A 57,671-nucleotide genomic window follows, 5' to 3' on the forward strand; every position below is an offset into this window, starting at 1 on the left:
CTTATCGAAAAAGAAGCACCCTCCTCCACACCATCCCACTTCTCCCCCCACCCCAGCCCCCCCCCCCCCCCCCCCCCCCCACCCCCGAAACCCACCCCCCCCCCCCCCCCCCCCCCCCCCCCCCGGGTCGGCGTGGTGCCGTCAGTGCCGGTTCTCCGCCTGGAACATCCAGCTGTGCTTCTCGAGCGCGGCCGTGAGCCCGATCAGGAGGTCCTGGGTGACCGGATCCGTCGGGCCCGTCTCCTCGATCCGCGCGCGCATCCGTTCGATCACGGCGGCGAAGGCCTTCACCAGGTACTCGACGGTCGCCGTGTCGGCCGTCCAGCCCTCGGGGAATCCGGGCAGGCTGCTGGAAGCCGCGACGGTGGCGGCCCGTCCGTCCGGGCTGACCCCGATCGCGGCGGCGCGCTCGGCCACCGCGTCGGCGAAGTCGCGCGCGGTGGCGACCACGTCGTCGAGTTGCAGGTGGACGGAGCGGAAGCGGGGGCCGTAGAGGTTCCAGTGCGCCTGCTTGGCCACCAGGGACAGGTCCAGCAGGTCCACCAGAGTGCCCTGCAGGGCGTTCCCGGTCGTCTTGCGTTCGCTCTCCGGCAGCGGGCTGCTGATGACGATGCCCATCGCTGGACTCCTTCCGGGTCGGGGGAGCCGTCGTCCGGCCCCCGTACGGTGTTGGCGGCCCTCCACCCGGCGATCCGGCCTCGACGCACCGCGTCCCGGCCCGGAGAGCGGTACTCCGGGGTGTCCGGGACGCGGACGAACGACCGGCGCGGGCAGCGGATCGTCCGGCGGCTTCCCCCTCTCACCGGACGGAAACCACCCGACCGGAGGACACGGGGCACGGATGTGCGACCGCCCTGGGGGCGGACCGTGCGGGACCGGGGCGGACCCGGTGCGGATCGTTTCCACATCAGGGCGATGGATCGGCCCAGGGCGGGTAGCCGAAGGCTGCCACGACCGATCTTCGGTGCCGCTGTCGGCGACCCGGCACCGCTGCTCAGTCGCCGCCAACCCGCTGTTCAGTCACCGATCGATGATGTCCAGAGAATGGAGACCCACCGCATGACCGTCGCCACCTGCCGGTCCACCTCCGTCACGCTGCCCGAGGGCCCGTTCCCCGACATCGCCGTCGAGGCGCACCTGCGCTTCGACGCCTCGCTGCCGTACGCCGTGTGCCTGGCCTTCCCTCCGGTCGGTGAGCAGGACGGCGACGAGATCCAGTGGTTCTTCGCGCGCGACCTGCTGAACGAGGGCCGCCACGCGCCCATCGGCTGCGGGGACGTGACCGTCTCCCCAGGACCGGAGGGCCGGGTCCTGGTGACCTTGCGCAGCCGCGACGGACGGGCCGTGATCAGCGTTCCCTCGGACGCGGTGACGGCGTTCCTCCTGGACTCCTTCGCCCTGGTGCCGGCCGGCAGGGAGACGGACCACCTCGACATCGATGCCACCCTCAGCCGGATCCTCGCCTGACCGTCGGATCCCCGAGCCCCGAGCCCCGAGCTCCTTCCCGACTTCCCCACTTCCCGACCTTCCACGGCCACCCGCGAACGGAACGGATTCCCCCTGATGCTGTCCACGACGCTGTCCCTGACCACGCACCAGCTCGCGAGCGATGCCGCCGGCGGCCCGTCCGGATTCGGCGTCCTCGTACCCTCGCTCGTCATCGCCGTGCTGCTCATCGGTGCCTTCGCCTGGGGCAGCCACCATCTCGTCCGTCGACGGCCGCCGCGGGCGCCCAAGGGTGCCGCCGCGCAGCGCGCGGACTCCTGGCGCACCCCGGAGGGCGAGGGCCCCGGCGCACCGGGCCAGGCGCCCGCGGACGAGGAGCCGGGGCGCCCGCCGCGCCGCTGAGCGGAGGGCGCGACCCGGCGGCGGGCTCAGCCGCCGGGGAAGCCGCCTGCGGAGCCGTCGGCCTGCCCGCCCGGATGATCGTCGGCCCAGCCGTCCGCGGAACCGTCGGCCGCCAGGGCCGCGCGAACGGTGTCACAGACGGTGAAGACCTGCTCGGCCCCGGTGATCTCCAGCAGCCGCCGCACCTGGGGCCCGGGAGCCGCCAGGACGACGGGGATGTCCGCGGCCTCCCGCCGGACCTTGAGCAGGGCGTTGAGGCCGGCCGAGTCGCAGAAGGCCAGCCGGGCCAGGTCGACGACCAGCCGGGGCGGGGCGCCCTCGACGGCGGCGGCGAGGGCGGCGTCGAGCGCCCCGCGCTGCTCCATGTCGGCCTCGCCGTCCAGGCGCACCACGCAGGCCCGCCCCGGGAGGTCGAGGGTGGTGATCCGCAGTCCGAGCAGGTCCGCTGACTCCGGGCCGGAGGGCTGCCCCGATCCGTCGGGCGCGGGTGTACCCGCGAGCGTGAAGGGGCCGCGTCCGCCGTAGATCGCCATCAGTCTGCCTCCGATCTCCGCGGGAGGCCGAGCGGCCCGGGCACCCGCTCCTCCGGGTCGCGTCGCACCCCGGCCGATCACGGTGTCGCCCCGTGGCTCCGCACGGGCGAGTGCCCCTCCACTGTTCGCCGAGCCTCCGCGCCTGTCAAGGGTTACACGAATATCATGTCGTGTTTTTGGGGTCGCGAATCACGGGTCTTATTCTTGATCCGTGGACAACCGCGGAGACATCACCCGGCAGTGGACCTTCCTGACGAACCATGCTCGTGTGCTCGTCCAGATCGCCCGTGACCCCGGCATCCGGGTCCGCGACATCGCCGCCCGCTGCCTGCTCACCGAACGGGCCGTCCAGCGCATCATCTCCGACCTCGAGAGCGCCGGGTACCTGAGCCACGAGCGCCGGGGCCGCACCAACCACTACAGCGTCATCGACGGCAAGCAGCTGCGCCATCCCGCCGACGCCGGCCCCACCATCGCCGAGCTCCTGTCCGTCCTCCTGCGCTGATCCCGCCGCCGGTCCCGCCGGTCCCGCCGGTCCTTCCGGCCGCGCCCCGCCGGGGACCAGGGCGCCGACACGGCCGGACGCCGGTGACGGGGCCCGTCACCGGCGTCCGATACAGCGTCATACGACCGAGGGAACGGGATCGCCGGTGAACAGTGCGCGGCGCTCCTCCTCGGTCAGCCCGCCCCAGACCCCGTGCGGCTCACGCGCGGCCAGCGCGTGCCGCCGGCACTCCACCCGGACCCGGCAGCCGGCGCAGACGGCCTTCGCCGCCTCCGCCCGCTCCTTCGCGGCGTCACCGTGCTCACGAGCCGGGCGGAGGAAGACACGGCTGTCGACGGTGCGACAGGCTCCGTCCGAGGCGCGGCTCCAGCGGCGCTCGGACGCTTCGGGGAGGCGGGAGAGGTCGGCCACGGCGGATCCTTCCGATCAGGGCGGTCATGCGGCGGTCGTTCTGCGGGCGCTCGCCCCGCTCGTCTAACCCCGTCCCGCGTGTTCATGCCCGCCGCCCCACCCTCAGCGGCGGTGCCGCCCGCCGCGCCGACGGGCCGCCAGGGCCGCGCCCGGCGCCGGGAGGAACAGCCGGGCCACCTCCCGGCCGAGGTTCACGCCGATCGCGAGGGCCATCGCCGTGGCGGCGGCCCGTCCGACGCCGTTGAGCCCCGCCTCGGGTTCGCCCCGGACGAAGGCGAGCAGCCCGAAGTACAGCAGCGACCCGGGCAGTAGCGGCCCCAGGGCCGCGGTGACGAACGGCAGCGCGGAGCTGCCCCGGTACCGGGCCATCAGCTGGCCGGACAGCCCCACCAGCACCGCGGCGAGGCCGGTGGCCATGACGGGCTCACCGCCGGCGTTGACCAGCACGCCGTACGTCGTCCACCCCGCCCCGCTGTTGAGCAGGACGGCCGGCAGCGTGTTCGGCTCGGTGTTGAGCAGCACCGCGAAGGCCAGGGCGAGCAGGAGCGCCGCCGCCAGTTGGAGGGGCGGGTTCGAGGTCGACCCCGGTCCGCGCTGGGCCGCCAGGTCGGCGCCGTTGTTGACGCCGACGTAGAGCACGGTCATCACGCCGACGACCACACCGGCCATCAGGTACAGGACCTTCAGCAGCCGCGCGGCGGCGGTGAGGTAGAAGCCCGCCAGGCCGTCCTGGACCGCCGCCACCATGGGCCATCCGGGCAGCAGCGCGTACAGCCCGCCGGTGATCACCACGGACCCGCGCAGGTGCAGCTGGTTGAAGGACATCAGGATGCCGACCACCGCGGCCGGGGTCGCGGCCGTCGCGATCCGGTAGAACTCCGGCAGGTCGTGGCGTCCGACCAGCGCGGAGAGCCGGTCGCCGGCCATGGCCGCGACGACGGCCAGGACGAACACCAGCCAGGCCCGGGCGTCGGACCGGCCGCCGACCAGCAGCGTCGCGGCGCCGGCCAGCAGGCCGGGGGACAGCACCAGGGCCCAGGCGGGGTAGCGGCGGTAGTGCGGGCGCACCGCCCGCAGCCGCCGGTGGGCGTCCGCCACGGCGAGTCCGCCGACGGTGATCTCGGTGACCAACCGGAAGAGCACCGCCAGCCCCGCGTAGTCGCCGTCCGGGTGGCGCACGGACCGCTCGGCCGTCACCGGCGGCTCGCCGGGGCCCGGCCGGTAGGAGATCGCCACCCGGGTGAAGGTGACCCGGGGATCGCAGGGCTGGGCCCGGTAGGTCCGGGCGACGGCGAGCATGGCCGCCTCCACGTCCTCCGCGGCCTCGCCGCAGGCCAGCATCAGCTCGCCCACCAGCAGGGCGAGGTCCAGGACGGCGGCCACCTCGGCGGGCCCCGGCTCGTCCGCGCCGCCGTCGTGGGCCTCGCCGACCAGCGGCCGGGAGATGGACGGGGTGCGCAGCAACGGCAGCATCCGGTCCGGCCAGGGCACCGTTCCATCGACGTCGGCGCCCTCCCCCGGCGCCGCGGCGCGGCCGGCGCCCTCCCTGGGCGGCACCGGTCTCGCGGCCGGCCTACCGCGGAGCGGATCGGCCGTGCCGCCCTTCTCCGGCCACCCCTGCGGCGGCACGCGCCTGTGCTGCGATTCCTCCGATCCCGTCGAACGTCGCGCACCCTCCGCCTCGGCCCCCGCGCCGAACGGCTCGTGTTCCGGCATCTTCGCTCCCTGCATCACCCCCCTCGTGGCTACTGTTCGCATCCACTCGACTACCCTCGGCCATCGTTTCGTGAACGTCACGTCAGGAGTGCGGCCGGACCGTTCGCGCCGCCGCCGAATGGGCAGGCGCGGAGCATGGTGCAGATCGGATACACGATGATGACGGAGCAACGCGGCCCCCGGGAGCTCGTCTCCGACCTGGTGCTCGCCGAACGGGCGGGCTTCGACTTCTCGGTCACCTCGGACCACTACTTTCCGTGGCTGGACGAGCAGGGGCACGCCTCGTACGCCTGGGCGGTGCTGGGAGCGGCGGCACAGGCCACCACCCGGATCCCGCTGATGACGTACGTGACCTGCCCGACCTTCCGCTACCACCCCGTGGTGGTGGCGCAGAAGGCGGCGACGTTACAGCTGCTGTCCGAGGGCCGGTTCCGGCTGGGGCTCGGCAGCGGGGAGAACCTCAACGAGCACGTGGTCGGCCGGGGCTGGCCGGCGGCGTCGGTGCGGCTGGAGATGTTCGCCGAGGCCGTGGAGATCATCCGGGCGCTGTTCGAGGGCGGGTACGTGACGCGGCACGGCAAGCACTTCGACGTGGTCGGCGCCCGGCTGTGGGACCTGCCGGACCGGCCGCCGCCGATCGGGATGGCGGTGTCCGGGCCGGTGTCGTGCGCGCTGGCCGGGCGGCTCGCAGACCTGGCGATCGCCGTGGAGCCGGAAGCGGACCTGGTCGCGGGCTTCGCCGAGCACGGCGGCGCCGGGAAGCCCGCCGTGGGCCAGCTGCCGGTGTGCTGGGACCGTGACCGGGACGCGGCCGTGCGCCGGGCGCACGAGCAGTTCCGCTGGTTCGGCGGCGGCTGGAAGGTCAACGCCGAACTGCCGGGTACCGCCGGCTTCGCGGCCGCCAGCGGCTTCGTGCGGCCCGAGGACGTCGCCGAGGCCATCCCCTGCGGCGACCACATCGAGGACTTCGTCAAGGCCGTGCGGCCGTTCGTCGACGCCGGGTTCGGCGAGGTGGCCCTGGTCCAGGTGGGCGGGGACAGCCAGCCCGCCTTCCTGGAGTGGGCCGAGAACACCCTGCTGCCGGCCCTGCGGGAGGCCTTCTGACCCCCTCCGCCCGTGCGTCCCGCCTCCCGCGGGAGCAGCGGGTCCCGGCATGACTTCGCGGACCGGGGGCAGAAGGGCGACCACACCGCCAACCGAGGAGGTCGAACCATGGTCCCGCTCCTGCTGGTCCTTCTGCTCGCTCTGATCCTGTTCGGCGCCGGATTCGCGTTGAAGGTGCTGTGGTGGGCAGCCGTCATCGTGCTGGTCGTGTGGCTGCTCGGCTTCATCGCCCGGGGTTCGACGGCGGCCGGCGGACGGAGCCGCTGGTACCGCTGGTAGCCCCGCCCGGGGAACCGGCGCGGGGGGGGGGGGGGGGGGGGGGGGGGGGGGGGAGGGGAGGGGAGGGGGGGGGGGGGGGGGGGGGGGGGGGCGGCTACCCCCCCCCCCCCCCCCCCCACCACCCCCCCCCCCCCCCCCCCCCCCCCCCCCCCCCCCCCCCCCCCCCCCCCCCGTGCCCGTGTCCGGGCCGCGCGTCATGCGCGTCATCCGAACGGTCGCCGTCGGTCGCGGGAAGCAGCCGCGCAGCCGGGTTCCCGGCGCCCGGATCCGTTTCCGGACGCACTGCCGGGGTTACCCGCGAAAGGCAGTCCCCTCTACCAGGAGTCGATTCATGGAAGCGTCCGAACCGGTGAAGAAGATCGTCGACAAGGTCACCGACGTCGTCCAGAACGTCGTTCCGACCGAGCGCCCCGAACTCCCCGGCGCGCCCGGCCCGGAGTCGCCGAGCGTCCAGGAGCCCACCGAGGTCCGCGGCCCGCTGCCGCCCAAGCCCGACCAGGCGGCGCCGCGCCCGGTGACCGCGACCGGCCGCGACACGGGCGCCGGCGCCACGGTCCGGTCGCAGGACGGCGCGTTCCTGACCACCGCTCAGGGCGCCCGCCTGCCCGACAGCGACCACTCGCTCAAGGCCGGCCCACGGGGCCCGGTGCTGCTGCAGGACCACCACCTGCGGGAGAAGATCACCCACTTCGACCACGAGCGGATCCCCGAGCGCGTGGTGCATGCCCGGGGGGCCGCCGCGCACGGCGTCTTCCGCGGGTACGGCACCGCCGCGGCCGTCTGCAAGGCCGCGTTCCTCGCCGAGGACGTCGAGACGCCGGTGTTCGTGCGCTTCTCGACGGTGCTCGGCTCCCGCGGCTCGGCGGACACCGTCCGCGACACCCGCGGCTTTGCGACGAAGTTCTACACCTCCGAGGGCGTGTTCGACCTCGTCGGCAACAACATCCCGGTCTTCTTCATCCAGGACGCGATCAAGTTCCCCGACGTCATCCACGCCGGAAAGCCCCACCCCGACCGGGAGATCCCGCAGGCCCAGTCCGCGCACGACACGTTCTGGGACTTCGTCACCCTGCACACCGAGGCCACCCACCACACCCTGTGGAACATGTCCGACCGCGGCATCCCGCGCTCCTACCGCACCATGGAGGGCTTCGGCGTCCACACCTTCCGGCTGGTCAACGCCGACGGCGCGAGCACCCTTGTCAAGTGGCACTGGAAGCCCAAGCTGGGCGTGCACTCCATGGTCTGGGAGGAGGCGCAGCTGGTCGCCGGGACGGACCCGGACTTCCACCGCCGGGACCTCGCGGACGCGATCGAGGCCGGCGCGTTCCCCCAGTGGGAACTGGGCATCCAGACCTTCCCCGACACTCCCGAGCAGACCTTCGAGGGGATCGACCTGCTCGACCCCACCAAGATCGTTCCGGAGGAGCTGGCGCCGGTGCGCCCGGTGGGGCTGCTCACCCTGAACGCCAACCCGACCAACTTCTTCGCCGAGACGGAGCAGGTCGCCTTCCACCCCGGGCACCTGGTGCCGGGGATTGACATCACCGACGACCCGCTGCTGTCCGGGCGCCTGTTCTCCTACCTCGACACCCAGATCACCCGGCTGGGCGGGCCGAACTTCGCGCAGATCCCGGTCAACCGCACCCACGCCCCCGTCAACGACATGCTGCGGGACGGGTTCCACCAGCACGCCGTCCACTCCGGCGTGGCGCCCTACAAGCCGAACTCGCTCGACGGCGGCTGCCCGTTCTTCGCCGGAGCCGCGGAGCGCGCCTACATCGAGTACCCGACCCCGGTGGCCCCCGCGACGAAGGTGCGCGAGGCGCCCGCCTCGTTCGCGGACCACTTCAGCCAGCCGCGCCTGTTCTGGGCGAGCATGAGCCCGGTCGAGCGCGAGCACATCATCGCCGCGTACACCTTCGAGCTCGGCAAGTGCCACGAGCAGGCGATCAAGGAGCGCGGCCTGCGGGTGCTGGCCAACATCGACGGCTACCTGTGCGCCCAGGTGGCCGCCGGGCTGGGCCTGCCCGCCCCCGAGCCCACCGAGCCGTTCGGGGACGTCCGGCCGAGCCCGGCCCTGTCCCAGCTGGGGCGGATCTGGCCGGCGGACGGCCGGGTCATCGGCCTCGTCGCGGGCTCCGACCACGGCGCGCTGACCACGGTGCGCCGGGCCGTGCTGGACGCCGGTCTGGTCCCGCTGGTGATCGCCGCGACCGGCGCCGGCCTCCCGGCGGACGGCGACGGCGACCCGGTCGCCGCACAGCGGACGTTCGCCACCGCCCGCTCGGTGGAGTACGACGCGCTGGTGCTGGTCGGCGCCGCCGGCCCGGCCCCGGACGCGCAGGCCGCCCGGGACGCCAAGGCGGGCAACCCGCTGCCGGCCGCCTCCCCCGTCGACCCCCGGCTCGTCCTGATGCTGACCGAGGCCTACCGCCACGCCAAGCCCCTGCTCGCCGTCGCCGGCGGCCAGGACGCCCTGCGGGCCGCGGGCATCACCGCCGACGGACCGGGCGTCCTCACCGACGTCCGGCCCGACGCGGCGGTGGAACGCCTCATCCCCCTGCTCGCCGCCCACCGGGTGTGGGACCGCTTCCCGCCGCCCTCGGCGGCCGGCAGCCGCTAGAGCGTGTCCGACCCGGAGCCCGGGCGCCCTTTTGGCGCCCGGGTTTCTGGGCAGTGGCCAGACATGGGCATCCCCATTCCACCCGGGGCGGCGTCGCTGCGGCTCCCGCCGGAACCGAGGAGCGTCGCGTCGGCCCGCCGGTTCGTACGGTCGGTGCTGGACGGCGCCGCGCCCGAGGCGGCGGACACCGCCGAGCTGCTGACCGGCGAGCTGGCGGCCAACGCCGTGCTGCACGCGGGCACCGAGTTCGAGGTGCGGGCCTGGGTCGACGACGGCCGCATCGGCGTGCGGGTCACCGACCGGAGGCCGGAACGCGGACTGGTGCCGCACGACCAGCACCCGTACGCGTGCACCGGCCGGGGCCTGGCCCTGGTGGAGGAACTCGCGCCCAGCCACGGCGTCCACAGCGGCGAGGACCGCAAGACGGTCTGGTTCGAGCTGTGGCCCGCCCCGCCGGCGCCGCCGGCCTCCGCGTGGGAGACCGTCGCATCCTGCGGCCCCACCGTGAACGTGACGCTGATCGACATGCCGTACGCCCTGTACTGGGCGGCGCAGCAGCAGTGGGAGGGGATGCTGCGGGAGCTGTACCTGACCGAGGACGTCGAGGACCGCGCGGGCGTGGCGTCGGAGGATCTGGCCGTCGCCCAGGACGCCAGCAACGTGATCTGCGCCTGCATGACGGCCTCGGTGCGGCGGGAGACCCCGGACAGTTCGACGCTCTCCGTGCTGGTGGCCGTCCCCGCGGACGCCGCCCCCGCGGTGGCGGACCTGCGCCGGGTGCTCGACGAAGCCGAGGACGCGGCCCAGCAGGGCACCCTGCTCACCCTTCCGGCCCTTCCGCAGATCCGCGCGTTCCGCGACTGGCTGTTCGACCAGGTCGTCGGCCAGCTCTCCGGCGAGAACCCCACCGCCTGGACGCTGGCCCCCGGCGTCCCGAGCAGCACCCCCAGCGAGCTGGCCCCCTGGGACGCCGGCGAGGTGGAGGCCGCCACCGTGCCGACCGTCGCGGCCGACGACCTCAACCGGATCATCGCGGTGAGCCCCTCGGCGGCGAACCTGCTGGGCTGGTCGGCGCGCGACCTCATCGGGCAGCCGCTGACCGCGCTGATCCCCGAGCACCTGCGCAAGCGCCACCGGGCCGCCTTCACCTCCCTGCTGCTCACCGGGCAGCCCCGCATCCTGGGCCGTCCCATCCCGGTCCCGGCCCTGCACCGGGACGGCCGGCTGATCCCGATCCGGCTGCACGTCCAGACGCAGGAGGCGATCGACGGACGCACCGTGTTCGTCGCCCACCTGATGCCCAGGACAGCCCCGCCCACCCCGCCGTCCACGGCGGCGGACGGCGGGTACCCGACGCGGCCGGAGCCGGGCCCGCTGCGCTTCCCCACCACCACGACGAAGTCGCGCAGGGCCAGCGTCGACCGGGCGACGCTGGAGCGCCTCGCCCTGCTGGCGGACACCGGGAGCGCGCTGTCCAGCACCCTGGACCTGGGCGAGCGGATGCGCCGGGTGTGCCAGGTCATGGCCCACCAGCTGGCCGACTGGTGCGCGGTGGACCTCGTGGACGAGCAGGGCCGGGTGGAGCGGATGTGCCTCGTCCACCGCGATCCCCGGGTCCGCGTCCCGGATGAGCTGCTGGGCCGGCTCCCTCCGCTGTCCGAGGACGCCCAGGGGTCGCTGCCCCGGGTGGTGCGCGGCGCCGGCCCGCTGCTGGTCACCGACTTCCCCCGGCCCGAGGACGCCCCGAGCCCGCTGGACGCCCGGCAGGCGGAGCTGTTCGCGGAGCTGGGGGCGAGCAGCGCGGTGCTGGCCCCGCTGCGGGCCCGCCGGGAGGTCCTCGGCGCGCTCACCCTGGTGCGCACCCGGGACGAGCACCCGTTCACGGCCGAGGACATCGCGCTGGTCGCGGAGCTGGTCCGCGCGATCTCCCTCGGAGTGGACAACGCCCGCCTGCACCTGCGCACCCAGCAGACCGCCGAGCGCCTCCAGCGCGCCCTGCTGCCCGAGCTGCCGCTGGTCGACCGCCTGGAGCTGGTCGCCCGCTACGTCCCTTCCAGCACCACCGCCGAGGTCGGCGGGGACTGGTACGACGCCTTCGCGCTGCCCTCCGGCGAGACGGTGCTGGTCATCGGCGACGTCGCGGGACACGACCTGCGGGCCGCCGTCGCGATGAGCGCCCTGCGCAACATGCTGCGGGGCATCGCCGTCGACCGCGGGGAGCCGCCCGGGGAGGTCCTGCGCCAGTTGGACCGGGCGAACCACACCCTGAACCCCCACTCCACCGCGACCTGCGTCTACGCCTTGGTCAAGGGGGGCGACGGCGGGCCCCGGGAGCTGGACTACGCCTCGGCCGGGCACCTGCCGCCGCTGCTCACCACCTGGGACGGCGACACCCGGTACCTGGAGGCGGGCGCGGGCCTGCTGATCGGCATGGAGCCCGATCTGCCCCGCACCACGGCCCGCGACCTGCTGCCGCCCGGCTCCACGCTGCTGCTGTACACCGACGGCCTGATCGAACGCCGGGGGCAGTCCCTCGACGATGCCATGGCCCGGCTGCGCCGGCACACGGCCGCGCTCGCCCGCGCGCCCCTCGACGTCTTCTGCGACGAACTGGTCATCGCCCTCGGCGCCGAGAGCGACGACGACACGGCCGTACTCGCGCTGCGGGTCGACCCATCGGCGTGAGGTCGCCCGGGCCCGGGTCCGACGGCCCGGGCCCCCTTCACACGCCCCGCAGGCGCGCCGGGTCGAACTCGGCCCAGATCGTCTTGCCCAGGGCGTGCGGCACGGCGCCCCAGCGGTCGGCCAGCCGCTGCACGATGAACAGCCCGTGGCCGCCGGGCAGCGCCGGGTGGTGGGGCTGCCGCGGGGCCGGCAGGTCCGGGCTCCGGTCGCTGACCTCGATCCGCAGCCGGGCCGGGGTGAGGTCGAGGACCAGCTCCAGCGGGCCGTCGCCGTGCAGCATGGCGTTGCCGACCAGCTCGGCGATCACCAGGACGATGTCCTCGGTGATCCCCTCACCGGCCCCCGGCTCCCGGGACGGCGGACACCAGTCGCCCAGCACCTGGACGGCGTGGGCCCTGGCTCGGGCGACCGGCTTGGGGAGCCCCGCGAGGGGCAACCGCCTCCGCTGACCGCCGACGGGCAGGACGAGCTCGACCCCGTGCGGGTCGCCGTCCAGGGCTCCCCGGCTCATCGTCATGTGAGGGCACCCCTTCGGATCGACGACGCTTTCGCAGCTCGGTTTCCCGGCAGCTCCGGGATTATGCCTGCCCGGTGCCGACGCGGCACCCGGATGGAGGCGGTCGGGCCGCCCGCCGCTCAGTCGGGCAGGGCCGCCTCGACCGACTCGTGGATGGTGAACACCGTTCGCGCGCCGGTCAGTTCGAGGACCCGCATCACCGTCGGCGCGACCGCCGCGAGACTCAGCTCCAGCCCTTCCCGCTCCGCCGCGATGCGGGTCCTGAGCAGCAGGTTCAACCCGGAGGAGTCACAGAAGGCGACTTCCCGCAGGTCGATGACCACGCCGGCCGGGCGTTGCGCGACCAGCTCGGCGAGCGTCTCGGCGGCCGAGTCCAGCGTCTCGACGTCGAGGTCGCCCACGAGCGTGCAGACCACGGCGCCGCTCTCCGTGGCACGGCTGCGCACCGCCAGGCCCGGCCTGGGTGCCGCGGGCGCCAGGGCCGTGTCGCCCCGGCCGTTGTCGGATGGCATCATCGTCGTCCCCTCCATCGTCCGTGCCCTCCGACCATACGTAGGCTCGGGCCCGTCAGCCAAACAGCGGACCCGTGAGGTGCCTCAGTCGTCCTCGAGGCCCTGCCGCAGCTGCCGCAGCGTGCGGGTGAGCAGCCGGGAGACGTGCATCTGGGAGAGGCCGAGGCGCTCCCCGATCTGGGACTGCGTCATGTCCTCGCAGAACCGCATCGAGAGGATGAGCCGTTCCCGCTCCGGCAGCGCGGCGACGAGCGGCTTGAGCGCCACCAGGTCCTCGACGCGGGCGAGGTCCCGGTCCTCGTGACCGAGACGGTCGGCCAGGGCGCCGGGGCCGTCCTCGTCCTCCGAACTTCCGAGGTCCAGCGAGCCCGCGGTGTGCCCGTTGGCGGCGGCCAGCCCCTGGATCACCTCCTCGACGGGCAGCGAGAGGTGCTCGGCGAGTTCGGCCGGCGTGGGCGCGCGGTCCAGCTCCTGGAACAGCTTGTCCTGGGCCTTGGCCAGCAGGATGCGCAGCTCCTGGAGGCGGCGGGGCACGTGCACGGCCCAGGTGGTGTCGCGGAAGTGGCGCCTGATCTCACCGAGGACGGTCGGCATGGCGAATGTGGTGAATTCCACACCGAGTTCCGGGTCGAAGCGGTCGATGGCCTTGATCAGGCCGACCGCACCGACCTGCAGCAGGTCCTCCTGCGGCTCGCGGTGCGAGGTGAACCGGCGGATGGCGAACCTCACCAGGGAGAGGTTCATCTCCACCAGGGTGTTGCGGACGTACGAGTATTCCCTCGTCCCCTCCTCCAGGGTGGCGAGGCGTCGTAGCAGGACCCGGGTGAGCTCCCGCGCGTCGGCGGGTGCGATCTCCTTCGGATCCACTTCTGCGGGCAGCTCCACTGCGAGCGGCTCCCGGAGCTTTCCGCCGGGTGCGGCTGCGGAGACGAGCAGTTCACCGGTGGGCGTGGGCATGCAAGTCCTTTCCCGAGACGGCTCGACGGGGGCCCTGCTACCCCGGGTCCGCCGATCGATGCAGTCACCCACCGTAAAGGTTTTGTGAAGCCCGTGTCGGAGCCGGATCCGCGGTGCGGTTCCCCCTTCCACGCCGGTGGCGGGAGTTTTCCGGTGCCACGGGCCCTGGGGTAGCCTCCGTTGACGGTACCCACCGCACCCCGGAAAGGCGACCTGAGCCATCCGGCCGGTGCCTTGGTGCGCACGACCGGATGCGGGCTCCGGCCCGGCGTTCTACGGAGGCGACGTTCGATGGCTGGCCCGCTTACGTCCAACGGTTCGCAGCTCCGCCCGCAGGACGGGCCGGACGGCGCGCTGGGGAACGAGCCCGAGCTCCGGCAGTTGCTGGCGGGCCTCACGGCCGTGCGCGACGGCGACTTCAGCACCAAGCTGCCCGACGACGCGAACGGCCTGCTGGGCGAGATCGCCTCGGTGTTCAACGGGATGGTCGACCAACTGTCGCACTTCACCTCGGAGGTGACCCGGGTCGCCCGCGAGGTCGGCACCGACGGCCGCCTCGGCGGCCAGGCGCAGGTGCCCGGAGTGTCGGGCACCTGGGCGGACCTCACCGACTCGGTCAACGCGATGGCCGGCAACCTCACCTGGCAGGTGCGCGGCATCGCCCAGGTGACCACGGCGGTGGCCCGCGGCGACCTCACCCAGAAGATCGAGGTCGACGCGCGGGGCGAGATCCTGGAGCTGAAGAACACCGTCAACACGATGGTCGACCAACTCTCCTCCTTCGCCGGGGAGGTGACCCGGGTCGCCCGCGAGGTCGGCACCGAGGGCATCCTCGGCGGCCAGGCCCGGGTGGTCGGTGTCTCGGGGACCTGGCGTGACCTCACCGACTCGGTGAACTCCATGGCCGGCAACCTCACCGGCCAGGTCCGCGCGATCGCCCAGGTGGCCACCGCGGTGGCCGAGGGCGACCTCTCGCAGAAGATCACCGTCACGGCCCGGGGCGAGATCCTGGAGCTGAAGGAGACCATCAACACGATGGTCGACCAACTCTCCTCCTTCGCCGACGAGGTGACCCGGGTCGCCCGCGAGGTCGGCACCGAGGGGCGCCTCGGCGGCCAGGCCAAGGTCGAGGGCGTCTCCGGCACCTGGAAGCGGTTGACCGAGAACGTGAACGAGCTGGCCGGCAACCTCACCCGGCAGGTCCGGGCGATCGCCGAGGTCACCAGCGCCGTCGCGGCCGGAGACCTGACCCGCTCGATCACCGTGGACGCCTCCGGCGAGGTCGCCGACCTCAAGGACAACATCAACTTCATGGTGGAGTCACTGCGCGAGACCACCCGGGCCAACGAGGAACAGGACTGGCTGAAGACCAACCTCGCCCGCTTCTCCGCCCTGATGCAGGGCCGACGCGACCTCGGCGTCGTCGCCGCGTCCGTGATGGACGAACTCGCCCCGCTGGTCGGCGCCCAGTGCGGCGCCTTCTACCTCGCCGAGGACGGCCCCGGTGGGACGACGCTCCAACTCGTCGGCTCCTACGCCTTCCCCGACGGCGAGCGCCCCACCCGCTTCCGCCTCGGCGAGTCCTTCGTCGGCCAGGCGGCCCGCAGCCGGCGGACCATCGGCGTCGACACCCTCCCCCCGGGCTACCTGGCCGCCGCCTCCGGCCTCGGCCGCACCGAGTCGCTGTCGCTGATCGTGCTGCCGATCGTCGTCGAGGAGCAGGTCCTCGGCGTCATCGAACTGGCCTCCGTGAAGCCGTTCACACAGGTTCACCGGGACTTCCTGGACCAGCTGATGGAGACCATCGGCGTCAACCTGAACACGATCATCGCCAACGCCCGGACCGACGAGCTGCTCGGCGAGTCCCAGCGACTCACCGCCGAACTCCAGGCGAGGTCCGAGGAGTTGCAGGCGCGCCAGGAGGAGCTCCAGTTCTCCAACGCCGAGTTGGAGGACAAGGCGGAGCTGCTGGCGGCGCAGAACCGCGACATCGAGACCAAGAACCTGGAGATCGAACAGGCCCGCCAGGAACTCGAGGAGCGCGCCCACCAGTTGACCCTCGCCTCGAAGTACAAGTCGGAGTTCCTGGCCAACATGAGCCACGAGCTGCGCACCCCGCTCAACAGCCTGCTGATCCTCGCCCAGCTGCTCGCCCAGAACCCCACCCGGAACCTGACCGCCAAGCAGGTCGAGTACGCCGGCATCATCCACTCCGCCGGCTCCGACCTGCTCCAGCTCATCAACGACATCCTCGACCTGTCCAAGGTCGAGGCCGGCAAAATGGACCTGAGCGTCGACGCGGTGCCGCTGCACACGCTGCTCGACTACGTCGAAGCCACCTTCCGCCCGATGACCGGGCAGAAGAACCTCGCCTTCGCCGTCCGGACGGCGCCCGGGGTGCCCGGCGAACTGCGCACCGACGACTACCGGCTGCGCCAGGTGCTGCGCAACCTGCTGTCCAACGCCGTCAAGTTCACCGAGCACGGCCGGGTCGAGCTGCGCATCGAGCCCGCCGCCGAGACCGAACTGCCCGACGGCGTGCGGCGCGGCGGCCCGGTGCTCGCCTTCCGCGTCACCGACACCGGCATCGGCATCGCGCCCCAGCACCTGGAGACCGTCTTCGGCGCCTTCCAGCAGGCCGACGGCACCACCAGCCGTAAGTACGGCGGCACCGGCCTCGGGCTGTCCATCAGCCGCGAGATCGCCTACCTGCTCGGCGGCGCGATCACCGTGGAGAGCACCTTGGGCCGGGGCAGCGTCTTCACCCTCTACCTCCCCGTCGAGCACTCCGAGGTGCCCGCGGCCGAGCCGTCGACGGTCTCCCGGGCGCTGGACGGCACCACCGCACGGCCGTCCGCGGACCGGGTGCACGACGCGGCCGACCACGCCTCCCCCGAGCGGCCGCGGCGCCTCCTGGTGGTAGAGAGCCGGCCCAACGGCCTGCTGACCCTGGTGGCGGAGAACGCCGTCGCCGACCTCGCCCGCTACTCCGCCGGGCACCGGCAGGTCGAGATCGTCACCGCTGTCGGCGCCCAGGAGGCCGCCACCGCCCTCGCCACCGCCCCCTGCCACTGCGTCGTCCTGGAACTGGACCTGCCGGACGGGACGGCCGCGACGCTCCTCGCCGAGATGGGGGTCGACCCGGCCCTGCACACCGTCCCGGTGCTGGCCCACAACAACCGGGGCGTCACCGGCGAGCAGGCCGGCGCGCTCCTGCGGCAGGACGAGCGGCCGCTGGAGCTGATCGCCAGCCTGGACGAGCTCCGCGAGCGGATCGCCCTCCACATGAGCGCCGACCGCCCCGGCGGCGCCCTGCCTCCGGTGCGCGGCTCGGACCGCGTCACGTCCTGGAACTCCGACGCCGAACCGGCCCTCGCCGGCCGGACGGCGCTGGTGGTCGACGACGACGACCGCAACCTGTACGCGATCACCAGCATCCTGGAGCTCCACGGCATGCGCGTCCTCCAGGCCGAGAACGGCCGCGCCGCCCTGGAGTCCCTCACCGCCCACCCCGGGATCGACGTCATCCTGATGGACGTGATGATGCCCGAGATGGACGGGTACACGGCCACCGCGGCGATCCGCGCCATGCCCGAGCACGAGGGCCTGCCGATCATCGCCGTCACCGCCAAGGCGATGATCGGCGACCGGGAGAAGAGCCTGGCGGCCGGAGCGAGCGACTACATCACCAAGCCGGTCGACGCGGACGAGGTGATCAGCCGGATCACGCACCACCTCACGCGGTGACCACCGCCGGAGCAGCAGTCGAGACCCCCAGGAGCCACCACCGTGCAGCACCCTCAGGAGCGACTCGCCACCGGCCGCCCCGCCGCGGCCGAGCCGGGCGTCGAGGCCCCCAGGGTCGGCGCGCAGCGGACCCCGACCGACCAGGAGGCGCCGGCCGCCCAGGAGCCGGAAGGCGCCGCGACGGCCGTCGGCAGGCTCGCCACCACGGTGGAGCGGCTGCGCCAGGAGCTGGACCAGGCACAGGCCGACGCGGCCGGCCGCGCCGTGGTCGAGATGGCCGTCGGCGTCCTGGTGGAGCGGCTTCGCTGCGGCCCCACCGAGGCGGCCCGGCAGTTGGAGAGCCTGGCCGAGCAGGCGGGGGTGACGACGCTGGCGCTGGCCGCCGACCTGGTCAACCAGGTGGCGGCGGACCAGATCTCGGCGCTCGCCCGCGAGTTCGTCGCCGGTGCGGCCGTCCGGCCCGAGGACCCGGTCGCACTCCGGCTGCGCAGCACCGAGGCGGACACCATCGCGGGTGGTGACGCCGCGACGGCCGCACGCTCCATGCTGGAGCACGCCCTGCGTCCGCTCGGGGTGGCCGCGGTGGCCGTCTGGGCGGCCCACCCCGACCTCTCGCTGTCCCTGGCGGGCAGCGCCGGCTTCCAGCCGGAGGAGGCGCGCCGCTGGCGGCACGTCCCGCCGGGCGTCCCGACGCCGGCCCGCCGGGCCCTGGACGAACGCGCCGCGGTCGCCTACCACACCCTCGCCGACGCCTCGCTGCCCTCGATCGGCCAGCACGAGATCAACGGCGGGCGCCTCGCCGTCCCGGCCGGGGTCGGCGGCCGGCTGATCGGCGTGCTGGAGGTCTGCTGGCGCGAGGCGCTGCCCGAGCAGTCCCAACCGCTGCAGCGGCAGTTCGAGGCGCTCGCCGAGGTGGCGGCCGCCACCCTGGAGTCCTGGGACAGCCGGCAGTACGCCGTCGGGGACCCGGCCGACGCGCAGTTCGACGAGTTGCGGCAGCTGACGGACGGCCTCCTCGACCCCTGCCTGGTCCTGCGGGTGGCCCCGGAGGACAACGAGCTCCCGCCGCGGTTCGTGATCCGGCACGTCAACCCGTCCTTCGTCGACTTCGCCGGCCGGCCCACCGCCGCCATCGTCGGCACCCGCCTGCTGGAGGCGTACCCGCTGGCGGCCGAACCGGGAGGGCTGGCCGAGAAGGTCGAGCACGTCTTCGCCACCGGGGAGCCCTTCCGCGCCCAGGGCCTGCGGCTCGCCGCGCTGGTCGACGGGGTGCCGCTGAGCGCCCGGGCGCAGGTGAGCATCAGCCGGCACGGCACCCACCTGGTGGTGGTCTGGCGGCTCGACGACGGCACGCCGAGGGTCGCGCGCCTGCTCCAGCACGCCCAGCGCCTGGGCCGGATCGGCGGCTTCGAGGAGAACCTGCGGACCCGTCAGATCGTGTGGAACGACACCCTGTTCGAGCTGCACGGGCTGCCGCCCACCGCGCGGCCGATCGCCCTCGACCAGCTGGCCGAGCACGCCCACCCGGACGACCGGCACACCATCGGCCGCTTCCTTCGCACCCTCCTGCACCACCGGCGTCCGGCCTCCACCGCCTTCCGGCTGCAGCGCCCCGACGGGGTCACCCGGCACATCCGCGTGGTGGCCGAGCCGGTGCGCGATCCGGACAGCGGGCTGCGCATCGTCCGCGGCGCCTACCAGGACATCTCGGCCCAGCACTGGACGGAGGTGGCGCTGGCCGCCACCCGCGACCAGCTGGCGCAGAGCGAGCAGCAGGCCGCCGAGCGCAGCCGCCTCGCCCTCCAGCTCCAGCACGCCATCATGCCGCCGGCCAGGGGGCCGCTGGACCTGAGCGGCCTGCACGTCGCCGTCCGCTACCGCCCGGCCGAGAAGGACCACCTGGTCGGGGGCGACTGGTACGACGCCCTCGCCCTGCCGACCGGTGACGTCCTGCTGTGCGTGGGCGACGTCGCCGGGCACGGCATCGAGGCCGCCACCGGCATGGTCGCGCTGCGCAACGCCCTGCGCGGCCTGGCCGCCACCGGCGCCGGCCCGGCCCAGCTGCTGAGCTGGCTCAACAGTGTCACCCACCACCTCACCGACAACGTCACGGCCACCGCGGTCTGCGGGCTCTACGAACCCGCCACCCGCCGGCTGCGCTGGGCCCGCGCGGGCCACCCGCCGCCGGTCCTGCTGCGCGAGGGCCGGGCGAGGACGCTCCCGCAGGTCGGCGGCATCCTGCTCGGCGCCCTGGACCAGGCGGAGTACGAGGAGCACGACTTCGTCCTCCAGGCCGGCGACACCCTGGTGATGTACACCGACGGGCTGATCGAGCGCCGAGACGAGTCCCTCCAGGCGTCCCTGACCAACCTGATGACCCTCTCGGAGCGGGCCCACCGCCAGTCGGCCACCAGCGCGGACGGCCTCGAAGGGCACCTGGACCACCTGCTGCAGTACAGCAGCGCCGACACCGACGACGACACCTGCCTGGTGGGGGTGGCCGTCCGCTGACCGGGCCACGGGCCCGTCCCCGCACCCCGCCTACCGGGGTGTCAGGACGGGCCCGGCTCGGGACGTTCAGCCCGTGACCGGCGGGCGGTAGACGGTGAGCGCGGCGGGCGCCTTGGACAGCCGCAGCGCACCGCGCGCGGGGACGCTCTCGCCGTCGACCGCGATGCGGTCGGCGTCGCCGAGGAAGTCCAGCTCCAGGGCGCGCAGCCGGGCGGTCCGGTACACCCGGGAGCGGTCCAGGGTGCCGGACAGGAACGCGGCGGCCAGCCGGGTGCGGGCGAAGGGCCTGCCGCCGTCGACGACCCGGATGTCGAGCTGTCCGTCGGCCAGGGCGGCGCGCCGGGTGGGGGCGAGGCCCGCCGGCTCGTACGCGCCGTTGCCGGCGAACAGCAGCCACAGCCGGTGGGGCCGGCCGTCGGCGTGGACGGTGACCGGTTCGGCGCTCGGCAGCAGCTTGGCCACGGCCACCGCCAGGGCCGGCCACTTGCCGATGCGCTCCTCCAACTTCTCGCGCTGGTGCACGAGTTCGGGGTAGATGCCGAGGCTGAAGGTGTTGACGAAGGTCCGGGCGCCGTCGGCGTCGGCGGCCACTCCGAGGTCCACGCCGACCGCGGTGCCGGCCTCCACGGCCTCGGCGGTGGCCCGGTGGGTGGTGGCGCCGAGATCGAGGGCGAAGTGGTTGAGGGTGCCGCCGGGGAAGACGGCCAGCGGCAGTGCGCGCTCGACGGCCAGGGCGGCGGCCAGGTTGACGCTCCCGTCGCCGCCGCACACCCCGAGCGCGCCGTTGATAGCGGCGGCCCGGTCGGCGGCCTCGGCCAGCATCTTGGCCAGGTCGTCCTGCGGCCCGCACACCCGGACGTCCGCCTCGGGCAGCAGGGCGCGCAGTTCCTCCGCCGTGTCCTCGGGGCCGGCGGCTATCGGAGAGCCGTTGCCGGAGCCGGAGTTGACCACCACGGACAGCCCCTGGCCGCGCGGCAGGGCCGGGGCCGGGCAGGCCGCGGGGGCGGCGGACGGCGGCGCGTCCGACGAACGCGGCCACCACCGCAGGGTGGTGCCGGCCGCGGCCGCACCCAGCGCCGCACCGGCGAGGACGTCGCCCGGGTAGTGCACGCCGGTGTAGACGCGGGAGAACGCCACCGCCGCCGCGAGCGGCGCGACGGCCGCGCCCAGCAGCGGGGACTCGATGGCCACGCCGGTGGCGAAGGCGGCCGCCGAGGCGGAGTGGCCCGAGGGGAACGACGTGGTGACGGGCTGGCGCAGCAGCCGGCGCAGGGACGGAACGCCCTCCAGCGCGGGGCGGGGCCGGCGGGTGGCGTGTTTGGCGACGGTGTTGGCGGTGGCCGAGGCGATGGCGAGCGAGCCGAGTCCGCGAAGGGCCGCGCGTCGCCCGCTGCGCCCGCCGAACACGCCGAGGACGGCGGCGGTGCCCGTCCACAACAGTCCGTGGTCGGCGGCCCTGCTCAGTGCCCGCAGCCAGGGGCGGGTGCCGTGCAGCGGGGCGGCGGCGATGCGGTCGAACAGGGCCCGGTCGATGGCGTCGAGTCGTGAGGTCCCCAATCGTTTCATCCGACGAGCCTAGGCCGACCGGACGGCGGCGCCGGGGAGGACGCCGGCCGGTGTGTCGCGGTGGAGGCGTTGGCGTCTCAGGCGTCCCAGGCGTCGCGAACGTTGTGGGCGCCCTGGGCATCGGGGGCGCGCACCAACGAGGCCGGGGCCGACGCGATCACGCGTCGACCCCGGCCTCGGATTGGTAGCGGGGACAGGATTTGAACCTGCGACCTCTGGGTTATGAGCCCAGCGAGCTACCGAGCTGCTCCACCCCGCGTCGGTGAGACCAACCATAGGCGAGATTCCGGCGAACACGAAATCGCTTTCGACCCGGCCGCCCAGACCACGGGCCGCCGCAGCCCATCCATGCCGGCCGACGTTACTGCTTGACGCGGTGCGTAATACTGTAACGCGCGCGATCCGGGACGGCCGCGAACGGGCAGCGCCGCCCCCTGTCCCCGCAGCTCGGAGCACCCACATGCACCCCTTCCTCGACCACCCGGGGCCGCTCGCCTTCGCGCACCGGGGCGGTGAGCTCGGGCACCCCGAGAACTCGCTCGCCGCGTTCGAGGCCGCTGTGGCACTCGGCTACCGCTACCTCGAAACGGACGTGCACGCCACCGCCGACGGCGTGCTGGTGGCCTTCCACGACTCCCGGCTCGACCGGGTCACCGACCGGAGCGGGGCGGTGGCCGAGCTGCCCTGGGAGGCCGTCCGGCGGGCCCGGATCGGCGGCACGGAGCCGGTGCCGCTGCTGGAGGACCTGCTCGGGGCCTTCCCGGGCGCCCGGTTCAACATCGACGTCAAGGCGGCACCGGCCGTCGGACCGCTGGTCGAGACGATCCGCCGGACCAACGCCTGGGACCGGGTCTGCGTCGGCGGCTTCTCCGACAGCCGCCTGGCCGCCGTCCGGGCCGCCGGCGGGCCCCGGCTGGCCACCTCGCTCGGCCCGCGCGAGGTGGCCCGGCTGCGGCTGCGCTCGCTGGGCGGCCTGCTGCCGTCCCGGGCGGGTCGGGGGGCGCCGTACGCCGGGCTGTGCGCCCAGGTGCCGGAGCGGCACCGGGGCGTGCGGGTGGTCGACCGGGCCTTCGTGCGGGCCGCGCATCGGCTCGGCCTGCAGGTCCACGTCTGGACTGTGGACGATCCCACACGGATCAGGGCTCTCCTCGACCTCGGTGTGGATGGCATCATGGCCGATCGCATCGACGTCCTTCGGGACGTCCTCAGCGAGCGCGGCTGCTGGACGGACGGCAGCACCGGCTCCAGCACGGGGATAGGAGCCGTATGAGCACCACGGACCACCTGCGGGACCACGTGGCGGACGATCCGCCGCGGACCACCGACGACGGCCGCGCCCTGCGCCGGGCGCAGTTCGGCTGGTACGTCAACGACTGGGCCAACGCGGCCTTCTCGGCCACCGTCCTGACGGTCTTCCTCGGCCCGTTCCTGACCGAGGTGGCCAAGAACGCCGCCGACGCGTCCGGCGACGTGCACCCGCTCGGCCTGTCGATCCGCGCGGGGTCGTTCTTCCCGTACACCGTCTCCTTCTCCGTGCTGATCTCGGTCGCGGTGATGCTGATCACCGGCTCGGTCGCCGACCGCACCGGGCGGCACAAGGAGCTGATGTGCGGCTTCGCGTACGTCGGGGCGGTCGCCACGATGGGGATGTTCTTCCTCCAGGGCGACCGCTACCTGCTCGGCGGCGCCCTGCTGGTGGTCGCCAACATCTCGTACGCGGTGTCGGTCGCGCTCTCCTACGCCTACCTGCCGGGCCTGGCCTCCCCCGACGAGCGCGACAAGGTCTCCTCCAAGGGCTGGGCCTACGGCTACGCGGGCGGCGGACTGCTGCTGATCGCCAACCTGGCGCTGTTCGAGGGCCATGACGCGCTCGGCCTCGCCTCCGGCACCGCGGTGCGGATCTGCCTGGCCTCGGCCGGACTCTGGTGGGCGCTGTTCACCCTCGTCCCGCTGCTGCGGCTGCCCTCCCGGGCGGGCGTCGCGCCCGACCGCCCGGCGGCCGCGGCCGGCCGGCCCACCGGCGGCAGCCTGCGCGAACTCGGCCGGACCCTCGCCAACATGCGCCGGCACCCGCTGACGCTGCTCTACCTCGCCGCCTTCCTCTGCTACAACGACGGCATCCAGACCGTCGTCTCGCAGGCGTCGCTGTACGGCAGCGAGGAACTCGGCATGGACCAGACCTCGCTGGTCACCGCCGTGCTGATGGTCCAGGTCGTGGCGATCGGCGGCGCGCTGCTGCTCGGCCGGATCGCCCAGCGGCACGGCGCCAAGCGGACCATCCTCGGCTCGCTGGTCGGCTGGGTCGTCACCCTCGCGCTCGGGTACGTCATGCCCGCCCACCAGCCGGTCTGGTTCTACGTCCTGGCCTGCATGATCGGCCTGGTGCTCGGCGGCAGCCAGGCACTCTCCCGGTCGCTGTTCTCCCACCTGATCCCGGCAGGCCGGGAGGCGGAGTACTTCAGCCTGTACAAGGTCAGCGACCGGGGCACCAGTTGGATGGGTCCGCTGGTCTTCGGCCTCGCCTACCAGATCACCGGCAGCTACCGCTCGGCGATCATCTCGCTGCTGGTGTTCTTCGTGATCGGCTTCGCGGTGCTGGTGAAGGTGCCGCTGCGCCGGGCCATCGAGGCCGTCGGCAACCCGGTCCCCGAGCGGCTCTGACCGCGAGCCACTGCGCTGCCTCGTACCGCTCAAGCGCGCTATTCGGCATCGCATTTGACGGCGAGTCAGCTCATTCCAACCCCTCAGCCCGCCGTCAATGCGGCCGGCAGCGGCCGGGAGTGCAGGATGTCCAGCCGGGAGACCGCCCGGGTCAGCACCACGTAGAGCCTGTGGAGTCCGCGCGGCTCCGCCTCGACGATGGCGGCCGGCTCCAGCACGATCACGTGGTCGTACTCGAGACCCTTGGCCAGGGAGGCCGGCAGCACCGTCACCCGGGCGGTGCTGCCGATCTCCTCGGCCGAGGCGCTCGGGATCGCGGCGGCTCCCAGCGCGGCGGCGACCGCCGCCACCGAGCCGTCGGCGGCGATCACCGCGATGGAGCCCTCCCGCTCCAGCGCGGCGCGCACCGCGACCACCACCGCCCCGGCCGGGTCGTCCGCCTCCCGGATCGCCACCTCGCCGTCCCGGCGCAGCGACACCGCCGACGGCACATCCACGTCGAGGGACTCCAACAGCCGGTTGGCCAGCGCCATGACGGCCGCCGGGACGCGGAAGCCGGTGGTCAGCGACACCAGGGCGGCCTGCGGCTTGCCCAGGTGGGCCAGCTGCTCCGCCCAACTGCGGGCGGCCCAGGGCGCGGTGGCCTGGGCGAGATCACCGAGGACGGTGAGGGAGCCGAAGGCACTGCGACGGGCGATCGCCCGGCACTGCATCGGGGACAGGTCCTGGGCCTCGTCCACCACCACGTGGCCGAAGCTCGCCGGGCGCTCGATCAGCCCGGCGACCTCGTCGAGGAGGACGAGGTCGTGCTCGGACCACGTGGCGCTCCGTTCCGAGCGCGGAGGCCTGCGCCACCGGATCGCCGCCTGCTCCTCGGGCGAGAGCAGGCCGTCGGCCGCCTCGGCCAGCACGGCCGGGTCCCCGAGCAGGGCGGCCACCACGGCTTCCGGGCGCTGCGCGGGCCAGGCGGCCTCCAGGAAGGCCGCGACCGGCCTGCAGCGGCCGACCTTCCGCTGCCAGGCGGCGTTCTGGACACCGGCCCGCCGCTCGGCCTGGTACTGGAGCGCCGCCACCACCCGGGTGCGCACCTTCTCCCGGCCGACGGCGTACGGCAGCGCCTGGTCCCGGATCTCGGCGACCATCCGGTCGAGCCGCTCCGCCGGCACCCGCCAGCGGTAGGAGCCGTCCGGGACGACCAGCGCTTCGGATCCGCTGACCCGGATCCGGCGGTTGAGCGCCCGGCGCAGCACCTCCGCCATCCGTACGTCCTGTTTGACCGCGGCGGCCCGCTGGTCGTCCACCGCGGAGACGACGCGCCCAGCGGCGACCAGGTCCTCCACGGTGCGCTGGGAGACGTCCAGTTCGCCGAGCGCCGGGAGCACCTCGGCGATGTAGCGCAGGAAGGCCCGGTTGGGGCCGATGACCAGCAGGCCACTGCGCTGGATGCGCTGCGGGAAGCTGTACAGCAGGTACGCGGCGCGGTGCAGGCCGACGGCGGTCTTGCCGCTGCCGGGCGCGCCCTGGACGCAGACCGACTCGCTCAACTCGCTGCGGACCAGTTCGTCCTGCTCGGGCTGGATGGTCGCGACGATGTCGCGCATCGGCCCGGTGCGGGGGCGCTCGATCTCGGCGGCCAGGAGGTTGCCGGGGGCCGGGCCGCCTTCCTGGGCACGGTCGAGCCGTTCGTCCTCCAGCCCGGTCAGGTCCTCCGGTGCGCCGGAGCTGCCGGGCGCCCAGCCGAACCGGCGGCGGCGCGCGAGCCCGAGCGGCTCGTGGGCGCTCGCCCGGTAGAACGCCCGGGAGACCGGGGCCCGCCAGTCGACCACCAGCGGCGGCACGGTCGGGTCCTCGGAGATGCGCCGACGGCCCACGTAGTAGCGCTGCCGGCGGTGGCCCCCGGCCTCGGGCGCGTCGTCGAAGTCGAGCCGGCCGAAGAAGGAGGGGCTGTCCGGCAGTTCGCGCATCCGCTTGGCGCGGGTCCGCAGGTAGCGGCCCAGCGCCTCCGCGCTCGCGCCGTCGCCGGAGACGTCCTCGCCGGCGACGACCTGGTAGCCGGCGTCCGCCACCTGCCGGGCCGTCGCCGCCCGGCAGGCCGCCACGTAGGCCCGCTCGCGCGCCAGCTCGCTGTCCAGTCCCGTGTTCTCGGACGTCATCGCTCCCCCGGAGGTCGCTCGGCTGTCGTTCCGAGACCATCGTAACTTAACTCGGTAAAGCTCCTTACTCGGTAATGCATCGGGTGAGGATGGGTGCCGCTCGGGTCAGGAGACAGCGGCTCCTCCCTCGAGCCGGTCGGCTCAGCCGCAAATTCGATTCCGGGCACTGCCCCGCCTGACCTAGATTGAGGCGTACGCGGATGATCACACCCGGGTCATCGCGACCGACCGGCAGGAGACCGCCATGGCAGACACGGTGCAGGAACTGAGCGGTGTGAAGGTGCTCGTGTGCGATTCCGCCGGGCCCGCGATCACCACCGTGCAGGACGCACTGGATCTCATCGGCGCGACCTACCACGGCGCCGAGGTCGTCGCCGTGCCGGCCGACCGGCTGAGCGACGAGTTCTTCGTGCTGAGCACCGGGTTCGCCGGCGAGGTGATGCAGAAGTTCGTCAACTACCAGGTCCCGCTGGCCGTCCTCGGCGACATCTCGCGCCACCTGGAGGCCAGTTCGGCCTTGCGCTCGCTGGTCCACGAGTCCAACACCGGCGCCCACATCTGGTTCCTCCCCGACACCGAGGCCCTCACGGGCCGCCTGGCGTCCCGCGCCTGAGCAACGCCGGAGCCCCCACCGCCGGCGGGCCCGGAGCCGAAGCCGACCGTCGGCCCGGGGCCCGCCGCGGCGCCCCGGCGGAACCGGGGCCGCCGTCAGACGGCCCGCCGCGCGTACACCTCGATCTCGATCCGCATCCGGGGATCGGCGAGACCGCAGACCATCATGGTGGCGGCCGGCCGGACGTCACCGAAGCAGCGCCGCAGCACCGGCCAGCAGGGTTCGAAGTCCGCACGATCGGGCAACAGGTAGCGCACCCGGACCACGTCGGCGAAGCCGCAGCCCGCCTCGGCCAGCGCGGCGCCGATGTTGCGCAGGCACTGCTCGGCCTGCTCCACCACGTCCTCGGAGATCGTCATGGCGGCGTAGTCGAACCCGGTCGTCCCGGACACGTGCACCCACTCGCCGTCCACCACGGCACGGGCATAACCGATCTGCTCCTCGAAGGTCGAACCGCTGAGGATCGCGCGTCGCTCTGTCATGCGCGGAACGCTAGGCGGCCCGCCGTCGATACGTCCAATACACCTCTCGGCACCGCGTGATATCCCTGGGCGTATGGAGCACCGCCCCGAACTCCCCCTCCCCCAGCTGTACGCCTTCACCGTCCTCGCCGAGGAACTGCACTTCGGCCGCACGGCCGCCCGACTGGGCATCGCCCAGCCCCCGCTGAGCCAGCAGATCCGGCGCCTGGAGGAGAAGGTCGGGCACCCGTTGTTCCACCGCGAGCCCGGTGGCGTGACGCTCACGGCGGCCGGCCGGGAACTCCTGCCGGCCGCCCGCCGGGTCCTGACCGATCTGGCGGACGGCCTGGCCGCGGCCCGCGCCGTCGGCAGCGGCGAGGCGGGCCGGCTGCGCATCGGCTTCTCGGCCTCACTCGCGCTCACCGTCCTGCCCGGCCTGCTGCACATCTTCCGGGAGCGGCACCCGGGCGCTCACCTGGAGATCCGCGAGATGACCGCCGCGCCGCAGCTCGCAGCCCTGCACGACCGGGCCATCGACGTCGGACTGCTGCGCGAACCGCCGGGGGCCGAGGAGGGACTGCGCTTCCGCACCGTCCTCAGCGAGCCCTTCGTCGCGGTGCTCCCCTCCGCCCATCCGCTCAGCGCCCAACGAGCCGTCTGCGTGGCCGACTTGGCGGACTCGCCGTTCGTCCTGCTGCCCCGCGCCGAGGGCCCGCAGCTGTACGACCGGATCACCGGCCTGTGCCGCGCCGCCGGGTTCTCCCCGCGGATCGGCCAGCACGCGGTGGAGTGGCAGACGGTGTGCGCGCTGGTGGGGGCCGGCCTCGGCGTATCGCTCGCCCCGGCGAGCATCCGCCGCATCCGGCTCAAGGGCGTCGCCTTCCGCCGGATCGACCCCGGCACCGACCGCACCCGGGTGGCCGTGGCCTGGCGCCGGAACGAGCGCAACCCCTTGCTGGCCCACCTGTTGAGCGCCGTCAGCCCTTCCGACCCGGCACCGCGCCTACCCCGCTGACCGCATCGACGGCACTGCCCGCGCACGGCACCCGCACTGCCGTCAACTCCCCTACTGCAGACGGAAATGGCATGCACGCCACTAGCCAACTGTCCAGTAACACCCCTACCGTCGACTCCCCGTGGCCTCGACGGAGGAGCTCGCCTTGCGCCCACGCCCCCACCCCCTCCGAAACCCTCTCCGAAACCGTCTCCGACACCCCCTCCGATTCCCGGCGGTCGCCGCCCTCGCGTCCGCCCTGTTCCTCACCGCCGCCCTGACCACCCCCACCGGCGCGGCCGCCGTCCCCACCACGGTGGCCGCGACCACGGCCGCCGCCAACGACTACTGCGGCGGCCACTGCGCCGACATCCTCCCGCCCGGCGAGAACGGCAACGCGACGCTCGCCGAGATCCTGCTCAACCGGATGTTCGGGAGCCGCCCCGCACACACCGACGACCAGCTCGGCCCGTACGCGGCCCTCGCCTCCGGCTACCCCGGGCTCACCGAGGCCGGGCTGCGCGGCTTCTTCAACGACGCATCCTTCGGCGTCCCCGCCGACCAGGTCGCCAGTACCACCAGCCCGCGCCCGGACGTCACCATCGTGCGCGACAAGGCCGCCGGCATACCGCACATCACCGGCACCACCCGCTACGGCACCGAGTTCGGCGCCGGCTACGCCGCCGCGCAGGACCGGCTCTGGGTGATGGACCTGTTCCGGCACGTCGGTCGCGGCCAGCTGTCCGGCTTCGCCGGCGGCGCCGCCGCCAACCGCCAGCTGGAGCAGAGCTTCTGGCAAGCCGCGCCGTACACCGAGACCGAGTTGCAGCAGCAGATCGACGCGCTCGCCACCCGCGGCGGCCGGGCCGCCCAGGCGCTCACCGACGCGAACGCCTACCTCGACGGCGTCAACCAGTACGTCAAGGAGGCGTACGACGGCCGCACGTTCCCCGGCGAGTACGACCTCACCGGTCACATCGACCCGATCACCAACGCCGGTTCGATCGAGCCGTTCAAGCTGACCGACCTGGTCGCCCTGGCCTCCGTGGTCGGCGCGCTGTTCGGCGCCGGCGGCGGCGGCGAACTCGCCTCCGCCCAGGTCAAGTCGGCCGCCGAGGCCCGCTACGGCAAGGACGCCGGGGACGCGGTCTGGAAGTCGCTGCGCGAGGCCGACGACCCCGAGGCGGTCCGGACCCTGCACGACGGCCAGAGCTTCCCGTACGCCACCGTGCCCGACCAGCCGCAGGGCGAGGCCCTGCCCGACCCCGGCTCGGTGGTGCCCGAGCGGATGATCTACGACGCCACCGGCTCCGCCAACACGGCGACCACCAAGGCCGACGGCGTGCTCCCCGGCAACCTGCTCACCGCCAAGCACGGCATGTCCAACGCCCTGGTGGTCTCCGGCGCGCACACCGACGACGGCCACCCGGTGGCCGTGTTCGGCCCGCAAACCGGCTACTTCGCCCCGCAGTTGCTGATGCTCGAGGAGCTCCAGGGCCCCGGCATCAGCGCCCGCGGCGCGGCGTTCGCCGGGCTGAGCTTCTACGTGCAGCTCGGCCGCGGCCAGGACTACGCCTGGAGCGCCACCTCGGCCGGCCAGGACATCACCGACACCTACGCCGTCCCGCTCTGCACCACCGACGGCTCACCCGTCACCACCGCCGCCAACGCCTACCTCTGGCACGGCCAGTGCCTGCCCTTCGACCGGCTGGAACGCAAGAACGCGTGGAGCCCGACCACCGCCGACTCCACCGCCGCCGGCTCGTACACCCTGGTGATGCACCGCTCGAACTACGGCCTGGTGACCGCCCGCGGCAGCGTCGGCGGAAAGCCCGTCGCGTTCACCTCACTGCGCTCCACCTACCGGCACGAGGCCGACTCCATCATCGGCTTCCAGGAGCTGAACGACCCCGGCGCCGTGCACGACGCTCCGAGCTTCCAGCGCGCCGCGCAGGACATCAACTACACCTTCAACTGGTTCTACGCCGACTCCCGCGACATCGCGTACTACAACTCCGGCAGCAACCCGGTGCGCGCCGCCGGGGTCGACGCCGGACTGCCCGTCCTCGCCCAACCCTCCTACGAGTGGGCGGACTTCGACCCGGCAACCAACACCGCCCGGTACACCCCGGCGGCCGAGCACCCGCAGTCCGTGAACCAGGACTACTACGTCTCCTGGAACAACAAACAGGCCGCCGGCTACACCGCCGCCGGCTTCGGCAACGGCTCGGTGCACCGGGCGAACCTGCTCGACGACCGGGTCAAGGCGCTGCTCGGGAACGGCGGCAAGGTCAGCCGGGTCTCGCTCACCCGGGCCATGGAGGGCGCAGCCCTGGCCGACCTGCGGGCCGAGGACGTGCTGCCCGACCTCATCCGGGTGCTGCGCAGCGGCCCGGTCACCGACCCGGCGACGCTGACGGCGCTCCAGCAGCTGGAAGCCTGGCTCGCCGACGGCGGACAGCGCAAGGAGACCTCACCGGGCAGCCACAGCTACGCGGACGCCGCCGCGATCCGGGTGCTGGACGCCTGGTGGCCGCTGGTCTCGGACGGCGTCATGCGGCCCGGGCTCGGCGACCAGCTCTTCACGGCGCTGACCGGCGCCCTGCAGATCAACGAATCGCCCTCCGGCGGCCAGACCGGCACCGCCGCCGGCGGCCCGGTGAGCGCCAACGAGTCCATCCCCCACAAGGGTTCGGCCTTCCAGTACGGCTGGTGGAGCTACCTGGACAAGGACCTGCGGTCCGTCCTGGGGGACCAGGTCGCCGGCCCGCTGGCCCGCCCGTTCTGCGGCGGAGGCGATCTGACGGCCTGCCGGAACGTCCTGCTGACCACCCTCAAGCAGGCCGCCGCCCAGTCGGCCTCCCAGGTCTACCCGGGCGACGGCGACTGCTCGGCCGGTGACCAGTGGTGCGCCGACACCATCATCCAGCGGCCGCTGGGCGGGGTGACGGACGCCAGGACCACCTGGCAGAACCGCCCGACGTATCAGCAGGTGGTGCAGTTCGCGAACCACCGCTGAGCAGCCGAAACGGCCGCCGGCGCCCCACCACCGGGGCGTCGGCGGCTCACACTGCCATGCCCTTGACGTCCTTCTCCCTGCCGCGCAGGTAGTCCGCCTGCTCCCGCAGCCGCTTCGCCGCCTCGAAGTGCGCGTGGTGCGCCTCCGAGGAGGTGAGCCTCGGCTCGATGGTTCCGAGCAGCTCCGCCACCACATCCACCAGATCGGCCACCGCGCCCAGCAGGTGATGCTCACCGCCCACGGCGACCGGATCCCTCAGCTCTCGCGCCTTCGCCACGGCGTTCTCCCGCAGCTGCCGCCGCGCCTCGTCCACCGCGTCGGCTGTCGCCCGGATTCCGCTGTCCATGCCGACCCCGTTCCTGTCCGGTCACCCGATGTCCCGCTGAGTGTGCCCTTTCGCAGCAGCATCACAAACCCCCTCCGGTAGCACCCGTTACCCGGCTATGGTGCTTACATGGCGACAACGGCACCTACCGCGACCACGGCAACAGGCGACTCCCTCGCCACCGGCCACGCCGCCCGCGCCGGCCTGCCCTGCGTCGTCTTCACCGGCCCCGACGCGCCGCCCGCCGCGGACGCCTTCCTCAACGCGTACGGCGCGGTGGTGCTGCCGGTGCCGTGGGAGGCCCGCTGGCCGATGCTGCGGCAGGTGGTCGAGCGGCTGGGCCTGCACCCCGTCAGCAACCTGACCATCACCCACACCGGCCACCCGTACGGGCCAGAGGGCTACAAGACCGTGGCCTACGAGATCTTCCAGGACGTGGGCGTACCGAGCGCGGTGTTCGTGCCGACCGGGTACGGCGAGCTGCTGTTCGGCGTCTGGAAGGGTTTCGCCGAGCTGTGCCGTCTCGGCCTGTCAGACCGCGTGCCGCGGGTGTTCTCCTTCGAGTCCGCGGCCTCCGGCCCGCTGCGCCGGGCGCTCGACCGGGGCGTGCCGGCCGCCCGGGTGACGGTCGGCCCGAGCGACGCCTACTCGATCGCCTCCCCGGTCAGCGGTTACCGGGGCGTGGTCGCGGTGCGCGCGAGCGGCGGCCGGGCGCTGACCGTGAGCGACGCCCAACTCGCCGACGCCCAGCGCGAGCTGGCCCGAGCCGGCCTGTGGACGGAGCTCTCCGCGGCCGCCGGCCTGGCCGGCCTGCGCAGCCTCGGCGCGCAGGCCCCGGACGACGGCCCGGTGGTCTGCGTGTCCACCTCCAGCGGCTTCAAGGACAAGGGCACCGGCACCCACCGGACCGCCCCGGTCACCCCGGAGTGGGCGGAGGTCGAACGCCGCCTGCGTGCCGCGGGCCTGACCGGCTAGCTCTTCTCGGCGTAGCCCAGGTAGGTCACCGCCGGCCGGGCAGCCGCTGACAGCGTGAAGTCGACCAGCGGCGGGATCTGCTCGTCGGCGATCCGGCCGCTGCGGCGCGCCAGGACGGCCCGGACCAGGCTGAGCGGATCGCGGGGCTTGAACTCCCGGATGTCCCGGTTGCGCAGGCCGTGCCGGGCGAGACCGTCCACCATCTCCTCCGGGGTGCGCAGCCGGGCGGCGGCGTAGCGGCCGGGCGGCATGATCCGGGTCATCGGTACGGCCTGGAACGCTCCGAGGTAGACCAGCCGGGAGAGCACCGTACGGCTGACGGTGTCGTAGACGAGGGTGCCGCCGGGGGCGAGCACCCGGGCGGCCTCGCCGAGGGCGCCGTTCAGGTCGTCCGTCACCTCGAAGGTGTCGGCGGCGTAGACGAGTTCGAAACCGGCACTCGCGAAGGGCAGTCGTCCGGCGTCCGCCACCAGGTCCGTGACGGCGAGCCCGTCCCGCCGGTGGGCCGCCCGGGCGGCTTCGGTGGCCACCGGGGACGGGTCGACGGCCGTCACCCGGTAGCCGAGCCCGGCCAGCCCCGCGGCGACCAGTCCCCGTCCGCCGCCCACCACCAGGGCGGGGCGTCCGTCGCCGTCCGGGGCGATCTCGGCCAGGTAGGCCATCCGGACGGCCTGGAAGGCGAGCGCCCGGATGTGCCGCCCGTCGACGGCCTCCGGAGACGGTGCGTCGAGCTCGATGCGCGGATGGCTGCCCATGGCTGAACTCCCCTCAGGACCGACCCGAACGGTCAGGTTCCCTGAGGAAACCTATCAGGGACGGGTTTCCTCGGGAAACCCGTCTAGGCTATGCCCCATGACCCGCACCTCGCTGGCCGACGTCGCCTGCTCCATCGCCCGCGCCACCGACCTGGTGGGCGACGCCTGGACGATGCTGATCATGCGGGACGTCCTGACCGGCATCCACCGCTTCGACGACCTGGCCGAGGACCTGGGCATCTCCCGCAAGGTCCTGGCCGCCCGGCTGGCACGACTTGTCGAGGAGGGCGTCCTCGTCCGCGAGCGCTACCAGGAGCACCCACCGCGCGAGCACTACCGGGCCACCGAGAAGGGCGCCGAACTGCACGCCGTCCTGCTGGCGGTGATGGCCTGGGGCGATCGCTGGTACGCGGGCGAGGCCGGCCCACCGGCCCGGATCCGCCACCAGCCCTGCGGGCACGACACCACCCCCGTGACGGCCTGCGGCCACTGCGGCGAGCCCCTCACGGCCGCCGACACCACCGCGCTCCCCGGCCCCGGCGGCCGGACCGGCCCCGGCACCCGGCTGCTCGGCCCCCTCCTCGCCGCCCGCGCCGACCAGTGACCATCCACCGCGTTCCGCGCCGCCACACCCGACGCCCCACCGGCAACCGCTCGCACCCGACCGGCGCGGCAGCCTGCTGTTCGTCCGCTCGTCCGCTGGCGTAAGGAAGGCGTTGGCCCGGGCACGCCAAGCTTGGCTCCGCCCGATTTCCCCGTGACGAAGAGCTGTCGCCGTGTTCCGTTCCCGCCGCCGTCTGCTCCCGCCGGCCGTCGCCGTCGCCGCAGTGCCCGTGCTCGCCCTGCCGGCCGTCCCGGCATCCGCGGTCTCGTACGGCACCCCGACGATCACCTTCTCCGCCGGCTATCTGTCCGGCGCGGTCGGTGCCACCGGCGACCCGACGGTCACCGTGACGGTGGCGCAGAGCGGCGCCGCCGCCTCCGCCCTGACGGTCGCCGCCTCGGCCAGCACCCGCAGCGCGGTGGCGCGCACCGGCGACGTGACAGTGGCCGGCACCGGCGGCACCCGGACGCTGGCGGTCGCGGCCCAGGGCGTCGGCTACACCGACCTGACCGTCAAGGTCACCGGCCTGGGCGGCAAGACCGCCACCCGCACCCTGCACTACGCCGCCTCGGCCGCCGTCCGGGACTCCGCCGCCACCCGCTACCTGACCGGCTCCAGCGACGCCTCCGCCGCCGTGGACGCGGGCGGCGGCTACATCCTGGTCGGCGACGACGAGTCCAACACCCTGCGGCTCTACGACCGCAACAACTCCGGCGCGCCGGTCCGCACCTGGGACTTCAGCTCGGCGCTCGGCGTCTCCAAGGAGATCGACATCGAGGCCGCCACCCGGGTCGGCGACACGATCTACTGGACGGGCTCGCTGGGCAACAACAAGGACGGCGTCGTGAAGCCGGACCGGCAGACCGTGTTCGCCACCAAGGTGACCGGCTCCGGGGCCACCACCCAGCTGTCCCTGGCGGGTTCGTTCCACGGCCTGCGCGACGACCTGATCGACTGGGACACCGCCAACGGCGACCGCTACGGCTTCGCCGCCGGCGCCGCCGACGGGCAGGCGCCCAAGCAGATCGACGGGTTCAACGTCGAGGGCCTGGAGTTCGCCCCCGGCAGCACCACCACCGCCTACGTGGGCTTCCGCGCCCCGCTCGCCCCGGCGGTCACCGGCGGCCGGGCGCTGCTCGTGCCGGTCACCGACTTCCCCGCCCTGCTCGACGGTTCGGCCGCGCACGCGACCTTCGGTGACCCGATCGAGCTGGACCTCGGCGGCCTGTCGATCCGCGACCTGCGCCGCAACGACCTCGGCCAGTACCTGATCGTGGCCGGCTCCTGGGCGGCCGAGGACAACTCCGCCCCGTACGCGCTGTACCGCTGGGACGGCCGGCCGACCTCCGAGCCGGTCAAGCTGGTCGACCTGCCGACCAGCGACGCCGGCGCCTGGGAGGCCGTCCCGGACGTGCCGGACCTGAGCGCCCCGGGCGCCCGCGCCCAGCTGATCACCGACAACGGCTCCACCGACCTGTACGGCGACGGCACCGACGCCAAGGACCTCACCCACCCCGAGTGGAAGAAGTCCCGCAGCACCTGGTTCACCCTGGGCTGACCTCGAGCCGGGGCCCCTCGACTCCGCCAGGCCGAGGGGTCCCGCCCCACCCCGTCCCCGCCCGTTCCCGCCCGTTCCCGCCCTCAGCCTGGGCCGCCCCGGACTCCGGCAGTTTCCGCGGGCCTCAGAGCTCGACCAGCACCTTCCCCCGGCTCGCCGAGCGGTCGACGTAGAGGCTCCGGTACGCCGCCGGGATGCTGTCGAACCCGTGGTGCACGGTCTGCCGGTACTGCAGCCGCCCGTCGCGGACCAGGGCGCCGAGGTCCCGTCGCAGCGCCGCCCAGTTCTCCTCGGTGAACCACTCCAGCGAGAAGATCCCGCGGATCAGGGTGCGCGGGAACATGATCATCGGCAGCAGCCGCGGCCCCGTCCACTCTCCGCCGACCTGGCTCCCCCACTGCCAGCAGACCGCCACCCGGCTGTCCACCGCGAGCATCTCGAACACCACGTCGGTCAGCGTGCCGCCCAGGCTGTCGAAGTAGCGGTCGACGCCGTCCGGGACGAGGCCGGCCAGCTCCTTGGCCACCTGCTCCCGATCGTCGCCGTCGCGGTAGTTCAGCACCTCGTCGAAGCCCAGCTCCCGCAGCCAGTCCGCCTTCGCCGGGGTCGCCGTGGTGCCGATCACCCGCGCGCCGCGGTGCTTGGCGAGCTGTCCGACGACCGAGCCGACGGCCCCGCTCGCCCCGCTGACCAGCACCGTCATAGCGGGCCGGATGTCGAGGAACTTCTCCACCGTCCCCCAGGCCGTCATCCCCGGGCCGCCGAGCAGACCGAGCGCCGTGGTGATCGGCAGCTGCTGGTCGTAGTGCGAGGGGTCGAGGCGCCGGTAGGCCGGGAAGACCATCGGAAAGGTGCCGGTCTGCCAGAGGCGCGGCTCGCCGTCGCTGATCACGTGGCTGCACCAGCCGCCGAAGCCCTGGACCAGGTCGCCCACCGCGAAGCGCGCGTCCGGGCCGGCTTCCACCACCTCCATGATCGCGTCGGCGCCCATGTGGTCGCCGAGCGGTGTGTCCAGCGCGATGCCCTGGAGGTACGGGTCCACGGACACGTAGCGGGTGCGCAGCAGCATCTCGTCCGGGGCGAGCCGGACGTCCACCTCCTCCACGACCTTCCGGTACACCCGGTCGACCTCCGGTACACCGTCCACGTGCTCCTGGACGACCCATTTCTCGATCTTCACGAGGTGACTCCAAACTCCCGGGCGCCCGGCCCGACGGCTTCGGTGATCAGGATGGGCGGCGGCGCGCTGTCGTCGACCGCCGCGGTGAAGCGCTTGTGGTCGTCACGGCAGATGAACTGGACGACGTGCCGGCCGGCGGCGGCCGCGCGGATCAGGCCCCCGGTGGTCGCCCAGACCCCGGAGAGGTAGAAGTTGGCGAGCCCCGGCAGCCCCGGGCCATTACGCTTGATCTCCTCCTCCAAGGTCTCCCCGCTCTCCACGAACGGCTGCCAGCCCAGCACGGTGCCGTCGTAGTTGCCGGTGTAGCGGACCTGGGTGAGGGGGGTGGAGACGTCCTTGACGGATACCGCCTCCTTCAGCCCCGGGTGGTGCCCGTCCAGGAACTCGATGACGGCGTCCCGCACCCGGCGCTTCTCCCGCTGGTACTCCCGGCCCCGGCCGACGGGCAGGGTGTGCAGTTCCTCGCCGCGCCGCAGCCGGGGCGCCTGCTCCGGCCCGGTGCTCAACTCCCGCCAGGGGGCGATGTCGCAGAAGTAGCTGGCGTAGACGACGGTGGTCGACTCGGGGGACAGCTCCGGATAGTGGCGGCTGCGGAACTGGATGTTGATGCTCGGGTGCCGGATGCCGGTGAGCCGCGCCGCGAACTCCTCGTCGAGGAGGTACGTGGTGCACGGGTCCCCCGCCGGGAAGGGCCGGCGCAGGCCGAGGAAGACGGTCAGGTAGCCGGGGAACACCATGCCCGGCTCGGTGAGGGTCTCGGTGTACAGCCGCCGGTAGGTGTCGTTCAGGTAGCGGCCCTTGAGCAGGTCGATCATCGTGGTCCGCCCGTCGCAGGCCGCCACCACGATGTCGGCGCGCACCTCCCGGCCGTCGCTCAGCCGCACCCCGACCGCGGTGTCCCGCTCGACCAGGATCTCCGTCACCTTGGCGTTGTACGTGATCTCGCCGCCCAGCCGCCGGTAGCGCTGCTCGATCGAGCGGGCCAGCCCGAGCGAGCCGCCCTCCGGCACGCCCGCCGACTGCCCGGCATGCGAGGCGAGTTGGAAGTAGGTCGGCAGCACCGGGAAGTTGGGGTGCTTCTCGTAGAGCACGAAGTTGAACGCCTCGCGCAGCAGCGGACTGCGGAACCGCGCCGAGTAGTCGCTCATCAGCACCGAGATGGAGCGCCGGATCACGTTGAAGTACGGCAGGAAGGAGGCCAGCATCCGCCAGCGCTCCCACCGGCCCATCAGCCCGACCGGCTTGAGGAAGGGGTAACGGGTCAGTGCCAGACGGAACTTGCGCAGGCCGTCGCAGAACTGCCGGATCTGCCGGGCGTCCTGGGGCGAGAGGTCCAGCAGGTGGGCCTCCAGCCGGTCCGGGTCGGAGTAGAAGTAGACCGCCTGCCCGCCCCGGGTGCGCACCACGTTGAAGACGTCGAAGTTGCGCATCCGCTTGCCCTGGAGGGCCCCGAGCTCCAGCCAGATCTGGTGCATCTCATTGCCCGGCCCGCTGCCGAGCAGCCAGCTGACGCAGCAGTCGAAGGTGAACTCGCCGCGGTCCCAGGCCGTGCAGCAGCCGCCGGGCAGTTCGTGCATCTCCAGGATCTGCGTGCGGTAGCCGTTCATCTGCGCGTAGCAGCCGGTGGACAGGCCGCCGAGCCCGCCGCCGATGATGACCATGCTCTGCCGGCTGCTGCTGGTCCCCGTCATTCCGGCCCTCCGACGGCCATCCGGCCCACGGTGGCCCGGTCGAGTTGCGGCAGGCGGCCCCACTTGCCCGCGTGCCAGGGTTCCTGGTTGTCGCTGGGCCTGGCCCGGAAGGGCCGGCCGAGTTCCCGGCAGAGGTACTGGGCGGCGTACCGGCCGCTGGTGGCGGCCCGGATGAGGCCGCCGAGCGAGGTCCACTGGCCGGCCATGGAGAAGCCGCTGAGGCCGGGCAGTCGCATCCGGTCCCGGTTGACCAGGCGGTTGGCGGCGTCCTCGGCCTCCGAGAAGGCCTGCCACGCGAGGATGCTGCCGTAGGTGTTGCCGGTGAACCGCTCGGTGGTCACCGGTGAGGCGACGTCGACCAGTTCGATCCGCCCGGCGAGCTCCGGGTGGGTCCGCACCAGGAACTCCCGGACGAACGAGGCCACTTCCTGCTTGCGGGCCCGGTAGGCCCGGCGGTCGCGCACCCGTAGCTCCTTCCAGGAGCGGTAGTCGCTGAAGTAGGTGCAGTGCAGGACCGACTTGCCGGGCGGCGCGAAGCCCTCCGCGTACTGGGAGCGCAGCTGCACCACCAGGCTGTGCTGGAGCGAGCCGGGGAGCCGGGCGCCCTGCTCGGGCGGGAGCAGGTAGGTGGTGCTGTGCGGTTCGCCGGCCGGCAGCGGGCCGTCGACGCCGACGAAGGCGGAGACCACCGCCGGGTAGAGGTTGCCGGGCTTGTCCAGGAGTTCGCCGTACAGCCGGTCGGTGGCGGGGCTGGAGTAGCGGCCCTCGAGCAGCCGCTCGAGCACCGTCGGGCCGTCGCAGGCGGCCACCACGTGGTCGGCGAAGTGCCGTGAGCCGTCGCGCAGTTCGACACCGACGGCACGGCCTTCCTCGACCAGGATCCGTTCCACCCGGCAGCGGTAGCCGATCACCCCGCCGAGGGAGGTGTACCGCTCCTCCACCGAGCGGGCCAGGCCCAGCGAGCCGCCCTGCGGGAAGCCCGCGTTGCCGGTGTGGGCGGCGGCCAGGGTGTACAGATACGGCAGCAGCGGGAAGCCGGCCGGCTCCTGGAGGAACATGTTCGGAAAGGCCCGGCGCAGCAGCGGGTCCTGGAAGCGCTCCGCGAAGCCGCTCATCGGGGTGGTCGCGGTGCGCCAGAACAGCCGGAAGGCGGGCAGCACGGCGCGCAGGGTGCGCAGCCGTTCGGCCGTGGTGCGCAGCGGTGGCGGGGTGAGGTCCCAGGGCAGGTCGATCGCGGCGAAGCGGCGCAGGTCCTTGCAGAAGGCCCGGATCGGCGCGGCATCGCCGGGGGCGAGGGCCAGCAGGTGGGCCTCCAGCCGGTCCGGGTCGGTGTGGAAGGTGACGGACCGGCCGTGTTCGTCGACGACCCGGTTGAAGGTGTCGAAGTGCGCCACCGACTTGCCGTCCAGGGCGCCGAGTTCCTGCCAGACCTGGTGGGCGCCGGTGCCCTCGGCGGTGCCGATCAGCCAGTCGATGCAGTAGTCGAACAGGTAGCCGTGCCGGGACCACGCGGTGCAGCAGCCCCCGGGGAGGACGTGCTTCTCGAAGATCCGGGTCTCCAGCCCGCTCATCTGGGCGTAGCAGCCGGTGGCGAGGCCGGCCAGGCCGGCCCCGATCACGATCACCCGGGGCGGGCCGCCGCCGGCCCGCTCCCTGGCGGACCAGTCCGGCCCGCGGTCAACCTCGGCCATCGGCGGTGCCTCCGGCCAGGATGGCGCCCGCGAGTTCGGCGTTGCGGGCGGCGAACCCGCCGTCGAGCATCTCGGCGTGGCTGCCGTGACCGGCGTACACGGCGGTGCCGGTGGTGGAGGCGCCGTGCCAGGAGCCGCTTTCGCCGCCGACGTGGATGCCGAGGCGCTCGCGCTCGCAGACCACGTCGACTTGGGCGTTCACCGTGCCCGTGTTGGGGGTGCGGCTGCAGAACTCCAGGTAGTCCCGGGCCTGCTCCAGGGTCTCCTGGGCGACGATCCGCGAGCCGGTGTGCCGGTGCAGGTGCTCGCGCAGTTCCCGTTCGAAGACGGCCACGTGCTCCTCGCCCAGGTCGAACGCCTCCAGGGTCCGGTAGGCGTCCACCAGCAGGACGGAGGCGACGGTGCGGCCGCGCCGCTCCAGTTCCTTGGCCACCTCGAAGGCGAGGTTTCCGCCGAGCGAGTAGCCGAGCAGGACGTACGGTCCCGGCGCGTGCAGTTCCTCGACCAGGTCCGCGTAGCGGGCGGTCTTGTCGTCGCCGGTGAGGTAGTTGAAGGCGGCGATCCGGTGCTCGGGCAGGTGGGTGGCCAGCTGCCGGTAGACCAGGCCGTGGCCGCCCGCCGGCGGGAAGCAGAAGACCGTGCGCGCCTCCGGCGCCCCGGGGTTGAACCACAGGTAGGGCTCGCCGCCGGCCACCTCGCCGGTGATGATCTGCTCGACCGTGCGGGCCATGCCGTGCAGGGTGGTGACCTTGAACAGCAGGCCGACCGGGATGCTGATGTTGAACTCGGTCTGCAGGTGGTGGATCAGCTCGATCAGCCGGATCGAGCTTCCGCCGAGTTCGAAGAAGTCGTGCTGGAGTCCGACGTCGTCCAGGCCGAGCAGGTTCTTCCAGTGCGCGGCGACGCTGACCTCGTAGAGGGTGACGGGTGGTTCGTGCCGCTCGCCACCGGTGTCGGCCTTGGGCTCGGGCAGGGCGGCGAGGTCGACCTTGCCGTTCGGGGTGAGCGGCAGGGCCGGCAGTTCGATGAGGTAGGAGGGGATCATCACGGTGGGCAGGTGCTCGGCGAGGTGGCGGCGCAGTTCGCGGCGGTCCAGCTGGACGCCCTCGGCGGGCACCAGGTAGGCGACCAGCACGGATTCGCCCGAGGCGTCCGGCCGGACCGCCACGCAGGCTTGGGCGAGTTCGGGCAGCGCGGTCAGGTGGGCCTCGATCTCGCCCGGTTCGATCCGGTGCCCGCGCACCTTGACCTGGTTGTCGATCCGGCCGAGCAGGTGCGCGGTGCCGCCGGTGTCCCAGTGGCCGAGGTCGCCGGTGCGGTAGAGCCGCAGCGGTGTGCCGTCGAGGTCCAGGGTGGCGAAGCGCCGTTCGGTCTGCTCGGGGTCGTTCGGGTAGCCGGCCGCCACACCGGCACCGCCGATCCACAGCTCGCCGGGGACCCCGGCCGGGACGGGCTCGCCGTAGCGGTCGAGGACGTAGAGCGCGCTGTTCGGGAAGGGCCGGCCGATCGGGACCATCCGGCCCGGCTCCAGGTCCTCGGCGGTGCCCTCGTAGTAGCTGCTGTCGACGGTGGCCTCGGTCAGGCCGTAGGAGTTGACCAGCCTGGTCTGCGGCCCGCACAAGGCGTGCAGCCGTCGGTGCTCGGCGGCCTTCCAGGAGTCGGATCCGACGATCAGCAGCCGCAGGAAGTCCAGCCGCAGGTCCCCGCGTTCGCAGTAGGCCAGCAGGGCTCGGGCCACTGCGGGCACGAACTCGCCGCAGTCCACGGCCTCCTCGCGCATCACCCGGTACAGCCGGGCGGTGTCGAAGAGCAGGTCGCGGTCGACCAGGACGAGGGTGCCGCCGGTGCCGAGCGCCCGGGCGAGGTCGCCGGAGAACACGTCGAAGGCGGTGCCGGCCATCTGCAGGTGCACCCGCACCTCGGTGTCCAGCCGGTACTCCTCCCGCCAGCCGGCCGTGACCGCGGCCAGGTTGCGGTGGTCGACCCGGACGGCCTTGGGGCGCCCGGTGGAGCCCGAGGTGTGGATGACGTACGCCGCCCGGTCCGGGTCCGCGGCGGGCAGCGGCCCGGTGGCGGTGGCCGGCCGGCCCAACTCCTCCAGGGTGACCAGCGGGGCGGGCAGTTCGGCCGCCGGCGGGCGCCGTTCGTCCACCACGACCAGGGCCGCCCCGGCGTCGGCCACCTGGTAGGCCAGTCGGTCGGCCGGGTGGCCGGGGTCGAGCGGCAGGTAGGCGGCGCCGGCCCGCCAGATCGCCAGCAGGGTGGTGATCAGCTCGGGCGACTTGTCCAGACAGACCGCGACCACCGAGCCCTCGCCGACGCCCAGTTCGCCCAGCCGGGCGGCGGTGCGCTGGGAGTTCCGGTCCAGTTCGCCGTAGGTCAGCCGCCGGACCTCACCGCGGCCGGGGGCGGCCACCGCGACGGCCTCCGGGTGCTCGGCGGCGGCCTTGGCGATCAGCTCGGGCAGCGGCACCGGGTGGTCGATGCACCGCTCGGCGCCGCTGAACTCGGTGAGGATCCGTCGGCGTTCGGCCGCGTCCAGCATCCGCAGCCGGCCGACCGGCTCACCCTCGGCGGCCCGGGTCATGGCGTCCAGCAGGTTGCGGTAGTGCGCGGCCAGCCGCTGGACGGTGGCGGGCTCGAAGAGATCGGAGTTGTACTTGAAGACGCAGTGGAAGCAGCCGTCCGAGCGGTCCTCGTAGGCGGACAGGGTGAGATCGAACTGCCCCTCCTCCTCCGGGAGTTCGATGTACTCCAGGCGGTACCCGAAGCGTTCCACGGCGACCTTGTGGGTGAGCAGGATGAACATCGCCTGGAACACCGCGGAGCGGCTCGGGTCGTGCTGCAGCCCCAACTGCTCGACCAGCAGTGGGAAGGGGTACTCCTGGTTGTCCAGACCGCCGAGCACGCTCTCGCGTACCCGGGCCAGCAGCTCGGCCACCGTCGGCTCGCCCGCCAGGCTCACGTGCAGCGGCAGCGGGTTGACGAAGTAGCCGTAGACGGAGGCGAACTCCTCCTGGGTGCGGCCGGTGACGGGGCTGCCGACCACGATGTCCGGCTGCCCGGACCACCGGTGCAGCAGCAGGTAGTAGGCGCTGAGCAGCACCATGAACGGGGTGGCACCGTGCGCGCGGGCCAACTCGTGGACCCGGGCGGTCAGCTCGGCGTCCAGCTGGAAGAACTCGGAGGCGCCGTTGTGGGTCTGCACCGCCGGGCGCGGCTTGTCGGTGGGCAGCGCCAGCACCGGGATCTCGGCCGGCAGGTGCCCGCGCCAGTAGTCGAGCATCCGCTGCGCCTGCGGCCCGGCCAGGAAGCGGTTCTGGTGGTTGAGGAAGTCCAGGTAGCGGGCGGCCACCGGGGGCAGTTCGGGGGTCAGGCCCCGGCGCAGCGCCTCGTAGACCTCGAACAGCTCCTCGATGAAGGTGAAGGTGGAGATCGCGTCCGAGACGATGTGGTGGACGGCCTTCATCAGCACCCAGCGGTCCGGCCCGCGCCGGAACAGCCGCAGCCGCACCAGCTGGTCCTCGGCCAGGTCGTACGGTCGCCGGTACTCGCGGACGATCAGCTCGTGGATCTCCTCCCAGGGGCGCCCCTCGACGTCGAACAGGCCGGTGTCGGGGACGACGTCGCCGCGGATCCGCTGGACGGGGCGGCCCTCCTCGGCGGTGAAGGCGGCGCGCAGCCCGGGGTGCCGGTCGACCAGGAAGGCGAAGGCCGCGAACACCAGGTCCGGATCGAGTTCGGCGCGCACCTCGACGGCGCCGCCGATGTTGTACGCGAAGCCGTCCGGGTGCAGCTGGCGCAGGAACCACAGCGCCTGCTGGTTGTGGGTGAGCGGGTAGCGGGCTTCGTCGGTGTGGAGCTCGATCTCGGCCTGCTCCGGGCCGCCCTCGGCGGCCAGCCGCTCGGCGAGGCCCTCGGTGAGCAGGTCGACCAGGTCGCCGACGGTGCCGTTGCTGAGCAGCGCCACCACCGGCAGGGCGACGCCGAGTTCGCCGTGCACCCGGGCCCGCAGCTCCATCGCCAGCAGCGAGTCGAGGCCGTGGGCGCCGAGCTTGGTGTCCTGGGTGATCCGTTCGGTGGCGGTCCGCAGCACGGCCGCGGCGGCCGCGGTGAACCGCTCGGCGACCAGGTGCCGGCGGGCCTCGGGGTCGGCCGCGCGGTAGGCGTCCAAGAAGCCGCCGGTCTCGGCCGGGGCCTGCTCGGCGGCGCTCGCCGCGAGGTCGGCGACCAGCGGCGGCGGGGCGGGGTACCAGGCGAGGAAGGTCGGCCAGTCGACCACGGTGGCGACCAGCAGCTGCGCCCGGTCCTGCCCGAGGACGCGCTCCAGTACGGCGGTTCCGGCCTCCGGCGGCAGCGAGCTCATGCCGCGCGCGTTGCGGTAGTGGGCGACCAGGCCGAGTTCCTCGATCATGCCGGTGGCCCAGGGGCCCCAGTCGAGGCTGAGGGCGGGCAGGCCGGCGGCCCGGCGGTGGTGGGCCAGGGCGTCCAGGAAGGCGTTCCCGGCCGCGTAGTTGGTCTGTCCGGCGGTGGTGAGCAGCGAGGCGACGGAGGCGAACAGCACGAAGTGGTCGAGCGGTTCGGCGCTCAGCAGCCGGTGCAGCAGGTGGCCGCCGATGACCTTGGGGCTGTACCCGGCGTCGAAGGCCGGGCGGTCCATCTGTGCCAGCAGGGTGTCCCGGACCTGCCCGGCGAGGTGGAACACCCCTCGGATCGGCGGGAGTTCGCGCTTTCGGTAGTCGGCGAGCCAGGCGGCGAGGGCGGATTCGTCGGTGACGTCCACCGGGGCGAGCAGCGGTTCGGCGCCGAGGGCCTCGAGTTCGCGCAGGAAGGCGATCCGCTCCCCGGCGGGGCTCGCCGGGTCGACGGCCTGCCACTCGGTGCGGTCGGGCAGGGCGGTGCGGCCGACCAGGATCAGCCGTCGGGCGCCGCGCTTGACCAGGGTGCGGCAGAGCAGTCGGCCGAGCGCGCCGAAGGCGCCGGTGACCAGGTAGCTGCCGTCGGGGCGCAGGACCGGCGGCAGCGGACGGGTGAGGCCCTCGGCGCGGCGCAGTCGGCTGGTGAGCCGGTCGCCGCCGCGCAGGGCGATCTCCTGCTCGCCGTCGGCGGCGAGTTCGGCGAGCAGCGCCTCGGCTTGGTCGGTGGCCGGGGCGGCCGGGTCGAGGTCGATCAGGCTGCCGCGCTGGGCGACGAGTTCCTGCTGCCACAGCACCCGTCCGATGCCCCAGGCGGGAGCGCCGAGCGGTTCGACCGGGTCGTGCGGCGCGGCGGCCTGGGTGCCCCGGGTGACGATGTGCAGCCGGCCGTCCGGTCGGGCGGCGGGCAGTGCCTGGGCGAGGGCGATCAGCGAGTAGGCGCCGAGCGTGGCGAGCCCGTCCAGTTGCCCGGCCTCGACGGCGTCGAGGGCGGGCAGGTCGAGGTTCCAGAGGTGGACGACGGTGCGGTACTCCGGGTCCAATGCGGCGAACAGCCGCTGGAGGTCCTCGGCGGAGTCGGGCCGCACCGTCGCCTCGCCGTCGCCGAGCCGGAAGGAGTCGCCGGGCCGGACGAGGTGGCAGCGGGTGCCGCGCTCGGCGGCGAGGGCGGCCAGCCGTTCGGCGAGGCCGCCGCCGTCGGCGAACAGCAGCAGGTCGCCGGTGGGCTGGTCGGTCGGCGCCGCGGGGGCCGGCATCCAGGCGAGTTCGGTGAGCCAGCCGTCGATGGTGGCCAGGCCCACCGAGGCGGAGGCCCGGGCGACGTCGGCGACCCGGAAGCCGGTGATCCGCCCCAGCGGGGTGCCGTCCTCGCCGTAGAGGGCGAGGTCACCGACGAGTTCCTCGCCGTCCTCCCGGACGACGGTGGCGTGCGCCCACAGCGGCCGGGCACCGGCTTCGTCGAGCCGGACCTCCTCGATCGAGACCGGCAGCCGGACGCTGCCGTCCTCGGGGGCGTGCAGCCGGGTGGTCAGCAGGGTCTGGAAGCAGGCGTCCAGCAGGACGGGGTGGAGGTGGTGGTCGGCCGCCCCGGGGCCGAGCTGCGGCGTGGGGCGGATCAGGGCGAGCGCCTCGCCGGGGCCGGCCCACACCTCGGTGATGGCCTGGAAGGCGGGCCCGTAGTGGTAGCCGCGCTCGGCGAGGCGCCGGTAGCAGTCGGGGCCGTCGAGGCGCTGCCCCCGGGCGCGCAGCGCGTCGAAGTCCGGTGCGGGCGGGTGGGCGCGGCGCTGGCCGGTGCGGACCCGGCCGCTCGCGTGTACGGCGGGCTCGCCGCCGGCCGGGGTGGAGGCGATGGTGAAGCGGGCGTCCTCGGGCGCGTAGCCGAGCTGGACGGGCACCGGCTCGGACTCGGAGAGGAACAGCGCGCGGTTGAGCTCGACCTCGGCCAGCACCACCTCGGTGCCGCCGGTGAGCGCCCGGACGGCCTGGGCGGCCATCTCCAGGTAGCCTGCGGCCGGGAAGACCACCTGTCCGTCGATCCGGTGGTCGTCCAGGTAGGGCAGCCGCTCGGGGTCCAGCGCGGTGGTCCAGCCGGGCTGGGCGCTCGCGGTGCGGCGGCCGAGCAGCGGGTGGTCGACCCGCCCGAGCCGGACCTGCTCCACCGGCTTGGGCTCGACCCAGTACCGGTCGCGCCGCCACGGGTAGCCGGGCAGCGGCACCGGGCGCCCCGCCGGGTGCAGCGCGTCCCAGCTGAACTCGACTCCGAGTGTGTGCAGTTCGGCCAGGGTGCGGGTGAAGCGCTCGGGCTCGTCCTGCTGGCGGCGGATCGAGGGCAGGGTGTGCGCCTGCTCGGCGCACTCGCGGATCGCGTGCCCGAGGACCGGGTGCGGGCCGACCTCCAGGAAGAGCCGGTGGCCGTCCTCGGCCATCCGCTCGACGGCGGAGCGGAACCGGACCGGGTTGCGGACGTTGCGCCACCAGTACTCGCCGTCCAGCTCCGGGCCCCGGGCGAGCCCCTCGTGGGCGGTCAGGTAGAGCGGCAGCTGCGCCTCGCGCGGCTTGATCCCGGCGAGTGCGGCGATCAGCTCGTCCCGGATCGGGTCCATCCGCACGCTGTGGTACGGGACTTCGACGTCCAGGAGGCGGGCGAACACGCCCTGCTGTTCGAGTTCCCCGGCGAGGTCGCGCAGCGCGTCGGTGTCCCCGGCGAGGGTCACGGCGGAGGGGCTGTTGACGGCGCCGAGCGAGATCCGGGCCGAGTACGGGCGGATCCGGCGTTCCGCCTCGGCCTCCGGCAGGCCGACCGCGAGCATCGAGCCCGTCCCGGCCAGGCGGTGCTGCAGTCCGCTGCGGGCGAGCACCACCCGGACGGCGTCGGGCAGGTCGTACACCCCGGCCTCGTGGAAGGCGGCGACCTCGCCGGTGCTGTGCCCGACCACCGCGTCCGGCACCAGGCCGTGGCTGCGCCAGAGCGCCGAAAGCCCCACCTGGAGCGCGAAGTTGGCGGGCTGGGCGAGCCAGGTCTCGGCCATCCGGGAGTCCGCCTCGTCGCGGCCCAGTTCCTCCAGCAGTGACCAGCCGGCCTGCTCGCGGATCTCCCGGTCGACCGCCTGGACGGCCTCGCGGTAGACCGGCTCGCTCTCGTAGAGGCCGCGGCCCATCCCCCACCACTGGGGGCCCATACCGGTGAAGACCCAGGCCAGCCGCCGCTGGCGGCGCTCCCGGGCGCTGCCCTGGACCACCCGGGGGTGGCTCTCGCCGCGCTCGCAGGCGGCCAGCGCCTCGTCGAGGTCCTGCGGCCCGGAGTAGACCACGGCGAGCCGCTCGGGCAGGTGCTGGCGGCGGTGCGCCAGGGTGTGGCCGAGGTCGGCGAGCGCCGTTCCGGCGGCGAGCTCGGCGCGGACGGCTGCGGCCAGCTCGGGCAGTCCGGCGGCGTCCCGGGTGCTCAGCGGAAGCACCGTGCGGGCGGGCTGGGGCATCTCGGCGGCGGCCGGGGCGGGCGGCGGCGGCTCCTCCAGGAGCACATGGGCGTTGGTGCCGCCGAAGCCGAAGGAGTTGACGCCCGCGCGGGCCGGCCCCTCGTGCTCGGGCCAGTCGACGGGGGCGGTCGGGATCTCGAAGGGCAGCGCGGCGAGGTCGATGCCGGGGTTGGGCCGTTCCAGGTTGAGGTGCGGGGGGATGCGGCGGTGCTTGAGGGCGAGCGCGGTCTTGATCAGTCCGGCGACGCCGGCGGCGGCCTCGGTGTGCCCGATGTTGGTCTTGACCGAGCCGACGTAGCAGCGGTCCCCGGAGCGGCGGCCGATGCCCAGCACCCGGCCGAGCGCGGCGGCCTCGATCGGGTCGCCGACCGGAGTGGAGGTGCCGTGCGCCTCGACGTACTGCAGGCTGCCGGGCAGCACCCCGGCCTCGGCGCAGACCCGCTCGATCAGGGCTACCTGGGCGTCGGCGCTGGGAACGGTGATGCCGTTGGTGCGGCCGTCCTGGTTGACGCCGCTGCCGAGGATCACGGCGTGCACCGGGTCGCCGTCGCGCAGCGCGTCGGAGAGCCGCTTGAGCACCACCACGCCGACGCCCTCGGCCCGGACGTAACCGTCGGCGGAGGCGTCGAAGGCCCGTGAGCGGCCGTCCGCGGAGAGGAAGCCGCCCTTGGTCTCGGCGATCGTGTACTGCGGGGCCATGTGCAGCAACGCGCCGCCGGCCAGGGCGAGTTCGGTCTCGCCGCGGAGCAGGCTCTGACAGGCCAGGTGGACGGCGACCAGCGAGGAGCTGCAGGCGGTGTCGATCGAGACGCTGGGGCCGCGGAAGTCGAAGCAGTGCGAGATCCGGTTCGACACCATGGTCATCATGGTGCCGGTGGCGGTGTGCGCGGCGATGGTGGCGAAGTCGAGGTCGGCGAACTGGAGGATCTTCCAGTCCAGGGTGAAGGCGCCCATGTAGACGCCGACGTCCCGCCCGGCCAGCTCGCCGGGGCGCAGCCCGCCGTCCTCCAGCGCCTCCCAGCTGACCTCCAGGAGCTTGCGCTGCTGCGGGTCCATGTGCTCGGCCTCGCGCGGGCTGATGCCGAAGAAGTCCGGGTCGAAGGTGTCGAAGCCGTCGATGTAGCCGCCCCGGCCGCCGATCAGCCGCCCCGGCTTGGCGCGGTCCCGGCTGCCCAGGGTGCGGGTGTCGTAGCGGTCGGCGGGGGTGTCGGTGAGGCAGTCCCGACCCTCGATCAGGTTTCGCCAGTAGGTCCGGTGGTCGTTGGCGTGTCCCGGCAGGCGGCAGCCGATCCCGGTGATCGCGATCCGGTCGCTGGGCACGGCGAAGGGCGAGGTGGTCATGGTCCAATCCGGGGTCGGTGGCGGGACGGCGCGGGTGGCTGGGGCGGCTTCTGGGGCCGGGGTCAGGCGGGCTGCTCGGCGGCCCTGGTCCGGCGCCGGGGGTGCGACGGGGTGGCGGGGAGCTCACCGGCGGTCGGGAACGCGGCCGGGGCGCGGCCGAGCCGGCCGGGGTGGACGTCGATGCCGGAGCGAATACCCATCCACGGGAATGAGTAATCCGACCACGAACCCTGAATACGCCGAGAAGCCGATCGGGGACGACGGGAGTTGGACCCGGAACTGCGCTTCGGAGGCGGCGGAGAAATCATTCCCGGCATTGTTCGCGGAATTCCCGGGGCGGCCGCCGAGCGGTCCGGTCGGCGGGGCGGGCAGGCCGGCGGGGCCTGCGCCGCGGGCGGCCCCGCCGGGCTGACCTGGCCGTCGGGCACGGCCAACGACACGAGTGGGAAGGCCCGGTCGGGCGCCCGCCGCAAATGCGGTCTGGTGGCGACCGCGCACCGCACTCCCCGGTGCGGAAGCGGCCGGGCGAGCCGGCGTGCGATGGCGGACAGCACGCGCCCCCTTGTTCTTCGCGGACCAATGACTGGAAACGTCAGAGACTCTAGCGGGACCGGAAGGCCGGGGCAGTCATTCGACGTGTTAACGCCATAAATGACTCGATCGGCGGAAGATCCGCGCACGAAGTTGACGCACGGACGGCGCGAAGGGGGCGTACTCGGGGGCGAACTGTGCGAGCACGGAGCGCGGACCACGCAGACCCGAGCTGGGCACCGTCGCGCGCCCCGCCGATCGGGTCAGCGCCCGACCAGCTCCGCGAGCCGGTGGGCGGCCTGCGGCGCGTGTGCCGCCAGGCGGGCGCGCAGCCCGCGCAGCTCGTGGTCGACCAGCGCCGGCAGGGCGGCCGGGGCGGACTCAAGAGCGGCCCCGAGCAGGTCGACGGCCGTGCGCGGATCGTGCGCGCAGGCGTGGCAGTCGGCCGCCCGAACGGTGAACAGCAGTCGGCTGGACGGCAGCTGGCCCGGGCCGAGCAGGCCGAGCGCCGTCTCGGTGGCGGCCAGTGCCCGGCGGGCCAGCCCCGGGTCGTCCACGGCGGCGGAGAGGTCGCGCAGGGCGGCAGCCGCGGCGGACTCCACCCGCAGCCGCATCGAGGCGATGGACAGCCAGGGCACGTCCGCCTCGTCCCGGTCGTCCATCCGGTCCAGGTGCGCCCGGGCCAGGCCGATCTGCCGGACGGTGGTCCGGACGTCGCCGGTGAGGGCGTGCGCGCGGGCCCGGCTGATCCGCCCCATCGCCCCGGCCCAGTGCCGGCCGGGGGCGACCTCGTCGATCGCCCGGGCGTAGCCCAGCGCGGCGACCGGATCGCCGTCCAGCCGGGCCAGGATGCTCAGGTCGCTGAGCGTGCCCACCAGGGTGGGCTGGTCCCCGGCCAGTTCGGCCCAGGTGAGCGCGCGGTCGAAGCAGGCCATCGCGGTGGCGTTGCGGCCGCCCTGCATCCGCAGCGCCCCGGCGGCGTGGGCGTGTTCCGCGGCCAGCCGGGCGAGCGGCCGGCGTTGGGCGTCGGACGCGGTGGCCAACCGGACCAGCACCGCGTGCAGGGTGCGCTCGACGGCGACGGTCAGGCCTGGGAGGCCCCCGGTCTCGCCGGAGCGCAGCTGGGCGGCGAGCAGGCCGGTCAGGGCATGGGCGGTGGCGGCGTCCAGCGGCGGCGCACCGAGCGACTCGACGGTGCGGCCGGTGTCGCAGAACTCCGCGTGCAGGGCGGACAGTTCGGCCGCTCCGGGCACCCGGCAGCCCTCGGCTCCGTGCAGCGGGCAGAGCAGTCCGTAGTCGGGCAGCCGGGTCGGTGCCGGCGCGGATCCGGCGGCCGGGGCGGGGAGCGGCCAGGTCGGCGCCCCGCCCGGCAGCGGCGGCCGGACCAGCCCTGGCGGGAAGGGCGGGTAGGGCGCGAGCGGCGGCTGTCCGGCGGCCTCGGCCCGCAGGCAGGCGTCCCGCAAGTCCCCGCCCGCACCCAGCAGTTCATCCATCCGGTCGGCCGTCCTGGGGGCGACCCGGCGGGCCCCGTGCTCGATCTTGCTGACCGCGGTGTGGTCGTAGCCGATCCCGGCGCCCAATTGCGCCTGGGTGAGCCCGGCCCGGCGCCGCCAGTGCCGCAGCCGGGCACCGAACTCCCGCCAGCGGTCGCGGTCCTGGGCGTCCGAGGGCGCCGGAGCGCCGCTCTGCGCCGACACCCGCGCTGCCGAGTCCGAACGGTTCCGGTGCACGGCTGCCTCCCGGGAGACAGGCCCTGGCGCGGGGCCCTGCGACGAGTCCGACGTTGAGGACGGTACTCGATGGTGCCCGTCGCGTACATGACGTGGTCTCAACCACTTGGAGACACGCCCAGCTTGACGGGGAACGGCGGCTGCGGCTTGACGGAATTTGCCAACCCCTTGCCCGGCCTGCACCAGCCGTTGACCCGGGCATGCCGCCATGTGAGGGTTCGGGCACCCGAGCGCGGACGGCCCGCCCGGCCGTCCCCCGGACCCGGCCCGCGGTGTGCCGCCAGCCAAGCCGTCCGCGGTCGAGGACCCCCACATCCGAGGAGCCTCGATGCAACGCAGAGTTTCCCCAGGACGGTTGCTCACCACGGCGACCACCCTGACCGTACTGGCCGGCCTGGTCATCACGACCGCGGGACCGGCCGGCGCCGCGCCCGCGCCCTCCCCCACCCCCGCGCCGCCGAGCGCCCTGGCCGCCGCCGTCAACGCCGCCGACGCCGCCGCGGCGGCCGGACTGGACGCACTCGCCAAGGGCCCCGACGAGACCTACGAACGCCGCTCCGTCACCCCCTGGCTCGGCGGCCTCTACTCCGTCTCCTACGAGCGCAGCTACCACGGCCTCCCGGTGGTCGGCGGCGACGCCGTCGTCCTCGCCGACGGCCAGGGCAAGGTCCGCGGCCTGCAGTCGGCCTCCCCCGGCCCGGTCGGCGGATCGACGGCCCCGCGGGTCAGCGCCGGCGACGCGGAGCGGACCGCACGGACCGAGCTGCCCGTGGTGGACACGGTGCAATCGCACCGCCTGGTCGTCCGGGTCAAGGCCGGCACGAGCCGGCTCGCCTGGGAGACGGTGCTGAACGGCCGCACCGAGAGTGCGCCGAGCAGGCTGCACGTGTTCGTCGACGCCGCCACCGGTGAGGTCGTCGACAGCTACGACGACGTCCGGGCCGGCAGCCTGAACAGCAAGTGGAACGGCCCCGGCCCGCTCACCATCAACACCACCGGCTCGGGTGGCTCGTACGCGCTGCGCGACCCCAGCCGGCCCGGCCTGAGCTGCTCCGACTACAGCACCGGCCAGGTGTTCACGAAGTCCTCCGACTCCTGGGGCACCGGTAACCCGTCCAGCAAGGAGACCGGCTGCGGCGACGCCGTGTGGGCGGCCCAGCAGGAGTGGAACATGCTCCGCGACTGGCTCGGCCGCAACGGGCACGACGGCAACGGCGGCAGCTGGCCGGTCAAGGTCGGCCTGAACGACGTCAACGCCTACTGGGACGGCAGCTCCGTCTCCATCGGCCACAACCAGAACGGCGAGTGGATCGCCGCCCAGGACGTCGTCGGCCACGAGTTCGGCCACGGCATCGACCAGTACACCCCCGGCGGCGCCGACAACGAGAACGGCCTCGGCGAAGGCACCGGCGACATCTTCGGCGCGCTCACCAAGGAGTACGCCAACCAGCCAGCGCCCTACGACTACCCCGACTACCAGGTCGGCCGCGAGGTCAACCTGGTCGGCCAGGGCCCGATCCGCAGCCTCTACCAGCCCTCGCTGGTCAACAACGACCCGGACTGCTACTCCTCCGCCATCCCCAGCACCGAGGTCCACGCGGCGGCCGGCCCGCTGAACCACTGGTTCTACCTGCTGGCCATGGGCTCCAACCCGGGCGGCGACAAGCCCACCAGCCCGACCTGCAACGGCTCCTCCGTCACCGGCATCGGCGTCAAGCAGGCCGGCCAGGTCTTCTACGGCGGCATGCTGCTCAAGACCAGCGGCATGACCTACAAGCGCTACCGCACCACCACCCTGACCGCGGCCAAGAACCTCGACCCGACCTGCACCTCCTACACCCGGGCCAAGGCCGCCTGGGACGCGATCAACCTGCCCGCCCAGCCCGGCGACCCGACCTGCACGCCGTCCGGCACCAACGACTTCTCGCTCGCGCTCGGCCCGGCCGCCGGCTCCGTCCAGCCCGGTGCCTCGACCACCGCGACGATCTCCACCTCCGTCACCTCGGGCACCGCGCAGACCGTCAGCCTGAGCGCCTCGGGCGCCCCGGCCGGAGTCACCGCGACGATCAACCCCTCCTCCGTGCAGGCGGGGTCGTCGGCGACGCTCACCCTGGCGGCCTCCTCCGGCGCCCCGGCCGGGACGTACGTGATCACCGTCACCGGCACCGCCGGCGCGGCCACCCACACCGCCCAGTACACCCTCACCGTCGGCGGCGGGGGCACCCCCGGCCCGGCACCGGACATCGACGTGGCCAAGGTCCAGGCCCACCTGACCCAGCTGAACACCGTCGCCAACCAGAACGGCGGCAACCGCCGGGCCGGCAGCGCCGGGCACAGCCAGTCGGTGGCGTACCTCAAGGCCAAGCTGCAGGCCGCGGGCTACACCGTCAGCGAGCAGACCTGCACCTCCTGCACCTACCAGTCCGACAACCTGATCGCCGACTGGCCCGGCGGCCCCTCCGACCAGGTCACCATGTTCGGCGCCCACCTGGACAGTGTCTCGGCCGGCCCCGGCATCAACGACAACGGCTCCGGCTCGGCCGTCCTGCTGGAGAACGCACTCGTCCTCGCCCAGCAGAACCCGAGCCTCACCCGACACGTCCGGTTCGCCTGGTGGACCGGCGAGGAACAGGGCCTCCAGGGCTCCCAGTCCTACGTCGGCCGGCTGAGCTCCACCCAGCGCTCGGCGATCAAGGCCTACTACAACTTCGACATGGTCGGCTCCCCCAACGCCGGCTACTTCATCAACAACCTGACCTCCGCCGCCTCCGCCCCGATGAAGGCCTACTGGGACTCCCTCAACCTCCAGCCCGAGGAGAACGTCGAGGGCCAGGGCCGCTCGGACGACTACTCCTTCCAGCAGGCCGGCATCCCGACCTCGGGCTACGCGGCCGGCGCGGACGCCGTGAAGACCTCCGCCCAGGCCGCCAAGTGGGGCGGAACCGCGGGCCGTTCGTACGACTCCTGCTACCACCAGTCCTGCGACACCACGGCCAACATCGACCCCACCGCGCTGAACCGCAGCGCCGACGGCGTGGCCTACACCATCTGGAAGACCTCGGTCGGCGGCACCACCCCCGCCAACGACTTCTCCCTCGCGGTGAACCCGGCCACCGCCACCGTCAAGCCCGGCGGCTCCGCCACCACGACCGTCGCCACCACGACCACCTCCGGCTCCGCCCAGACGGTCGATCTCACCGCCACCGGCGTCCCGGCCGGGGTGACCGTTTCCTTCAGCCCGGCCTCGGTGCAGTCCGGTGCCTCCGCCACCATGACCGTCGCCACCGCGGCGTCCACCGCGGCCGGCACCTACACCATCACCGTCAGCGGGGCCGGCTCGGCCACCCACACCACCAGCTTCACCCTGGTCGTGGGCAACGGGAATCCCGACCCCGGCGGCACCTGGACACCCGGCACCACGTACCGGACGGGCGACCTGGTCACCTACAACGGTGTCACCTATCGCTGCGTCCAGGGCCACACCGCCCAGGTCGGCTGGGAACCGCCGATCGTCCCGGCGCTGTGGCAGCCGGTGTGACCGGCCGGTGCTGACTGATACCCGGTGAACCGGCTGCGCCGCGGCCCGTCGAGAGGGACGGACCGCGGCGCAGTCTTGTGCGGTGGCGGGCGCCCGAAGAAGGAGAAGGGGAAGAAGAAGAGCAGCGCGGTCAGGAAGGTGGTCGGGCCGATCCAGGTCGCGAACTTGGCGATCCAGTCGGGCCAGGCGTGGATCCGCGGCGGCTCCGGCGTGCCCGGGGGCTCTCCTCGGCGGTGCTCAGTGGTTGCTCCCGGCACTGCCGGGGACCCTGCTGCCGGGGTTGGACCCACCGCTGGGTTTGGGGCCGCCGGCCCGGCTGGAGACGGGCAGGTTCTCGTGGGTCTGGATCCGCTTGCTTGAGCCGTCGACGGTGACCGTGAGGCAGATCGTTCGGCTCATAGTGCCCGGTGTCGGTGCCGGCAGCGAGAAGCCGGCCGTCTCGCTTCTGCCGTCGGTCACCTGAACCTGCCGCGAGTCGGGGTCCTTGGCGTACGCGGTGCTGTTGCAGTCGCTCACCTTGCTGATCACGGCCACGAAACTGGTCTTCGAGGTGAAGGACAATGTGATGTCGGCGAATTCGTCCGTGCCCTGGACGTTCGCCGAGGGCTCGCCGGCGGTCCGGAACCCGCCCTGGTCCCCGGTGTCCTCGGTCCGCTGCTCCCCTGTCTGCCCTTGACCGCCGTTCCCGCCCTGGCCGGACTGGCTGCCCTGGTTGCTCTGGTCGGCCTGGTTAGCCTGATTGGCTTGGTTGGCCTGGTTGGCAGTGCCGGAACCACCGCCGCCGCCCGAGCAGGACAGCAGGGCCGGTACGAGCAAGGCGGCCGCCAGGTGACGGGCCGCCCGGCCAGTCCCGCCGCTTCCGATGTGCCGGGTCCCGGGCATGTCTTCTCCCATCCGTGCAGCGAACCGGGGCCGGTCGGCCCCGTGGCACCGTAGCCGTTCGCACACGGTACGGCGGAGCGCCGCGCAGGCCCGGCCGGGCCCGCCACTCGTTCGACGCAACCCGGCCGCGCTCCCACCTGGCATAGAGTCGACCGGACGCCCCATCAGCAGGCAGCAGGAGAAGAGGATCCGTGACCACGGAGGCACACCCCGTCCCCGAACTGCCAGCGGACGTCGTGGAGCAGTGGCGCGCCGAGGAGGCCCAGTTGGTCGATCTGCTGGCCCGCGCCCGGCGCCGGGTCGGCGGCATCGCCGCCTTCCGGCTGGGCCCCACTCCGACGGTGCTGGTCACCGATCCGGCCGCGGTGCAGCACGTGCTCGGCCGGCACCCCGACCGGTACGTCAAGCGCTCGCACCGGGCCCGGATGCTGGTCGGCGACGGTGTGCTCTCCGCCACCGGCGACGCCTGGAAGCGTCAACGGCGGATCCTACAGTCCCAGTTCACCGGCCCGGGCATGCGCCGCTACGAGCAGCGGATCGCCGCCGCCGCACGCCGCACCGCGGAGCGCTGGGAGGGGTACCGGTGCAGCGGGGAGGTCTTCGACGTGGCCGAGGAGATGCGCGGCTTCGCCCTGGACACGGTCTGGCGGGCGCTCACCGGTGCGCCGCTGGACGACCGGACGAATGGCGAACTGCGAGCCGTGGAACGGGTGGTGGCCGCCATGCCGACCCTGCCGACCGACGCGGCGGACGCCCGGGACGCGGTCGCCGAGGACCTCGCCCGGATCGACGCCGTCGCCCAGGCCGCCATCGACGCCGCGCGCTCGGCCCACGGCACCGGGGAACCGGGCGGTGGCGTCCTCCGGACGTTGCTCGATGCGACCGCCCAACACCCCGAGTACACCGACCGGTTGATCCGCGACGAGCTGGTCACCCTGCTGGTCGCCGGCCACGAGACCACTGCCACCACGCTCACCTGGCTGTTCCTGCTGCTCGACGACAACCCGGCCGCCCGTGACGCCGACCCGCAGGCGCTGGTCAGCGAGACCCTCCGGCTCTACCCCTCCGCCTGGCTGCTCCCCCGCCACGCCGTCGAGGACGACGTGGTCACCGGCCACCGGATCACCGCGGGTACGGACGTGCTCGTCTGCCCGTACCTCACCCACCGCGATCCCGATCTGTGGCCCGACCCGGAACGCTTCGACCCGGCGCGGTTCGCCCCCGGCGCGGACCGCCCCAGCCAGTTGGGCGCCTACCTGCCCTTCGGCCTCGGCGCCCGCGCCTGCCTCGGCACCCAGTTCGCCCTGCGGGAGACCACCGCGCTCCTGGAACTCCTCCTCCCCCTGGGCCACGTGGAGTTCCGCTCCCGCCCGACCGGCGCGACCTACAGCATCACCGTCCGCCCCGACGGCCCGACCCCGGCGGTGCTGCGCTGAGCCGCTGCTCCAGCGACCTCAGCCCCTGACCGCGCGCCCCCGGGCGGGTGACCGGGCACAGGCCGGGGCGCCGTAACGCGGGCGTGGCCGTTCCCGATGCCGGGGCGCGGCCACGATCGAGGCGA

General features: G+C 73.7%; 38 protein-coding genes and 1 tRNA gene. 19 read left to right on the forward strand and 20 right to left on the reverse strand.

What is annotated here, in order from left to right; all coding sequences use genetic code 11:
- Positions 1–141: 141 nt before the first annotated feature.
- A complete protein-coding gene (locus ACZ4WV_RS10310) occupies positions 142–618 on the reverse strand; it encodes a Dps family protein (RefSeq protein ID WP_465744801.1) in 477 nt (158 codons plus the stop codon).
- Positions 619–1,059: 441 nt separating this feature from the next.
- Here ACZ4WV_RS10310 and ACZ4WV_RS10315 point away from each other — a divergent pair, with 441 nt between their 5' ends.
- Positions 1,060–1,467, forward strand: a complete 408-nt coding sequence (locus tag ACZ4WV_RS10315) for an SsgA family sporulation/cell division regulator (protein ID WP_465744803.1) — start codon at positions 1,060–1,062, stop codon at positions 1,465–1,467.
- A gap of 96 nt (positions 1,468–1,563) precedes the next feature.
- Positions 1,564–1,848: a DUF6479 family protein gene (locus ACZ4WV_RS10320; protein WP_465744804.1), complete on the forward strand. Its 285-nt coding sequence runs from the start codon at positions 1,564–1,566 to the stop codon at positions 1,846–1,848.
- Between the two features lie 26 nt (positions 1,849–1,874).
- On the opposite strand, the gene ACZ4WV_RS10325 is transcribed toward ACZ4WV_RS10320, so the two are convergent.
- On the reverse strand, positions 1,875–2,381 hold the full coding sequence (locus ACZ4WV_RS10325) for an STAS domain-containing protein (RefSeq protein WP_465744806.1): 507 nt from the start codon (positions 2,379–2,381) through the stop codon (positions 1,875–1,877).
- A gap of 211 nt (positions 2,382–2,592) precedes the next feature.
- Between ACZ4WV_RS10325 and ACZ4WV_RS10330 the strand changes: the two genes are divergently transcribed.
- Positions 2,593–2,886 carry a helix-turn-helix transcriptional regulator gene (locus ACZ4WV_RS10330; RefSeq protein WP_465744808.1) on the forward strand — a complete coding sequence of 98 codons (294 nt, stop codon included), beginning with the start codon at positions 2,593–2,595 and terminating at the stop codon, positions 2,884–2,886.
- Between the two features lie 117 nt (positions 2,887–3,003).
- On the opposite strand, the gene ACZ4WV_RS10335 is transcribed toward ACZ4WV_RS10330, so the two are convergent.
- The gene (locus ACZ4WV_RS10335) at positions 3,004–3,297 is read right to left on the reverse strand and encodes a WhiB family transcriptional regulator (RefSeq protein WP_465744810.1); all 294 of its coding nucleotides are present in this window, start codon (positions 3,295–3,297) and stop codon (positions 3,004–3,006) included.
- Positions 3,298–3,399: 102 nt separating this feature from the next.
- Complete coding sequence (locus tag ACZ4WV_RS10340) at positions 3,400–4,788, reverse strand: threonine/serine exporter family protein (RefSeq protein ID WP_465744812.1); 1,389 nt, start codon at positions 4,786–4,788, stop codon at positions 3,400–3,402.
- A 360-nt stretch (positions 4,789–5,148) separates the two neighbouring features.
- Here ACZ4WV_RS10340 and ACZ4WV_RS10345 point away from each other — a divergent pair, with 360 nt between their 5' ends.
- The 4 genes from ACZ4WV_RS10345 to ACZ4WV_RS10360 all read left to right on the forward strand — a co-directional run bounded on the left by ACZ4WV_RS10345 (position 5,149) and on the right by ACZ4WV_RS10360 (position 11,707).
- Positions 5,149–6,117 (forward strand): LLM class F420-dependent oxidoreductase, encoded by a 969-nt coding sequence (locus ACZ4WV_RS10345; RefSeq protein ID WP_465744814.1) that lies wholly within the window; start codon positions 5,149–5,151, stop codon positions 6,115–6,117.
- A gap of 108 nt (positions 6,118–6,225) precedes the next feature.
- Positions 6,226–6,396 (forward strand): hydrophobic protein, encoded by a 171-nt coding sequence (locus ACZ4WV_RS10350; protein ID WP_465744816.1) that lies wholly within the window; start codon positions 6,226–6,228, stop codon positions 6,394–6,396.
- Positions 6,397–6,727: 331 nt separating this feature from the next.
- Positions 6,728–9,022: a catalase gene (locus tag ACZ4WV_RS10355; protein ID WP_465744818.1), complete on the forward strand. Its 2,295-nt coding sequence runs from the start codon at positions 6,728–6,730 to the stop codon at positions 9,020–9,022.
- Positions 9,023–9,085: 63 nt separating this feature from the next.
- Entirely contained in the window at positions 9,086–11,707 is a 2,622-nt protein-coding gene (locus ACZ4WV_RS10360; RefSeq protein ID WP_465744820.1) for a SpoIIE family protein phosphatase, read from the forward strand.
- Positions 11,708–11,744: 37 nt separating this feature from the next.
- Here the strand turns inward: ACZ4WV_RS10360 and ACZ4WV_RS10365 are convergent, their stop codons facing one another.
- The 3 genes from ACZ4WV_RS10365 to ACZ4WV_RS10375 all read right to left on the reverse strand — a co-directional run bounded on the left by ACZ4WV_RS10365 (position 11,745) and on the right by ACZ4WV_RS10375 (position 13,693).
- Positions 11,745–12,224: an ATP-binding protein gene (locus ACZ4WV_RS10365; protein ID WP_465744822.1), complete on the reverse strand. Its 480-nt coding sequence runs from the start codon at positions 12,222–12,224 to the stop codon at positions 11,745–11,747.
- A 119-nt stretch (positions 12,225–12,343) separates the two neighbouring features.
- On the reverse strand, positions 12,344–12,739 hold the full coding sequence (locus tag ACZ4WV_RS10370; protein ID WP_465744824.1) for an STAS domain-containing protein: 396 nt from the start codon (positions 12,737–12,739) through the stop codon (positions 12,344–12,346).
- An 81-nt stretch (positions 12,740–12,820) separates the two neighbouring features.
- Positions 12,821–13,693, reverse strand: a complete 873-nt coding sequence (locus ACZ4WV_RS10375; protein ID WP_465744826.1) for an RNA polymerase sigma factor SigF — start codon at positions 13,691–13,693, stop codon at positions 12,821–12,823.
- A 291-nt stretch (positions 13,694–13,984) separates the two neighbouring features.
- Between ACZ4WV_RS10375 and ACZ4WV_RS10380 the strand changes: the two genes are divergently transcribed.
- Both ACZ4WV_RS10380 and ACZ4WV_RS10385 read left to right on the forward strand, forming a co-directional pair.
- Positions 13,985–17,440 (forward strand): HAMP domain-containing protein, encoded by a 3,456-nt coding sequence (locus ACZ4WV_RS10380; RefSeq protein WP_465744828.1) that lies wholly within the window; start codon positions 13,985–13,987, stop codon positions 17,438–17,440.
- 42 nt (positions 17,441–17,482) lie between these two features.
- The gene (locus ACZ4WV_RS10385; RefSeq protein WP_465744830.1) at positions 17,483–19,951 is read left to right on the forward strand and encodes a SpoIIE family protein phosphatase; all 2,469 of its coding nucleotides are present in this window, start codon (positions 17,483–17,485) and stop codon (positions 19,949–19,951) included.
- 66 nt (positions 19,952–20,017) lie between these two features.
- Here ACZ4WV_RS10385 and ACZ4WV_RS10390 read toward each other — a convergent pair whose 3' ends face one another.
- Positions 20,018–21,517, reverse strand: coding sequence for a phosphatase PAP2 family protein (locus tag ACZ4WV_RS10390; protein ID WP_465744832.1), 1,500 nt, complete (start codon positions 21,515–21,517; stop codon positions 20,018–20,020).
- Between the two features lie 182 nt (positions 21,518–21,699).
- Positions 21,700–21,776: transfer RNA gene (locus tag ACZ4WV_RS10395), tRNA-Met, on the reverse strand.
- 201 nt (positions 21,777–21,977) lie between these two features.
- Between ACZ4WV_RS10395 and ACZ4WV_RS10400 the strand changes: the two genes are divergently transcribed.
- On the forward strand, positions 21,978–22,787 hold the full coding sequence (locus tag ACZ4WV_RS10400; RefSeq protein WP_465744834.1) for a glycerophosphodiester phosphodiesterase: 810 nt from the start codon (positions 21,978–21,980) through the stop codon (positions 22,785–22,787).
- Complete coding sequence (locus ACZ4WV_RS10405; RefSeq protein ID WP_465744835.1) at positions 22,784–24,178, forward strand: MFS transporter; 1,395 nt, start codon at positions 22,784–22,786, stop codon at positions 24,176–24,178. Before ACZ4WV_RS10400 ends, ACZ4WV_RS10405 begins: the two co-directional genes overlap by 4 nt.
- A gap of 83 nt (positions 24,179–24,261) precedes the next feature.
- On the opposite strand, the gene ACZ4WV_RS10410 is transcribed toward ACZ4WV_RS10405, so the two are convergent.
- Positions 24,262–26,331: a HelD family protein gene (locus ACZ4WV_RS10410; RefSeq protein ID WP_465744837.1), complete on the reverse strand. Its 2,070-nt coding sequence runs from the start codon at positions 26,329–26,331 to the stop codon at positions 24,262–24,264.
- 244 nt (positions 26,332–26,575) lie between these two features.
- Here ACZ4WV_RS10410 and ACZ4WV_RS10415 point away from each other — a divergent pair, with 244 nt between their 5' ends.
- Positions 26,576–26,944 (forward strand): DUF4180 domain-containing protein, encoded by a 369-nt coding sequence (locus ACZ4WV_RS10415; RefSeq protein WP_465744839.1) that lies wholly within the window; start codon positions 26,576–26,578, stop codon positions 26,942–26,944.
- A gap of 95 nt (positions 26,945–27,039) precedes the next feature.
- On the opposite strand, the gene ACZ4WV_RS10420 is transcribed toward ACZ4WV_RS10415, so the two are convergent.
- A complete protein-coding gene (locus tag ACZ4WV_RS10420) occupies positions 27,040–27,426 on the reverse strand; it encodes a RidA family protein (RefSeq protein ID WP_465744840.1) in 387 nt (128 codons plus the stop codon).
- A 73-nt stretch (positions 27,427–27,499) separates the two neighbouring features.
- On the opposite strand from ACZ4WV_RS10420, the gene ACZ4WV_RS10425 reads away from it, so the two are divergent.
- Both ACZ4WV_RS10425 and ACZ4WV_RS10430 read left to right on the forward strand, forming a co-directional pair.
- A complete protein-coding gene (locus ACZ4WV_RS10425; protein WP_465744841.1) occupies positions 27,500–28,420 on the forward strand; it encodes a LysR family transcriptional regulator in 921 nt (306 codons plus the stop codon).
- 145 nt (positions 28,421–28,565) lie between these two features.
- The gene (locus ACZ4WV_RS10430; RefSeq protein WP_465744842.1) at positions 28,566–31,418 is read left to right on the forward strand and encodes a penicillin acylase family protein; all 2,853 of its coding nucleotides are present in this window, start codon (positions 28,566–28,568) and stop codon (positions 31,416–31,418) included.
- Between the two features lie 46 nt (positions 31,419–31,464).
- Here ACZ4WV_RS10430 and ACZ4WV_RS10435 read toward each other — a convergent pair whose 3' ends face one another.
- Complete coding sequence (locus ACZ4WV_RS10435) at positions 31,465–31,764, reverse strand: hypothetical protein (RefSeq protein ID WP_465744843.1); 300 nt, start codon at positions 31,762–31,764, stop codon at positions 31,465–31,467.
- A 108-nt stretch (positions 31,765–31,872) separates the two neighbouring features.
- Here ACZ4WV_RS10435 and ACZ4WV_RS10440 point away from each other — a divergent pair, with 108 nt between their 5' ends.
- Complete coding sequence (locus tag ACZ4WV_RS10440) at positions 31,873–32,718, forward strand: threonine synthase (RefSeq protein ID WP_465744845.1); 846 nt, start codon at positions 31,873–31,875, stop codon at positions 32,716–32,718.
- Here the strand turns inward: ACZ4WV_RS10440 and ACZ4WV_RS10445 are convergent.
- Entirely contained in the window at positions 32,715–33,473 is a 759-nt protein-coding gene (locus ACZ4WV_RS10445) for a class I SAM-dependent methyltransferase (RefSeq protein WP_465744847.1), read from the reverse strand. The two genes, ACZ4WV_RS10440 and ACZ4WV_RS10445, sit on opposite strands and share 4 nt — an antisense overlap.
- Before the next feature lie 97 nt (positions 33,474–33,570).
- On the opposite strand from ACZ4WV_RS10445, the gene ACZ4WV_RS10450 reads away from it, so the two are divergent.
- Together ACZ4WV_RS10450 and ACZ4WV_RS10455 are read left to right on the forward strand one after the other, a co-directional pair.
- Positions 33,571–34,077, forward strand: a complete 507-nt coding sequence (locus tag ACZ4WV_RS10450; RefSeq protein WP_465744849.1) for a winged helix-turn-helix transcriptional regulator — start codon at positions 33,571–33,573, stop codon at positions 34,075–34,077.
- A gap of 193 nt (positions 34,078–34,270) precedes the next feature.
- Positions 34,271–35,635 (forward strand): hypothetical protein, encoded by a 1,365-nt coding sequence (locus ACZ4WV_RS10455; RefSeq protein WP_465745010.1) that lies wholly within the window; start codon positions 34,271–34,273, stop codon positions 35,633–35,635.
- Between the two features lie 124 nt (positions 35,636–35,759).
- Here the strand turns inward: ACZ4WV_RS10455 and ACZ4WV_RS10460 are convergent, their stop codons facing one another.
- The 6 genes from ACZ4WV_RS10460 to ACZ4WV_RS10485 all read right to left on the reverse strand — a co-directional run bounded on the left by ACZ4WV_RS10460 (position 35,760) and on the right by ACZ4WV_RS10485 (position 51,690).
- Entirely contained in the window at positions 35,760–36,815 is a 1,056-nt protein-coding gene (locus ACZ4WV_RS10460) for an MDR family NADP-dependent oxidoreductase (protein ID WP_465744851.1), read from the reverse strand.
- Positions 36,812–38,476, reverse strand: coding sequence for a phytoene desaturase family protein (locus tag ACZ4WV_RS10465; protein WP_465745012.1), 1,665 nt, complete (start codon positions 38,474–38,476; stop codon positions 36,812–36,814). The genes ACZ4WV_RS10460 and ACZ4WV_RS10465 overlap by 4 nt, the downstream gene beginning before the upstream one ends.
- 26 nt (positions 38,477–38,502) lie before the next feature.
- The gene (locus tag ACZ4WV_RS10470; RefSeq protein ID WP_465744853.1) at positions 38,503–40,197 is read right to left on the reverse strand and encodes a phytoene desaturase family protein; all 1,695 of its coding nucleotides are present in this window, start codon (positions 40,195–40,197) and stop codon (positions 38,503–38,505) included.
- On the reverse strand, positions 40,184–49,429 hold the full coding sequence (locus tag ACZ4WV_RS10475; protein ID WP_465744855.1) for a non-ribosomal peptide synthetase/type I polyketide synthase: 9,246 nt from the start codon (positions 49,427–49,429) through the stop codon (positions 40,184–40,186). The genes ACZ4WV_RS10470 and ACZ4WV_RS10475 overlap by 14 nt, the downstream gene beginning before the upstream one ends.
- A gap of 62 nt (positions 49,430–49,491) precedes the next feature.
- Positions 49,492–49,629, reverse strand: coding sequence for a hypothetical protein (locus tag ACZ4WV_RS10480; RefSeq protein WP_465744857.1), 138 nt, complete (start codon positions 49,627–49,629; stop codon positions 49,492–49,494).
- Between the two features lie 594 nt (positions 49,630–50,223).
- The gene (locus ACZ4WV_RS10485) at positions 50,224–51,690 is read right to left on the reverse strand and encodes a helix-turn-helix domain-containing protein (RefSeq protein ID WP_465744859.1); all 1,467 of its coding nucleotides are present in this window, start codon (positions 51,688–51,690) and stop codon (positions 50,224–50,226) included.
- A 328-nt stretch (positions 51,691–52,018) separates the two neighbouring features.
- Between ACZ4WV_RS10485 and ACZ4WV_RS10490 the strand changes: the two genes are divergently transcribed.
- Positions 52,019–55,228, forward strand: a complete 3,210-nt coding sequence (locus ACZ4WV_RS10490; protein ID WP_465744861.1) for a M28 family peptidase — start codon at positions 52,019–52,021, stop codon at positions 55,226–55,228.
- A gap of 237 nt (positions 55,229–55,465) precedes the next feature.
- Here ACZ4WV_RS10490 and ACZ4WV_RS10495 read toward each other — a convergent pair whose 3' ends face one another.
- Positions 55,466–56,110, reverse strand: coding sequence for a hypothetical protein (locus ACZ4WV_RS10495; RefSeq protein ID WP_465744863.1), 645 nt, complete (start codon positions 56,108–56,110; stop codon positions 55,466–55,468).
- A gap of 191 nt (positions 56,111–56,301) precedes the next feature.
- Between ACZ4WV_RS10495 and ACZ4WV_RS10500 the strand changes: the two genes are divergently transcribed.
- A complete protein-coding gene (locus tag ACZ4WV_RS10500) occupies positions 56,302–57,546 on the forward strand; it encodes a cytochrome P450 (protein WP_465744865.1) in 1,245 nt (414 codons plus the stop codon).
- The last annotated feature ends 125 nt before the right edge of the window (positions 57,547–57,671 follow it).

This window comes from Kitasatospora sp. NPDC029312 (assembly GCF_055569215.1).

Bases quoted from the DNA above. Each gene is read 5' to 3' on its own strand.
- ACZ4WV_RS10450 (WP_465744849.1), top strand. From the start codon at position 33,571: ATGACCCGCACCTCGCTGGCCGACGTCGCCTGCTCCATCGCCCGCGCC.
- ACZ4WV_RS10370 (WP_465744824.1), bottom strand. From the start codon at position 12,739: ATGATGCCATCCGACAACGGCCGGGGCGACACGGCCCTGGCGCCCGCG.
- ACZ4WV_RS10415 (WP_465744839.1), top strand. From the start codon at position 26,576: ATGGCAGACACGGTGCAGGAACTGAGCGGTGTGAAGGTGCTCGTGTGC.
- ACZ4WV_RS10465 (WP_465745012.1), bottom strand. From the start codon at position 38,476: ATGGTCATCATCGGCGGCGGGCTCGGCGGCCTGTCCACCGGCTGCTAC.
- ACZ4WV_RS10360 (WP_465744820.1), top strand. From the start codon at position 9,086: ATGGGCATCCCCATTCCACCCGGGGCGGCGTCGCTGCGGCTCCCGCCG.
- ACZ4WV_RS10345 (WP_465744814.1), top strand. From the start codon at position 5,149: ATGGTGCAGATCGGATACACGATGATGACGGAGCAACGCGGCCCCCGG.
- ACZ4WV_RS10365 (WP_465744822.1), bottom strand. From the start codon at position 12,224: ATGACGATGAGCCGGGGAGCCCTGGACGGCGACCCGCACGGGGTCGAG.
- ACZ4WV_RS10380 (WP_465744828.1), top strand. From the start codon at position 13,985: ATGGCTGGCCCGCTTACGTCCAACGGTTCGCAGCTCCGCCCGCAGGAC.
- ACZ4WV_RS10310 (WP_465744801.1), bottom strand. From the start codon at position 618: ATGGGCATCGTCATCAGCAGCCCGCTGCCGGAGAGCGAACGCAAGACG.
- ACZ4WV_RS10390 (WP_465744832.1), bottom strand. From the start codon at position 21,517: ATGAAACGATTGGGGACCTCACGACTCGACGCCATCGACCGGGCCCTG.
- ACZ4WV_RS10480 (WP_465744857.1), bottom strand. From the start codon at position 49,629: ATGGGTATTCGCTCCGGCATCGACGTCCACCCCGGCCGGCTCGGCCGC.
- ACZ4WV_RS10355 (WP_465744818.1), top strand. From the start codon at position 6,728: ATGGAAGCGTCCGAACCGGTGAAGAAGATCGTCGACAAGGTCACCGAC.
- ACZ4WV_RS10425 (WP_465744841.1), top strand. From the start codon at position 27,500: ATGGAGCACCGCCCCGAACTCCCCCTCCCCCAGCTGTACGCCTTCACC.
- ACZ4WV_RS10445 (WP_465744847.1), bottom strand. From the start codon at position 33,473: ATGGGCAGCCATCCGCGCATCGAGCTCGACGCACCGTCTCCGGAGGCC.
- ACZ4WV_RS10315 (WP_465744803.1), top strand. From the start codon at position 1,060: ATGACCGTCGCCACCTGCCGGTCCACCTCCGTCACGCTGCCCGAGGGC.
- ACZ4WV_RS10350 (WP_465744816.1), top strand. From the start codon at position 6,226: ATGGTCCCGCTCCTGCTGGTCCTTCTGCTCGCTCTGATCCTGTTCGGC.
- ACZ4WV_RS10420 (WP_465744840.1), bottom strand. From the start codon at position 27,426: ATGACAGAGCGACGCGCGATCCTCAGCGGTTCGACCTTCGAGGAGCAG.
- ACZ4WV_RS10440 (WP_465744845.1), top strand. From the start codon at position 31,873: ATGGCGACAACGGCACCTACCGCGACCACGGCAACAGGCGACTCCCTC.
- ACZ4WV_RS10405 (WP_465744835.1), top strand. From the start codon at position 22,784: ATGAGCACCACGGACCACCTGCGGGACCACGTGGCGGACGATCCGCCG.
- ACZ4WV_RS10325 (WP_465744806.1), bottom strand. From the start codon at position 2,381: ATGGCGATCTACGGCGGACGCGGCCCCTTCACGCTCGCGGGTACACCC.
- ACZ4WV_RS10435 (WP_465744843.1), bottom strand. From the start codon at position 31,764: ATGGACAGCGGAATCCGGGCGACAGCCGACGCGGTGGACGAGGCGCGG.
- ACZ4WV_RS10320 (WP_465744804.1), top strand. From the start codon at position 1,564: ATGCTGTCCACGACGCTGTCCCTGACCACGCACCAGCTCGCGAGCGAT.
- ACZ4WV_RS10470 (WP_465744853.1), bottom strand. From the start codon at position 40,197: ATGGCCGAGGTTGACCGCGGGCCGGACTGGTCCGCCAGGGAGCGGGCC.
- ACZ4WV_RS10495 (WP_465744863.1), bottom strand. From the start codon at position 56,110: ATGCCCGGGACCCGGCACATCGGAAGCGGCGGGACTGGCCGGGCGGCC.
- ACZ4WV_RS10475 (WP_465744855.1), bottom strand. From the start codon at position 49,429: ATGACCACCTCGCCCTTCGCCGTGCCCAGCGACCGGATCGCGATCACC.
- ACZ4WV_RS10375 (WP_465744826.1), bottom strand. From the start codon at position 13,693: ATGCCCACGCCCACCGGTGAACTGCTCGTCTCCGCAGCCGCACCCGGC.
- ACZ4WV_RS10400 (WP_465744834.1), top strand. From the start codon at position 21,978: ATGCACCCCTTCCTCGACCACCCGGGGCCGCTCGCCTTCGCGCACCGG.
- ACZ4WV_RS10490 (WP_465744861.1), top strand. From the start codon at position 52,019: ATGCAACGCAGAGTTTCCCCAGGACGGTTGCTCACCACGGCGACCACC.
- ACZ4WV_RS10410 (WP_465744837.1), bottom strand. From the start codon at position 26,331: ATGACGTCCGAGAACACGGGACTGGACAGCGAGCTGGCGCGCGAGCGG.